The sequence below is a fragment of the Streptomyces sp. SN-593 genome (assembly GCF_016756395.1).
Taxonomy (GTDB): domain Bacteria; phylum Actinomycetota; class Actinomycetes; order Streptomycetales; family Streptomycetaceae; genus Actinacidiphila; species Actinacidiphila reveromycinica.
Genome location: NZ_AP018365.1, coordinates 4,335,789 through 4,392,309 on the forward strand (window position 1 = coordinate 4,335,789; position 56,521 = coordinate 4,392,309).

At 74.7% G+C, this 56,521-nt stretch carries 50 protein-coding genes (2 of these 50 only partly in view); 31 read left to right on the forward strand and 19 right to left on the reverse strand.

What is annotated here, in order from left to right; translation table 11 throughout:
* Positions 1-590, reverse strand: partial view of an FMN-dependent NADH-azoreductase gene (locus RVR_RS18170; protein WP_202238750.1) — the 5' portion only. The gene continues 58 nt to the left of window position 1, outside the view; 590 of the gene's 648 nt are visible here — the first part of the coding sequence; its start codon is at positions 588-590; the stop codon falls past the left edge of the window.
* 168 nt (positions 591-758) lie between these two features.
* On the opposite strand from RVR_RS18170, the gene RVR_RS18175 reads away from it, so the two are divergent.
* Positions 759-1,178: a winged helix-turn-helix transcriptional regulator gene (locus tag RVR_RS18175; protein ID WP_237404821.1), complete on the forward strand. Its 420-nt coding sequence runs from the start codon at positions 759-761 to the stop codon at positions 1,176-1,178.
* Positions 1,179-1,187: 9 nt separating this feature from the next.
* Here RVR_RS18175 and RVR_RS18180 read toward each other — a convergent pair whose 3' ends face one another.
* Both RVR_RS18180 and RVR_RS37690 read right to left on the reverse strand, forming a co-directional pair.
* Complete coding sequence (locus RVR_RS18180; RefSeq protein WP_272933090.1) at positions 1,188-1,649, reverse strand: MarR family winged helix-turn-helix transcriptional regulator; 462 nt, start codon at positions 1,647-1,649, stop codon at positions 1,188-1,190.
* A gap of 95 nt (positions 1,650-1,744) precedes the next feature.
* Positions 1,745-5,014, reverse strand: a complete 3,270-nt coding sequence (locus RVR_RS37690; RefSeq protein ID WP_237404822.1) for an ATP-binding SpoIIE family protein phosphatase — start codon at positions 5,012-5,014, stop codon at positions 1,745-1,747.
* Positions 5,015-5,413: 399 nt separating this feature from the next.
* On the opposite strand from RVR_RS37690, the gene RVR_RS18195 reads away from it, so the two are divergent.
* The 5 genes from RVR_RS18195 (at position 5,414) to RVR_RS18220 (ending at position 9,984) form a co-directional block, all read left to right on the forward strand.
* Positions 5,414-6,298 carry a J domain-containing protein gene (locus RVR_RS18195; protein ID WP_237404823.1) on the forward strand — a complete coding sequence of 295 codons (885 nt, stop codon included), beginning with the start codon at positions 5,414-5,416 and terminating at the stop codon, positions 6,296-6,298.
* 102 nt (positions 6,299-6,400) lie between these two features.
* On the forward strand, positions 6,401-6,733 hold the full coding sequence (locus tag RVR_RS18200) for a rhodanese-like domain-containing protein (RefSeq protein WP_202234854.1): 333 nt from the start codon (positions 6,401-6,403) through the stop codon (positions 6,731-6,733).
* A gap of 122 nt (positions 6,734-6,855) precedes the next feature.
* The gene (locus RVR_RS18205; RefSeq protein WP_202234855.1) at positions 6,856-7,668 is read left to right on the forward strand and encodes a DUF5819 family protein; all 813 of its coding nucleotides are present in this window, start codon (positions 6,856-6,858) and stop codon (positions 7,666-7,668) included.
* Complete coding sequence (locus RVR_RS37695; protein WP_237404824.1) at positions 7,665-9,089, forward strand: HTTM domain-containing protein; 1,425 nt, start codon at positions 7,665-7,667, stop codon at positions 9,087-9,089. The genes RVR_RS18205 and RVR_RS37695 overlap by 4 nt, the downstream gene beginning before the upstream one ends.
* An 82-nt stretch (positions 9,090-9,171) precedes the next feature.
* Positions 9,172-9,984, forward strand: coding sequence for a TrmH family RNA methyltransferase (locus tag RVR_RS18220; protein WP_202234856.1), 813 nt, complete (start codon positions 9,172-9,174; stop codon positions 9,982-9,984).
* A 122-nt stretch (positions 9,985-10,106) separates the two neighbouring features.
* Here RVR_RS18220 and paaN read toward each other — a convergent pair whose 3' ends face one another.
* A complete protein-coding gene (paaN, locus tag RVR_RS18225) occupies positions 10,107-11,783 on the reverse strand; it encodes a phenylacetic acid degradation protein PaaN (protein ID WP_202234857.1) in 1,677 nt (558 codons plus the stop codon).
* A 165-nt stretch (positions 11,784-11,948) separates the two neighbouring features.
* Here paaN and RVR_RS18230 point away from each other — a divergent pair, with 165 nt between their 5' ends.
* The gene (locus RVR_RS18230) at positions 11,949-13,478 is read left to right on the forward strand and encodes a 3-hydroxyacyl-CoA dehydrogenase (RefSeq protein ID WP_237404825.1); all 1,530 of its coding nucleotides are present in this window, start codon (positions 11,949-11,951) and stop codon (positions 13,476-13,478) included.
* Entirely contained in the window at positions 13,475-14,068 is a 594-nt protein-coding gene (locus tag RVR_RS18235; RefSeq protein WP_202234859.1) for a TetR/AcrR family transcriptional regulator, read from the forward strand. Before RVR_RS18230 ends, RVR_RS18235 begins: the two co-directional genes overlap by 4 nt.
* Positions 14,069-14,138: 70 nt before the next feature.
* Here the strand turns inward: RVR_RS18235 and RVR_RS18240 are convergent, their stop codons facing one another.
* A complete protein-coding gene (locus RVR_RS18240) occupies positions 14,139-14,663 on the reverse strand; it encodes an Lrp/AsnC family transcriptional regulator (RefSeq protein ID WP_202234860.1) in 525 nt (174 codons plus the stop codon).
* Positions 14,664-14,843: 180 nt separating this feature from the next.
* Between RVR_RS18240 and pdhA (RVR_RS18245) the strand changes: the two genes are divergently transcribed.
* From pdhA (RVR_RS18245) to RVR_RS18270, 7 genes are all read left to right on the forward strand, one after another.
* The gene (pdhA, locus tag RVR_RS18245) at positions 14,844-15,944 is read left to right on the forward strand and encodes a pyruvate dehydrogenase (acetyl-transferring) E1 component subunit alpha (protein WP_202234861.1); all 1,101 of its coding nucleotides are present in this window, start codon (positions 14,844-14,846) and stop codon (positions 15,942-15,944) included.
* A 101-nt stretch (positions 15,945-16,045) separates the two neighbouring features.
* On the forward strand, positions 16,046-17,017 hold the full coding sequence (locus tag RVR_RS18250; protein WP_237405339.1) for an alpha-ketoacid dehydrogenase subunit beta: 972 nt from the start codon (positions 16,046-16,048) through the stop codon (positions 17,015-17,017).
* Positions 17,017-18,441, forward strand: coding sequence for a dihydrolipoamide acetyltransferase family protein (locus RVR_RS18255; RefSeq protein ID WP_202234863.1), 1,425 nt, complete (start codon positions 17,017-17,019; stop codon positions 18,439-18,441). Before RVR_RS18250 ends, RVR_RS18255 begins: the two co-directional genes overlap by 1 nt.
* A gap of 17 nt (positions 18,442-18,458) precedes the next feature.
* Positions 18,459-19,181, forward strand: a complete 723-nt coding sequence (locus RVR_RS18260; protein ID WP_430393148.1) for an NTP transferase domain-containing protein — start codon at positions 18,459-18,461, stop codon at positions 19,179-19,181.
* Positions 19,182-19,222: 41 nt separating this feature from the next.
* Positions 19,223-19,528 (forward strand): DUF6457 domain-containing protein, encoded by a 306-nt coding sequence (locus RVR_RS39165; RefSeq protein ID WP_430393149.1) that lies wholly within the window; start codon positions 19,223-19,225, stop codon positions 19,526-19,528.
* Positions 19,529-20,043: 515 nt separating this feature from the next.
* Complete coding sequence (locus RVR_RS18265; RefSeq protein ID WP_237404826.1) at positions 20,044-21,747, forward strand: molybdopterin molybdotransferase MoeA; 1,704 nt, start codon at positions 20,044-20,046, stop codon at positions 21,745-21,747.
* Between the two features lie 206 nt (positions 21,748-21,953).
* The gene (locus RVR_RS18270) at positions 21,954-22,940 is read left to right on the forward strand and encodes a potassium channel family protein (protein WP_202238754.1); all 987 of its coding nucleotides are present in this window, start codon (positions 21,954-21,956) and stop codon (positions 22,938-22,940) included.
* A gap of 111 nt (positions 22,941-23,051) precedes the next feature.
* Here RVR_RS18270 and RVR_RS18275 read toward each other — a convergent pair whose 3' ends face one another.
* On the reverse strand, positions 23,052-24,539 hold the full coding sequence (locus tag RVR_RS18275) for an MFS transporter (RefSeq protein WP_202234865.1): 1,488 nt from the start codon (positions 24,537-24,539) through the stop codon (positions 23,052-23,054).
* A gap of 95 nt (positions 24,540-24,634) precedes the next feature.
* Here RVR_RS18275 and RVR_RS18280 point away from each other — a divergent pair, with 95 nt between their 5' ends.
* The 4 genes from RVR_RS18280 to RVR_RS18295 all read left to right on the forward strand — a co-directional run bounded on the left by RVR_RS18280 (position 24,635) and on the right by RVR_RS18295 (position 28,450).
* Complete coding sequence (locus RVR_RS18280) at positions 24,635-25,594, forward strand: LysR family transcriptional regulator (RefSeq protein WP_202234866.1); 960 nt, start codon at positions 24,635-24,637, stop codon at positions 25,592-25,594.
* Between the two features lie 11 nt (positions 25,595-25,605).
* Positions 25,606-26,571 carry an NAD(P)H-quinone oxidoreductase gene (locus RVR_RS18285; protein ID WP_202234867.1) on the forward strand — a complete coding sequence of 322 codons (966 nt, stop codon included), beginning with the start codon at positions 25,606-25,608 and terminating at the stop codon, positions 26,569-26,571.
* A gap of 1,084 nt (positions 26,572-27,655) precedes the next feature.
* Positions 27,656-27,817: a hypothetical protein gene (locus tag RVR_RS18290; RefSeq protein ID WP_202234868.1), complete on the forward strand. Its 162-nt coding sequence runs from the start codon at positions 27,656-27,658 to the stop codon at positions 27,815-27,817.
* A gap of 78 nt (positions 27,818-27,895) precedes the next feature.
* Positions 27,896-28,450: a bacterial proteasome activator family protein gene (locus RVR_RS18295; protein ID WP_202234869.1), complete on the forward strand. Its 555-nt coding sequence runs from the start codon at positions 27,896-27,898 to the stop codon at positions 28,448-28,450.
* Positions 28,451-28,566: 116 nt separating this feature from the next.
* On the opposite strand, the gene RVR_RS18300 is transcribed toward RVR_RS18295, so the two are convergent.
* Positions 28,567-30,270: a Stk1 family PASTA domain-containing Ser/Thr kinase gene (locus RVR_RS18300; protein ID WP_202234870.1), complete on the reverse strand. Its 1,704-nt coding sequence runs from the start codon at positions 30,268-30,270 to the stop codon at positions 28,567-28,569.
* 262 nt (positions 30,271-30,532) lie between these two features.
* On the opposite strand from RVR_RS18300, the gene RVR_RS18305 reads away from it, so the two are divergent.
* Complete coding sequence (locus RVR_RS18305; protein WP_202234871.1) at positions 30,533-32,158, forward strand: protein kinase domain-containing protein; 1,626 nt, start codon at positions 30,533-30,535, stop codon at positions 32,156-32,158.
* 127 nt (positions 32,159-32,285) lie between these two features.
* On the opposite strand, the gene RVR_RS18310 is transcribed toward RVR_RS18305, so the two are convergent.
* Entirely contained in the window at positions 32,286-33,302 is a 1,017-nt protein-coding gene (locus tag RVR_RS18310; protein WP_202238755.1) for a phosphotransferase, read from the reverse strand.
* A gap of 417 nt (positions 33,303-33,719) precedes the next feature.
* Here RVR_RS18310 and pdhA (RVR_RS18315) point away from each other — a divergent pair, with 417 nt between their 5' ends.
* The 7 genes from pdhA (RVR_RS18315) (at position 33,720) to RVR_RS18345 (ending at position 40,831) form a co-directional block, all read left to right on the forward strand.
* Positions 33,720-34,886, forward strand: a complete 1,167-nt coding sequence (gene pdhA / locus RVR_RS18315) for a pyruvate dehydrogenase (acetyl-transferring) E1 component subunit alpha (protein ID WP_202234872.1) — start codon at positions 33,720-33,722, stop codon at positions 34,884-34,886.
* A gap of 1 nt (position 34,887) precedes the next feature.
* On the forward strand, positions 34,888-35,862 hold the full coding sequence (locus RVR_RS18320; protein ID WP_202234873.1) for an alpha-ketoacid dehydrogenase subunit beta: 975 nt from the start codon (positions 34,888-34,890) through the stop codon (positions 35,860-35,862).
* A 19-nt stretch (positions 35,863-35,881) separates the two neighbouring features.
* Positions 35,882-37,324, forward strand: coding sequence for a dihydrolipoamide acetyltransferase family protein (locus RVR_RS18325; protein ID WP_202238756.1), 1,443 nt, complete (start codon positions 35,882-35,884; stop codon positions 37,322-37,324).
* Between the two features lie 155 nt (positions 37,325-37,479).
* The gene (locus RVR_RS18330; RefSeq protein WP_202234874.1) at positions 37,480-37,674 is read left to right on the forward strand and encodes a hypothetical protein; all 195 of its coding nucleotides are present in this window, start codon (positions 37,480-37,482) and stop codon (positions 37,672-37,674) included.
* Between the two features lie 232 nt (positions 37,675-37,906).
* Positions 37,907-38,647, forward strand: coding sequence for an MHYT domain-containing protein (locus tag RVR_RS18335; protein WP_202234875.1), 741 nt, complete (start codon positions 37,907-37,909; stop codon positions 38,645-38,647).
* Positions 38,648-38,849: 202 nt separating this feature from the next.
* Complete coding sequence (locus RVR_RS18340; RefSeq protein WP_202234876.1) at positions 38,850-39,494, forward strand: GntR family transcriptional regulator; 645 nt, start codon at positions 38,850-38,852, stop codon at positions 39,492-39,494.
* Positions 39,491-40,831: an MFS transporter gene (locus RVR_RS18345; RefSeq protein WP_202234877.1), complete on the forward strand. Its 1,341-nt coding sequence runs from the start codon at positions 39,491-39,493 to the stop codon at positions 40,829-40,831. The genes RVR_RS18340 and RVR_RS18345 overlap by 4 nt, the downstream gene beginning before the upstream one ends.
* Before the next feature lie 111 nt (positions 40,832-40,942).
* Here RVR_RS18345 and RVR_RS18350 read toward each other — a convergent pair whose 3' ends face one another.
* The 5 genes from RVR_RS18350 to RVR_RS18370 form a co-directional block, all read right to left on the reverse strand.
* A complete protein-coding gene (locus RVR_RS18350; RefSeq protein WP_237404827.1) occupies positions 40,943-42,565 on the reverse strand; it encodes a cytochrome P450 family protein in 1,623 nt (540 codons plus the stop codon).
* Positions 42,566-42,586: 21 nt separating this feature from the next.
* Positions 42,587-42,952 carry a DUF742 domain-containing protein gene (locus tag RVR_RS18355; protein ID WP_202234878.1) on the reverse strand — a complete coding sequence of 122 codons (366 nt, stop codon included), beginning with the start codon at positions 42,950-42,952 and terminating at the stop codon, positions 42,587-42,589.
* Positions 42,949-43,380 carry a roadblock/LC7 domain-containing protein gene (locus RVR_RS18360; RefSeq protein WP_202234879.1) on the reverse strand — a complete coding sequence of 144 codons (432 nt, stop codon included), beginning with the start codon at positions 43,378-43,380 and terminating at the stop codon, positions 42,949-42,951. The genes RVR_RS18355 and RVR_RS18360 overlap by 4 nt, the downstream gene beginning before the upstream one ends.
* Positions 43,377-45,224, reverse strand: a complete 1,848-nt coding sequence (locus RVR_RS18365; protein ID WP_237404828.1) for a sensor histidine kinase — start codon at positions 45,222-45,224, stop codon at positions 43,377-43,379. The genes RVR_RS18360 and RVR_RS18365 overlap by 4 nt, the downstream gene beginning before the upstream one ends.
* Positions 45,225-45,655: 431 nt before the next feature.
* The gene (locus tag RVR_RS18370; protein ID WP_202234881.1) at positions 45,656-46,483 is read right to left on the reverse strand and encodes a maleylpyruvate isomerase family mycothiol-dependent enzyme; all 828 of its coding nucleotides are present in this window, start codon (positions 46,481-46,483) and stop codon (positions 45,656-45,658) included.
* A gap of 135 nt (positions 46,484-46,618) precedes the next feature.
* Here RVR_RS18370 and RVR_RS18375 point away from each other — a divergent pair, with 135 nt between their 5' ends.
* Entirely contained in the window at positions 46,619-47,428 is an 810-nt protein-coding gene (locus RVR_RS18375; RefSeq protein WP_202234882.1) for a carbon-nitrogen family hydrolase, read from the forward strand.
* Positions 47,429-47,483: 55 nt separating this feature from the next.
* Here RVR_RS18375 and RVR_RS18380 read toward each other — a convergent pair whose 3' ends face one another.
* A complete protein-coding gene (locus RVR_RS18380; protein ID WP_202234883.1) occupies positions 47,484-47,978 on the reverse strand; it encodes an LURP-one-related/scramblase family protein in 495 nt (164 codons plus the stop codon).
* A gap of 63 nt (positions 47,979-48,041) precedes the next feature.
* On the opposite strand from RVR_RS18380, the gene RVR_RS18385 reads away from it, so the two are divergent.
* A complete protein-coding gene (locus RVR_RS18385; RefSeq protein WP_202234884.1) occupies positions 48,042-49,886 on the forward strand; it encodes an NHL domain-containing thioredoxin family protein in 1,845 nt (614 codons plus the stop codon).
* A gap of 78 nt (positions 49,887-49,964) precedes the next feature.
* Here the strand turns inward: RVR_RS18385 and RVR_RS18390 are convergent, their stop codons facing one another.
* The 3 genes from RVR_RS18390 to RVR_RS18400 all read right to left on the reverse strand — a co-directional run bounded on the left by RVR_RS18390 (position 49,965) and on the right by RVR_RS18400 (position 51,412).
* Entirely contained in the window at positions 49,965-50,204 is a 240-nt protein-coding gene (locus RVR_RS18390) for a DUF6458 family protein (protein ID WP_202234885.1), read from the reverse strand.
* Between the two features lie 105 nt (positions 50,205-50,309).
* Positions 50,310-50,483: a hypothetical protein gene (locus RVR_RS18395; RefSeq protein ID WP_202234886.1), complete on the reverse strand. Its 174-nt coding sequence runs from the start codon at positions 50,481-50,483 to the stop codon at positions 50,310-50,312.
* A 272-nt stretch (positions 50,484-50,755) separates the two neighbouring features.
* A complete protein-coding gene (locus tag RVR_RS18400) occupies positions 50,756-51,412 on the reverse strand; it encodes a TetR/AcrR family transcriptional regulator (RefSeq protein WP_202234887.1) in 657 nt (218 codons plus the stop codon).
* 110 nt (positions 51,413-51,522) lie between these two features.
* Between RVR_RS18400 and RVR_RS18405 the strand changes: the two genes are divergently transcribed.
* On the forward strand, positions 51,523-52,560 hold the full coding sequence (locus tag RVR_RS18405; protein WP_202234888.1) for a medium chain dehydrogenase/reductase family protein: 1,038 nt from the start codon (positions 51,523-51,525) through the stop codon (positions 52,558-52,560).
* A gap of 68 nt (positions 52,561-52,628) precedes the next feature.
* On the opposite strand, the gene RVR_RS18410 is transcribed toward RVR_RS18405, so the two are convergent.
* Entirely contained in the window at positions 52,629-53,933 is a 1,305-nt protein-coding gene (locus RVR_RS18410) for a M18 family aminopeptidase (protein WP_202234889.1), read from the reverse strand.
* A 121-nt stretch (positions 53,934-54,054) separates the two neighbouring features.
* The gene (locus RVR_RS18415) at positions 54,055-55,881 is read right to left on the reverse strand and encodes an acyl-CoA dehydrogenase (RefSeq protein ID WP_202234890.1); all 1,827 of its coding nucleotides are present in this window, start codon (positions 55,879-55,881) and stop codon (positions 54,055-54,057) included.
* A 138-nt stretch (positions 55,882-56,019) separates the two neighbouring features.
* Here RVR_RS18415 and RVR_RS18420 point away from each other — a divergent pair, with 138 nt between their 5' ends.
* Positions 56,020-56,521, forward strand: partial view of an SseB family protein gene (locus RVR_RS18420; RefSeq protein ID WP_202234891.1) — the 5' portion only. The gene runs 20 nt beyond the window's last position; only the first 502 of its 522 coding nucleotides appear in the window; the start codon lies at positions 56,020-56,022; the stop codon falls past the right edge of the window.

Consider the following 56,521-nt stretch of genomic DNA (forward strand, 5'->3'; position numbering starts at 1 on the left):
TTGGCCCGCGAGGCGTCCGCCGCGTCGATGAGCGAGGCCATCGCCGGGTTGACCCGGGCCAGCGTCAGCTCGGGGATCACGAAGTGAACCTCCAGCGAGAGCATCCCGGTCAGCACCTTCTCCAGGTACGTGGCGGCGAACTCGAAGCTCTCGCGCGGCGTGCCCGGCCCGTAGCCGCCGCCGCGCGCGGCCACCACCGTGACGGGCTTGCCGGCCGCGGAGCCGCCCTCGCCGCCGGTGCGGCCCACGATGATCACCTGGTCCAGCCACGCCTTGAGGGTGGACGGGATCGTGAAGTTGTACATCGGGGTGCCGATGAGGACCGCGTCCGCGCGCTCCAGCTCCCCGGCGAGTTCCTCGCGCAGCGCGACCGCGGCGGCCTGCTCCGGGGTGCGCGACTCGGCCGGGACGTTGGTGCCGATGATGCCGTCCGCGGTCAGGTGCGGCACCGGGGCGGCGGCCAGGTCGCGGTAGACGACGGTGCCGCCGGGGTGCTGGCTCTCCCACTCCTTGCGGAAGGTCGCGGTGACCTCGCGGGACACGGAGGAGTCGTGGAAGGCGGAGGAGTCGATGTGCAGCAGGGTGGCCATTGCGAGCCTCTTCGTCATCAAGGGATACAGGGGGGTGCGGCCGGGCGCCGCCGGGCGTCCGACGGCCTCCGCCGGCATCAGCGGACCCGTAAGTTCGTGCGTAACTATTCTTAACACAGAGACTTACTTTTTTGCAGCGCCTGAGGGGTGACGGAGTACGCTGTGGCCATGGAACGGGGACGGCAGATGCGCCCGGGTACCCCCTGTCGAGGCGTCGATATCGCGCTGACCAGGGTCTTCGAGTTGTTCGGCAAGCGATGGACCGGGCTGATCGTGGCCGTCCTCACACAACGCCCGGCGTACTTCGCCGAGATCCGCCGGGCCATCCCCCGGATCAGCGAACGCATGCTCTCCGACCGGCTGACGGAACTGGCCGACGCCGGGCTGGTGGTCCGCGAGGTCGATCCGGGCCCGCCGCTGCGGGTCAGCTACGGGCTGACCGAGGCCGGGCTGGCGATCCGCCCGGCGCTGGGCGAGCTGGCCCGGTGGGCCGAGACGTACCTGCCCGACGACGTCTCCTGCACCGAGCCGGAGGCGGCCGCCGTGCTGGGTGGGCCGGACGCCGCGCAGGAGTGCTCCGAGAACTGACCGCGGGCGCTACGGGTGCGCCGCCGCGTCCTCGTTGTAGCGCACCAGGTAGCCGGCGAACCGTTCCAGGTCCGCCGGGTCCCAGGCTGCCAGCCGCTCCTTGAACGTCTCCTGCCGCCGCACCCGCGCCGCGGCCAGGCTCTCCACGCCGCGCGGCGCGAGGTGCAGCACCTGCACCCGGTGGTCGGTGGGGTCGGTGCGCCGCTCCAGGAAGCCGTCCCGCTCCAGGGCCGCCACCTGGCGGCTGACCGTGGACTTGTCCAGCAGGTAGTGCGCGGCGAGGTCGGTGGCCCGGCAGCCCTGCTGTTCCTCCAGGTGCGCGAGGATCGTGTACGCGACCAGGGACAGCTCGGGGTGCATGCGCGCGGCGGTGGCGCGGGCCCGGCGGGCGAACGCGGTCAGCTCGCGCTGGATCACCTCCAGCGAGGCGACGGATCCGGCCGACCGGGCGGGGGTCGCTGCTGCTGACACCGCGGTCACGCTCCTGCCTGGTACGGCCGCGACCCGGGGTGGCCGACGGCGCGAGAGTTGTAGAGTACAACGATATCAGGCCGCGGCGCCCGCCCTCAGGAGGGCAGCGGCAGCTCGAACCAGACCACCTTGCCGACCGCCTTCCGGCTGGTCCCCCACCGCCGCGCCAGGTTCGACACCAGGCCGAGCCCGCGCCCGGTCACGTCGTCGGCCCTGGCGCTGCGCAACTGCGGCAGGTGGTGGTTGTCGTCGCTCACCTCGACCAGCAGCTTGCCCACGCGCATCAGGCGCAGCTCCACCTCGTAGGAGGCGGCCTTGATGGCATTGGTGACCAGCTCGCTGACCAGCAGCTCCGCCACGTCGCTGAGGCGTTCCAGGCCCCATGCGGCGAGTTGGCGGCGGGTCAGTTCGCGGGCCCTGGACACCTCGGCGTAGTCGATGAGCAGGCTCCAGCGCACCACGTCCTGCGGGGCGACGCCCTCGAAGCGGGCGACCAGCAGTGCCACGTCGTCCCTGCGGTCGTCGGAGTGCACCCGGGCGAGTATCTGCGCGCACACGTCCTCGGGGGACTGCTGCGGCTCGATCACGTTGGCGCACAGGGCCGCCAACCCGGCGTCGATGCCCTGGCCGCGCACCTCGACCAGCCCGTCCGTGCACAGCACCAGCCAGCTACCGTCCGGCGCCGGGACCTCCACCGTCTCGAACGGCACCCCGCCCACCCCGATCGGCGCGCCGCCGGGGATGCGCAGCAGCTCGCCGTGCCCGTCGGAGCCGGCCAGTACCGGCGGGATGTGGCCGGCGTTGGCGAGGGTGAGCGTGCGGTGGATCGGGTCGTAGACCGCGTAGACGCAGGTGGCGAGGTGTTCGGTCCCCAGCCGGTGGGCGAGGTTGTCCAGGTGGCGCAGCAACTGCGCGGGCGGCAGGTCGAGCCCCGTCATGGTGATGACGGCGGTGCGGAACTGCCCCATCACGGCCGCCGCCTGGAGCCCGTGGCCCATCACGTCGCCGACGATCAGCGCCACCCGGCCGCCGGGCAACTGGATCGCGTCGAACCAGTCGCCCCCGACCTGCGCCTGCCGGTCCCCGGGCATGTAATGGTGCGCGATCCGGACGCCGGGGATGCGCGGCGGCCGGGTCGGCATCATCGAGCGCTGGAGCGTGGCCGCGGCGCGCGACTCCTGGTGGTGCAGCCGGGCGTTGTCGATGTGCACCGCGCCGCGCGCGACCACCTCGGCGGCGGTGGCCGCGTCGCGGACGTCGAACGGTCGGCGGCCGGGCCCGCGCAGGAAGTAGACCCGGCCGAGCACGGTGCCGCGGGCGGTGAGCGGCGCCACGATCAGCGAGTGGCCGGCCATCAGCGGTCCGAGGGCGGGGACGCCGAAGTCGAGCGCGATGTCCGGGGCGAGCGCGGGGTCCACCACGGGCACCAGCACGGGGTCGCCGAGCCGGGGCACCATGTCGCCGGCCGGCAGCGCGACCAGTTCGCCCTCGGGCAGGGCCGTCTCCCAGGCGCCGGGCGTGCCGGGGAGGGCGAGGGCCACGCGGCGCACGAGCACGGTGTCGGCCGGGCGGTCGTCCTTGGGCGGTTCGGTGTCGGAGAAGAGCTGGTCCACGACGAGCACCGAGGCGAGGTCGGCGAAGCGCGGCACGGTGACCGCGCACAGTTCGCGGGCGGTGGTGCCCAGGTCGAGGGTGGAGCCGATGAAGGAGCCCGCGGCGCGCAGCAGGGCGAGCTGCTCGTCGAGCGCGTTGCCGGGGTGGGGGGCCGGGGTGGAGGCGAGCACGTCGTGGGCGTCGCGGTCGCGGTCGCGGTCGCCGTCGCGGGCGGGGCGGTGGTCGCGGTCCCGGGCACGGTCGCGGTCCCGGTCCTGTCGGCGGTCGCGGTCGTTCCTGCGGCTGCCGCGGCCACGGCCGGCGCCGGGGTCCCGGGCCGGGGCGGCGCCCGGCTGGTCGGACGTGTGGCCGGACGGCTGGTCGGACGTGTGGCCGGACGGTCGGCCGGAAGGGCGGTGCGGGTCGTACGGCGGTGGCTGCTCGGAGGGGCGCGGCCCGTCGTACGGCGGTGCCTGGCCGGCAAGGTGCGGCCCGTCGCCGGACCGGTGCTCGGACGGTGCCGGCCCGCCTCCCGCCTTCCTCCTCTTCTTCCGGCCGGTCGGGGCGCGGTCGTCCGCCGGCGGCAGGCCCGGGGCGGTGCGGGAGGCGTGCGAGGTGAGGGAGGGCGGCGGCACGGCCGTCAGCGCGGACGCGCTGGACGCGTCGCCGCCGCGTGCGGCCGGGTCCGCGGTGGTGCCCGCCCCGTCTCCCGGCGGCAGCTCCCTGCGGACGGGGGCCGCGGCGCGGGCGGCCGCGGCGAGCCGGGCGTGCTCCTGCGGCACGACCGGCAGCCGGACGCCGTCCTCGACTTCGAGCGCGGGGTGGCCGAGCGCCGCGATCTGCCGCACGATCCGGTCCAGCCGGCCCGGGCTCGCGCCCGGCAGCACCTCGGCGAGCCGACCGGTGAGCGCCTGCCCGGTCGCCGGGTCGGCGCTCGGCGCGAGTACGGCGGCCACCGCGATGTCCTGGCGCTGCGGCCCCTCCGCGCCGTACGGCAGCAGCCGGCCGCCGAGCGCGATCCGCAGCCCGCCGGCGCGCAGCGGCTTGGCGTGCACGGCGAGCGCGAGCAGGCTGCGGCCCCCCGGCTCGACCAGCCGGTAGGTCCACCACAGCACGTCCTTCAGGGTGCCGTCGCGGTCGGTGGCGGCCAGCGCCCCGGCCCAGGAGGAGACGGTGATGTCGTCCAGCAGCTCCAGGGTGTCCTGGCGGGCCGCCGCGGGGCGCTTGTCCGTGTGGCCCGCGGCCGGGCGGGTGGTGCTCAGCAGCCCGGCCGCGCGGTGGCCGAAGACGTGCTCCCAGCGGTGCCCGAACAGCTCCTCGGCGCCACGGTTCCAGTACGAGATCCGGCCGTCGGGGTCCACGCAGAGCACCGCGAGCCGCAGCAGGGCCGCCAGGCCGGGAACGGCCGCGGGCGGGGTGGTGGCGGGCGGCGCGGTGGTGGCGGGCGGGATGGCGGCGCCGTCCGGCACCGCCAGGGCCGTGGAGACGGGCGGCGGGCCGGTGACGGCCGGTGAGGTCACCGCCTCCGGCGCGGTCCCAGGCGTGGTCACCGACGCGGCCGCGTTCGCGGGTACGGGTACGGGTACGGGCGCGTTCACAGGCGCGTTCACGGGCACGGGCACGGGCGCCGCGGCCTGGCGGGTGGACGGCAGGGCCGCGGGCCGTATCGCGGGCACCGCGGTGCCGGCCCCCGGCAAGGGCCCGGTGCGGGCGGAACGGTCGGTGTGGTGGTCCGGCTCGGCGGCATCGGGATGCCCGGTGATCTCGTCCAACGTCGTGCACCTGCGGTCCGGCGCTGTGGTTCCGCGCTGCGTGGGGTGGGCTTCAAGGCAAGCACGAAACCGCGGGCCGGGTCGACCGATTGCCCGGATTGGTGCTCTGTTGGCGGATGCTGACGGCGTGTCGGGCCGCGTTCGTGGTATCGGCCCGGACCGGGGGAGCGCGGCCGCGATGCCGGGACGCGCGGTGCCGCCCCCGCGCGCCGGAGCCGGGCACGGACGGGGCCGTCCACCTGGGGTGCGGGCGCGACCGGGTGACCCGTACGGGCGACCCGGGGCGGCGGCCGGGCCGCCCCGGAAGCCCCCGCGGGCGGCCCCGGCCCGGGCCCGGCCCTGTCCACGGCCCGACCGCGCTCCCGCCATGATCGACCGTAGAGGGCCTACGCTATCCGGGTGACGAACACCTCCGGACCCGGACCGTCCGCCGCCTCCGCCCCTGCCGCTCCCCCTGCCGGATCGGCCGGCCCCGACGACTCCGCGGCCGACCCGGCCGCCGCCGCGTACGTGGACACGGAGGGCCAGGAACGCCTGGCGAAGGCGGTGCGCGCCGCCGAGCAGGCGTTGATCGAGTTCGAGATCGCGGTGGAGACGTTCCGCGTCGAGGTGGAGAACTTCTCCCGGCTGCACCACCAGCGGCTCGGCCCGATGTACGCGCGGCTGGACGAGCTGGACGCGCTGATCGCGGAGGCCGTCGCCGCGCACAGCGGCGACCGGGCCGACATCGAGCGGGCCTGGGAGGCCCGCGCGCTGGTGATGCCGATGCCCGGGGTCGAGGAGTTGTTCGGCGGCCTGCTGGGCGCCGACGGGGTGCGGCCGGTGGAGGACCCCAATCCGCCGCGCCGGGTCCGCCCCGGCAAGGAGGCCCAGCGGCTCTACCGCGAGCTGGTCCGCAAGGCGCACCCCGACCTGGCGCAGGACGACGCGGAGAAGGAGCGCCGCAGCGCCTTCATCGCGCGCGTCAACGAGGCGTACGCGTACGCCGACGAGGCGGGGCTGCGCGACCTGGCCGCCGAGTGGGAGGCCGGTCCGGCGCCGGAGTCGGACCTGCCCGGCGAGGCCGAGGTGCTCTACGCCCGGCTGGAGTGGCTCGCCGAGCGCAAGGAGAAGCTGGCCGCGCTCGCCGCGGAACTCGACGAGAGCGCCATCGGGCAGATGATGAAACTCGCCCCCGACGACCCGGACGCGCTGCTCAACGAGATCGCCGAGCAGTTGCTCACGCAGGTCTCGCAGCGCGAGGCGCGGCTCGCCGAACTGGTCCACGGCGCATCCGGCGGCTGAGGTAGCTTTCCCGTAAGTCCGCGGGTGCGGTGCACGCCTGCCGCCCGCGCCGTCCCCGTACGTCAGTGATCCCGCAGTTCCGTGTCCCAGGAGGCCTGTCCGATGTTCCGCTCCCAGCTCCCCGCGGTGGACGCCTCCGCGGTCCCGGCCGACGCGACCCTCCTCGACGTGCGGGAGGACGACGAGTGGGCCGCCGGTCACGCCGAGGGCGCGCTGCACATCCCGATGGGCGAGGTCGTCGGCCGGCTCGCCGAACTGCCCGAGGGCGGCACCGTCCACGTGGTCTGCCGCGTCGGCGGTCGGTCCGCCCAGGTCGCGCAGTACCTGATCGCCCAGGGCGTGGACGCGGTGAACGTCAGCGGCGGCATGCTGGAGTGGGAGTCGGCCGGGCGCCCCGTCGTGGACGACAGCGGTGCGCAGGGCCACGTGCTGTAGCGCGCCGCCGCGTTCCCGCATCCCGCGCCTTCTGCGCCTGTGGATAACTCGGTAAGGTCACCGCCGGGGCCCCTGGGTGACTAGGGTCGGGCCGTCGGGCGCAGCGGAGAGCGGAGAGTCGGATGGGGCCAACGGAGGGGCCGCCGCCCAATGTGGCGGGGCTGTCGCTGCCCGGGCGGATAGCCGTGGCGGTGGTGGTGGGCGCGGTCGCGGTCGGCGCGCTGTTCCACCTGGGGATGGTGTTCTTGTACGTCGCGCCGTCGAACACGCTCAGCAAGGAGCACGCGGCCGCCGTCAACGACTACATCTACCCGGAGTTCGAGCAGAACTGGAAGCTGTTCGCGCCCGACCCGCTCCAGCAGAACGTCCACATCCAGGCCCGCGCCGAGGTCAGCAGGCCCGACGGCGGCACCGGGACCACGGGGTGGGTGGACCTCACCGGCATGGACATCGCGGCGATGCGGCACGACCCGGTGCCCAGCCACGCCCAGCAGAACGAGCTGCGCCGGGCCTGGGGCTACTACACGGACACCCATGACGCCCAGGAGCAGCCGACCAACGCCGTGGGCGGCGACCTGAGCCGCACCTACCTCCAGCGCATCATCCAGAGCCGGTTCGGCACCAAGCTGAACGGCGGCACCGTGGTCCGCGTCCAGGCCCGCGCGGCGACCACCCCGGTGGGGCAGCCGACCTGGAGCGTGTCGGGGGCGGCCACGCCCACCACCGAGTACCGGACGCTGCCGTGGTGGGTCGTCGACGGGACCGCCGCGCCCGCGGCCGTCCCGGCTCCCGATCCGGGTACGACGGCCCCGGCTACGACCGCTCCCGTCCCGGGTACGACCGCTCCCGCGCCGAGTACGACGGGTCCCGCGCCGAGCACGGCCCCGGCGCCGGGCGCGACCGTCACCTCCTCCGGGCGGGGGGCCTCGTCATGAGCGCGCCCCGCGGCCACGCCGAGGTCCGCGCCGGTTGGCGCGTCCCGGCGACCCCCACCTACGCGAGCGTGACCGCCGCGCTCGACCGCGCCGTCACGCGCGGCCTCCACAAGATCACCGGCACCGCCGTCGGCCCCTACCAGAGCGCGGTGGTGCGGATCGGCGTCGCGCTCACCTGGCTGCTGTTCCTGCTGCGGGAGTTCCCGCACCGCGCCGCGCTCTACGGCCCGCACAGCGCCTGGGGGTTCGACCTGGCCCAGCGGCTGCTGGCCGGCAACCACGCGTTCAGCGTGCTGATGTGGAGCGACAGCCGCGCCTGGTTCGAGATCTGCTACGCGTTCGCGATCCTGGCGAGCGCCGCGCTGCTGGTCGGCTGGCGGACGCGGACGTCCGCGCTGATGTTCATGGTCGGGGTGCTGTCGCTCCAGAACCGCAGCGTGTTCATGGGCGACGGCGGCGACAACGTGGTCCACATCCTCGCGATCTACCTCGCGTTCACCCGCTGCGGGCTGGTCTGGTCGCTGGACAGCCGCAGGGCGCGGCGCCGCGCGGAGGCGGAGGCGGAGGCGTCGCGGGCGGCGGCAGCGGAGGCCGAGGCCGGCTCAGGAGCCGGGGAGCCGGTGGCCGGACCGCGGGCGCCGGTCGAGGCGGACGCGGCCGCGCCGGCCTTCCCGCCCGCTTCCACCGTGCCCGCGCGCGCCGCTGTGCCCGGGCGGGCCGGCGTCGACCCGGTCGGCATCGCGCTGTGGGCCGTGTTCGGTGTCGTGCTGCTCGTCGCCACCTTCGGCGACAAGCTCAGCCACGGCTGGGACCTGGTCTTCTGGGCCTGCTGGGTCGGCCAGGCGGTGTGGTGGGCGGTACGCCGCCACGCGCCCGGCGAGCCCCGTACCGTCTTCGAGATCATCGCCAACGTCGTGCACAACGGCGCGATGCTCGTGGTCGTGGTCGAGGTGTGCCTGATCTACTCCACCGCGGGCTGGTACAAGATCCAGGGCAGTCGCTGGCAGGACGGCACCGCGTTGTACTACCCGCTGCACCTGGACGACTTCACTCCCTGGCCGGCGCTGTCCCACATGTTGGCGAGCCACGCGGTGGTGGTCATGCTGATCACCTACGGCACGGTGATCGTGCAGGTCGCCTTCCCCTTCACCCTGTTCAACCGGCGGGTGAAGAACGTGCTGCTGGTCGGGATGATGATCGAGCACGCCTCGATCGCCGTGGTGCTGGGACTGCCGTTCTTCTCGCTCGCGATGATCTCCGCGGACGCGGTCTTCCTGCCGACCGGGTTCCTGCTGTGGGTGGAGTACCAGGCCCTGGGCCGCCGACGCGGGCGGGACCTCGCCGCTCGGGCGCTGCCGGAGCAGCGCGCGGACGACCCGGGCACGCCGGCCGCGGGCCCGCCGCCGTCCCCGGTCACCTGACGACCGGCCGCGGGCCCGCCGCCGTCCGCCGTCACCTGACGACCGGGCTGGGCCGCCGCCGACCGGCCCGTAGGGTGGGCGCATGACCGAGGACGAGGCCGTGCGGGCCGAGCATCCCGCGGCCGCGGTGGGCCGCTGGCAGGCGGCGGACCCGGACTGCGTGCTGCTCGACGGCTTCCACGCCCTCAAGCACGCGCTGCGCTTCGGCGCCGACGTCCGGGTCGCGGTGACCACCGACCGCCAGGGGCTGCTGCGGCTGGCCGCCGAACTGGCCCCCGACCTCGGCGCGGAACTGGCCGAGAGGGTCGCCGAGGTGCCCGGACCGGTGCTGCGCGACCTGGTGCCCCGGGTGCATCCGACCGGGGTGGCCGCCCTCGCCGTCCGCCGGGACCCCGAGGCGAACCTCGCGGCCCTCCACCGCATGCCGCGGCTCGCCCCGCTGGTCGTGCTGGACGGCCCGCGCAACCTCGGCAACGTCGGTGCCGTGGTCCGCCTCGCCGCCGGCTTCGCCGCCACCGGCGTGGTGACCACCGGCGACCTCGACCCCTGGCACCCCAACGCCGTCCGGTCCGGCGCCGGGCTGCACTACGCCACCGCGGTCGAGCGCGCCGACCCGGCCGCACTGCCGCCGGGCCCCCGCTACGTCCTCGACCCGGAGGGTGCGGACATCCGCGACACCGGCCTGCCCGACGACGCGCTCGTGGTCTTCGGCTCCGAGCGGCACGGCGTCTCCGCCGAGCTGCGCGCCGGGGCCGACGAACTGGTGTCGCTGCCGATGCGGGCGCAGGTCTCCAGCTACAACCTCGCCACCAGCGTGGGCATGGCGCTCTACCACTGGGCCGCCACGTCCCGCTCGCCGCTCGTGCCCGGACGCGGCGGACCGCCCGCGGCCTGAGCCCGCGGACCGCGGTCCGAGGCCCGATCACCGCGCCCCGATGCCCGCTGTCCGATGCCCGTGGGCCGAGCCGGTGGTGGCCCGGCTCGCCCCGGTCCACTCGGGGCGGGCCGGGCCACCGGTCAGGCCGGGCGGCGCACCTCCACCACCCGGAAGCGGTTGGCGACGAAGGCGCCGTCGCACAGGGCGGCGTTCGCCGCCGGGTTGCCGCCCGAGCCGTGGAAGTCGGAGAACGCGGCGGTCTGGTTGACGTACACCCCGCCGGTGAGGTTCAAGGAGAGCTGGGCGCACTCCTCGAAGCAGACCTCCTCCAGGTCCTGTTCGACCTGCGCGGAGGTGGTGTAGCCGGCGACGGTCATCGCGCCCTTGTCCCGGATGCTGCGGCGCAGCAGCTCCAGCGCGTCTGCGGTGGAGTCGACCGCGACGGCGAAGGAGACCGGCCCGAAGCACTCCGACAGGTAGGCGGACTCGGCGTCCGGCTTGGCGCCGTCCAGCGAGATGAGCGCGGGGGTGCGGACGGTGGCGTGCGGGAAGTCGGGGTGGGCCACGCTCCGGGAGGCGAGCGCCACACCGCCGAGCCCGGGGGCGGCGTCCAGCCGGGACTTCACGTCGGCGTTGACCAGCGCGCCGAGCAGGGCGTTGGCCCGGGCGTCGTCGCCCAGCAGCTTGTCCACGGCGGCGGCGAGGTCGGCGACCACCTCGTCGTACCCGCGGGGGCCCTGGTCGGTGCTGATGCCGTCACGGGGGATCAGCAGGTTCTGCGGGGTGGTGCACATCTGGCCGCTGTAGAGGGACAGCGAGAACGCGAGGTTGGCCAGCATGCCGCGGTAGTCGTCGGTGGAGTCGATCACCACGGTGTTGACGCCAGCCTTCTCGGTGTAGACCTGGGCCTGCCGCGCGTGCGACTCCAGCCAGTCGCCGAAGGAGGTCGAGCCGGTGTAGTCGATGATGCGGATCTCGGGGCGCAGGGCGAGGGTCTTGGCGAGCCCCTCACCCGGACGGTCCACCGCCAGGCAGACCAGATCCCGCGGGTATCCCGCCTCGGCGAGCACCTCGCGGGCGGTCTCGACGGTCAGCGCCAGCGGCAGCACGGCCCGGGGGTGCGGCTTGACCAGCACCGCGTTCCCGGTCGCGAGGGAGGCGAACAGGCCGGGGTAGCCGTTCCACGTCGGGAAGGTGTTGCAGCCGATGACCAGGCCGATGCCGCGCGGCACCGCGGTGAACGTCTTGCGCAGCCCGATCGGGTCCCGCTTGCCCTGCGGCTTGGTCCACTCCGCGCTCTGCGGGGTGCGGACCTGCTCCGCGTACGCGTACGCGACCGCCTCCAGGCCGCGGTCCTGGGCATGCGGACCGCCGGCCTGGAAGGCCATGGTGAAGGCCTGGCCGGTGGTGTGCATCACGGCGTGCGCGAACTCCTGGGTCCGCGCGTTGATCCGCGCGATGATCTCCAGGCAGACCAGCGCGCGGGCCTCGGGCCCGGCGTCGCGCCAGGCCGGCACGGCGGAGCGCATGGCCGGCAGCAGCACGTCCGGATCGGGATGGGGGTACTGGATGCCGAGCTCGATGCCGTACGGCGAGTGCTCCTCGCCCGCCCAGTCGTCGGTGCCCGGCTGGTCGAGCGCGAAGCGGGCGTTCAGCCGGGCCTCGAAGGCGGCGCGGCCGGCCTCGGGGTCGGGGTACGCCTTGGGGTGCTCGGGGTGCGGCGACCAGAACGCGCGGGTCCTGACGGCCTCCAGCGCCTGGTCGAGGGTGCCGCGGTGGCGGTCGACCAGGAGCACGGTGGAGAGTTCGGCGGTCATGGGACCAACTCCTCGTCGAGCTGGGCTGAGTGGCGGGGACACCGCTAGATTAACCGAATGTTCGGTCGGGACAAGAGGGACTTCCCGGCCTGTGGAAAACTTCCGGGCCCGCTGCGCGGCGGGCTCCGCGGCGATGCCGACGAACCCGGCGAGGAGAGTGCAACCGTGACCGCACCAGACCTGACCAGCACCGTTGCCGTCGTCGGCGCCGGCACCATGGGCCAGGGGATCGCGCAGGTCGCGCTGGTCGCCGGCCACCGCGTCCTGCTCCACGACGCGGTGCCGGGCCGGGCCGGCACCGCCGTCGAGGCGGTCGCCGCGCGGCTGGACCGCCTGGTGGAGAAGGGCCGGCTGGGTACCGAGGAGCGTGCGTCGGCCCTCGCCCGGCTGGCGCCGGCCGGGACCGTCGCGGACCTGGCGCCCGCCCGGCTGGTGGTGGAGGCCGTGGTCGAGGACCTGGCCGTCAAGCAGAGCCTGTTCGCCGAGCTGGAGCAGGTGGTCGCCGACGACTGCCTGCTGGCGACGAACACCTCCTCGCTCTCGGTGACCGCCGTGGCCGGCGGGCTGCGCCGCCCGGGCCGGCTGGTCGGTCTGCACTTCTTCAACCCCGCTCCGCTGCTGCCGCTGGTCGAGGTGGTCGCGGGCGCCGCCGGGGACCCGGCCGCCGCGACCGCCGCCTTCGACCTCGCCGCGGCCTGGGGCAAGACGCCGGTGCGCTGCACCGACACCCCCGGCTTCCTCGTCAACCGCGTCGCCCGCCCCTTCTACGCCGAGGCGCTGCGGGTCTACGAGGAGCGGGCCGCCGATCCCGCCACCATCGACGCGGTGCTGCGCGGGAGCGGCGGCTTCTCGATGGGCGCCTTCGCGCTCACCGACCTGATCGGCCAGGACGTCAACGAGGCGGTCACCCGCTCGGTGTGGGAGGCGTACGGCCGCGACCCGAAGTTCGGGCCCTCGCTGGCGCAGCGCCGGCTGGTGGAGTCCGGGCGGCTCGGCCGCAAGAGCGGGCGCGGCTGGTTCCCGTACGGCCCGGAGCACACGGCGGCCGAGGTGGAGGCCGCGACCCGTCCGCACACCGCCGACGCGGCCATGGCTCCGTCCTTCGTCACCGTCCTCGGGTCGCTCGGCCCGGCCGCCGAACTGACCGCGCTCGCCGAGGAGGCGCGGGTGGAGGTGCGCCGTCAGGCGGCGGAGCCCGGGACGCCGGGCGCCCTCCTGCTGCCCGGCGGCACCGCCCTTCGGCTGGCCGACGGGCGGCTGCCGGGCGAGCCGTCGATCCAGTTCGACCTGGCACTGGACTACCGGACCGCCTCCAGGGTGGCGATCGCGCCCGGCGCCGGGGTGCACGCCGACGCCGTGGCCGAGGCCACCGGCCTGTTCCAGGCCATGGGCAAGGAGGTCAGCGTCATCCGCGACGTGCCCGGCATGGTGGTCGCCCGCACTGTGGCGATGCTGGTGGACTTCGCGCTGGACGCCGTCGCCCGCGAGGTCGCGTCCGCGCACGACGTGGACACCGCGATGCGGCTGGGCGTGAACTACCCCCTCGGCCCGGTGGCGTGGGGCGAGCGGATCTCGCTGGCCTACGTGCGCGACCTGCTGGACGGCCTGCACGCCTGGTACCCGACCGGACGGTACGCGCCCAGCCCGGAGCTGAGGCGGCGTGCGGCGGCGGCCTCACATGTGGTCTGCTCATGACCATGCCCAAGCGCGACACCTACACGCCGGACTCGCTGCTCGCCGTAGCCGTCGAGGTCTTCAACGAGCGCGGATACGACGGCACGTCCATGGAGCACCTGTCGCAGGCGGCGGGCATCTCCAAGTCCTCCATCTACCACCACGTCCGCGGCAAGGAGGAACTGCTCCACCGGGCGGTCGGCCGCGCCCTGGAGGGCCTGTTCGGCATCCTCGACGAGTCCGGCGCGACCACCGGGCGCGCGGTGGACCGGCTGGAGTACGTCACCCGGCGCACCGCGGACGTGCTGGTCGAGGAGCTGCCGTACGTCACCCTGCTGCTGCGGGTGCGCGGCAACACCGGCACCGAGCGGTGGGCGATGGAGCGGCGCCGGGAGTTCGACCAGCGGGTGGCCGCGCTGCTGAAGGCGGCCGTGGCCGAGGGCGACCTGCGTGCGGACGTGGAGCCCCGGCTCGCCACCCGGCTGCTCTTCGGCATGATCAACTCGGTGGTGGAGTGGTACCGCCCGGACGGCCGCGGTACCGCGCAGGCGGAGCAGCTCGCGGACGCGGTGGTGCGGCTCGCCTTCGACGGGCTGCGGATACAGCGGTGAGGCCGCCGACCCGCCCCGGGACCGCCGGGTGCCCGCCGGACGGGCCCTGCCCAAGATCCTCATCGGCCTTCTAGGCGGTCGGGTAGCCGCCGGGGCCGCGGTCGCGCTCCGGCCAGTCCCGGACCACCAGGTCGGTCTCCTCGAAGACCAGCAGCGTGCGGCTGCTGAGCACCTCCTCGATCGCCTGGAGCCGGGTGAGCACCAGCTCGCGCAGGCTGCGGTTGTCCACCGTGTGCACCAGCAGCAGGACGTCGAAGTCGCCGCTGACCAGGGCGATGTGGACGACACCCGGAAGGGTGACGAGTTTCTGCCGGACCGTCCGCCACGAGTTCTGGACGATCTTGAGCGTGATGTACGCGGACGCGCCGTGCCCGGCGCGTTCGTGGTCGATCCGGGCGCTGAATCCCCGGATCACCCCGTCCTCGACGAGCCGGTTGATCCGCGCGTACGCGTTCGCCCGGGACACGTGCGCCCGCTCGGCCACGGAGCGTATCGACGCGCGGCCGTCCTCCTGGAGCAGCCGCAGGATCACGCGGTCGATCGGGTCCAGAGGTCGGACCCGTGGTGCGTCTTCGGCCATCTGTTCTCTCGCCATCCCCCCGCGGCTCCGTAGCATGGACGTACTGGCTCCATCTCAGGCTGTGCAGAACCGTTTGTCCACAGGCCGAACCACCCCGTAGCCAAAATGCCTCCGGCGACCGAACAATCGGTTGGGAGAGCGTGACCCGCTCGCCACCCGACCGCCACCGGTCCCGATCACGAGGAGGTGCTCGCGATGACCGTCCTGGACACCCCCGCCTGGCGCCCGCGCACCGAGGCCGGGCCGCTGCTGCCCGACCAGGAGCCGTTCCGGCTGCTCGGCACCCCCGAGGCCGCCCGGCTCGCCCCCGACCTGCTCACGCGGCTGTACGCGCAGCTCGTCCGCGGCCGCCGGTTCAACCGGCAGGCGACCGCCCTGACCAAGCAGGGCCGCCTCGCGGTGTACCCGTCGAGCACCGGCCAGGAGGCGTGCGAGGTCGCCGCCGCGCTCGCGCTCGGCCCGCGCGACTGGCTCTTCCCCAGCTACCGCGACACCCTCGCGGTGGTCGCCCGCGGCGTGGACCCGGTCGAGGCGCTGACGCTGCTGCGCGGCGACTGGCACACCGGATACGACCCGCGCGCGGCCCGGGTGGCGCCGCTGAGCACCCCGCTGTCCACCCAGTTGCCGCACGCGGTGGGCCTCGCGCACGCGGCCCGGCTCAGCGGCGACGACGTGGCGGCGCTGGCCATGGTCGGCGACGGCGGCACCAGCGAGGGCGACTTCCACGAGGCGCTCAACTTCGCGGCGGTGTGGAAGGCCCCGGTGGTCTTCCTGGTGCAGAACAACGGCTTCGCGATCTCCGTGCCGCTGGCCAAGCAGAGCGCCGCGCCGACCTTCGCCCACAAGGCGGTCGGCTACGGCATGCCCGGCCGGCTCGTGGACGGGAACGACGCGGCGGCCGTCCACCAGGTGCTCACCGAGGCGGTGGACCGGGCCCGGGCCGGGCAGGGCCCCACCCTGGTCGAGGCGGTCACCTACCGGATCGACGCGCACACGAACGCCGACGACGCGACGCGCTACCGCGACCAGGACGAGGTCGCCACCTGGCGCGCGCACGACCCGATCACCCTGCTGGAGGGCGAGCTGACCGGCCGCGGCCTCCTCGACGACGCGCTGCGGCAGCGCGCCGCCGAGGACGCGGAGGCGCTCGCCGCCGACCTGCGCACGCGCATGCACGACGATCCGCCGCTGGACCCGGCGGACCTGTTCGCGCACGTCTACGCCGAGCCCACGCCGCAACTGCGCGAGCAGGCGGCCATGCTGGGCGCCGAGCTGGAAGCGGAGCAGCGGTCATGAGCCCGGCCTCCCAGGCGGCCGCCTCCCCGGCGGCCGCCGCGCCCACCGCCCCGCAGTCCTCGCCGGCCGCCCGGCCCGCGTCCGCTGCCAAGCCCGCCACCATGGCGCAGGCGCTCAACCAGGCGCTGCGGGACGCGCTCGCCGCCGACCCCTCCGTCCACGTCATGGGCGAGGACGTCGGCACCCTCGGCGGCGTCTTCCGGATCACCGACGGCCTGGCCCGCGACTTCGGCGACGACCGCTGCACGGACACCCCGCTCGCCGAGGCCGGCATCCTGGGCGCCGCGGTCGGCATGGCGATGTACGGGCTGCGACCGGTGGTCGAGATGCAGTTCGACGCCTTCGCCTACCCCTCGTTCGAGCAACTGGTCAGCCATGTGGCGCGGATGCGCAACCGCACCCGCGGCGCGCTGCCGCTGCCGATCACCGTCCGCATCCCGTACGGCGGCGGCATCGGCGGGGTCGAGCACCACAGCGACTCCTCCGAGGCGTACTACCTGCACACCCCGGGGCTGCACGTGGTGACGCCGGCGACCGTCGAGGACGCCTACGGACTGCTGCGGGCGGCCATCGCGTCCGACGACCCGGTGGTGTTCCTGGAGCCCAAGCGGCTGTACTGGTCGAAGGCGGACTGGTCGCCGCAGGCGCCGGCCGAGGTTCCGCCGATCGGGCGGGCGGTGGTGCGGCGTGCCGGGCGCGGCGCCACGCTGATCACCTACGGCCCGTCGCTGCCGGTCTGCCTCGAAGCCGCCGAGGCGGCGAAGGAGGAGGGCTGGGACCTGGGCGTGGTGGACCTGCGCAGCCTGGTGCCCTTCGACGAGGAGACGGTCGCGGAGGTGGTGCGCGGCACCGGGCGCGCGGTGGTGGTGCACGAGTCCTCCGGGTTCGGCGGCGCCGGCGCGGAGATCGCGGCGCGGATCACCGAACGGTGCTTCCACCACCTCCAGGCGCCGGTGCTGCGCGTGGCCGGGTTCGACATCCCCTACCCGCCTCCGATGCTGGAGCGGCACCACCTGCCCGGGGTCGACCGGATCCTGGACGCGGTGGGGCGCCTGCAATGGGAGGAGGGGTGATGGCCGCGGTCAAGGAGTTCACCCTGCCCGACCTCGGCGAAGGGCTCACCGAGGCCGAGATCGTGCAGTGGCTGGTGGAGGTCGGCGAGGTCGTCGCGGTGGACCAGCCGGTGGTCGAGGTCGAGACCGCGAAGGCCGTGGTGGAGGTCCCCTGCCCGTACGGCGGGGTGGTCACGGCGCGGTTCGGCGAGCAGGGCGACACCCTGGCGGTCGGCAGGCCGCTGGTGACGGTCGCGGTCGGCGCGGACCCGGCCGCGGACGCGGGCTCCGGCGGCGGGAGCGGTGACGGCGGGTCCGGCTCCGGCGGCGGGAGCGGCTCCGGCGGGGAGGGGGGCGGCGACGAACCCGAGGGCTCGGGAAACGTGCTGGTCGGCTACGGCACCCAGGCGGCGGTCGCCCGCAGGCGCGGACGGGTCCGCGCGGTGAGCGCGGCCGTCGGCCACGTGACGGCGGCGGGGGGAGGGCCCGTGCGCGGGGACCTCGCTCACCCGGACGGCGGACCGGTCGCGGTCATCTCGCCGTTGGTGCGCCGCCTCGCCCGGGAGAAGGGCCTGGACCTGCGGTCGCTGGCCGGCAGCGGACCCGACGGGCTGATCCTGCGGTCCGACGTGGACCGCGCACTCGGCGCGGTCGGCGCGGACCCGGCTGCGGACCCGGCCGCGGCGGCGGTCGGCGGCGGCACGGCCGGTGCGGCCGCGCGGTCGGCGGCGCGACCGCCCGTCGACGGCGAGGTGCGCGTGCCGCTGCGCGGGATACGCGGAGCGGTCGCGGAGAAGCTGGCCCGCAGCAGGCGGGAGATCCCCGACGCCACCTGCTGGGTCGACGCGGACGCCACCGGGCTCCTCGCGGCGCGCGCGGCCATGAACGCGGCGGCGGGCGACGGCGGCACCCGGATTTCGGTGCTGGCGCTCATGGCCAGGGTGGTGACGGCCGCACTGGCCCGCCACCCCGAGCTGAACGCGACGGTGGACACCGCGCGGGGCGAGATCGTCCGGCTGCCGGCGGTGCACCTCGGGTTCGCGGCGCAGACCGACCGCGGGCTGGTCGTGCCGGTGGTGCGGGACGCGCAGGCCAGGACCACGGCCGAACTGTCCGCGGAGATGGGCCGGTTGACCGAGGCCGCGAGGACCGGCGCGCTGACCCCCGCCGAGCTGACCGGCGGGACCTTCACGCTCAACAACTACGGCGTGTTCGGGGTGGACGGTTCGACGCCGATCCTCAACCACCCCGAGGCGGGCATGCTCGGCGTCGGCCGGATCGCGGCCAAGCCGTGGGTGCACCAGGGCGAGCTGGCGGTGCGGCAGGTGGTGCAGCTCTCCTTCACCTTCGACCACCGGGTGTGCGACGGCGGCACGGCGGGCGGCTTCCTGCGGTTCGTGGCCGACTGCGTGGAGGACCCGGCGGTGCTGCTCGCCTCGGTCTGAGCGGCATACTCGCGGGCATGACGACGCGCTACGACGCGGTGGTGCCGGCCGGCGGCGCGGCCCGCCGGCTCGGCGGCACCGACAAGCCCGCGCTGACGGTCGGCGGACGGCAGTTGCTCGACCGGGTGCTCGCGGCCTGCGCGGCGGCGGGCGAGACCGTGGTGGTCGGCCCCCGGCGGCCGACCGCCCGGCCGGTACGGTGGGCCCGCGAGGAGCCGCCCGGCGGCGGGCCGGTGCCGGCGCTGGCCGCCGGACTCGCCGTGCTGGCCGAGCCGCCTCCTCCCGCTGCTCCCGGGCCAAGCGGATCGGGCGGGCGGGACGCGACCGGTGGGCCGGACCGGGCCGGCGCGCAGGTCCCGGCGGGTGAGCCGGACGGGCGGGCGGCGGAGGTGGTCGTGGTGCTCGCCGCCGACCTGCCGTTCCTGACGGCGGAGACGGTCGGCGCGCTGGCGGACGCGGCGGCGGGCGCCGGCCGCGAGGTGGACGGGGTGCTGCTCACGGACGCGACCGGGCGGGACCAACCGCTCGCCGCGGCCTACCGGGTGGAGCCGCTGCGCCGCGAACTCGCCCTGCTCGTAGGGGAGTACGGCGGTCTCGGCGGGCTGCCGCTGCGGCTGCTCACCGGCGGGCTGACGCTGCGCAGGATGGCCGACCCGACCGGCGAGGCGTCGTTCGACTGCGATACCTGGGAGGACGTGGCGGCGGCCCGGGCCCGGCTGGAGCGCCGGTCCGGGGGGTGAGCCTGCGTGTCGCCCGGGCCGGGATCGGGGACGATGGGGCTGTGGTGGACGAATGGATCGCAGCAGCCAAGACCGAACTGGGCATCGACCTCGACGTGGACACCCGCGTCCTGCTCGACCTGGCCCGTGACGCGGCACACGGGGTGGCGCGGCCGGCCGCGCCGCTGACCACGTTCCTCGTCGGGTACGCCGCGGGCCGCGCGGGCGGCGGCCCGGAGGCGGTGCGGGCCGCGGCCGAGAAGGCCGCGGCGCTGGCGGGGCGTTGGGCCGAGCAGGCGGCGGCGGACGCCGCGCGCACCGGTGACCCCGACGGCGGCGCCGCGGGGACCGCGGGCGCCCCGGAATGAGCACGCCGGGCCGCCCCGGCGGTGCGATTCCCTGCGGTGCGGCTGGCGGCGGTGTGCCTCCCGGCGGTATGCCTCCTGGCGGTGTGCCTGGCGGCGGGGGCGCGTCCGAAGCTGTCCGCTCCGGTTGTCTGCCTGCCGGCTCGGGCTTCTCCGAAGCGGCGCGTGGACCTGCGGGTGACCTCGTCGCCGGCACTGCGCCGGGTCGCCCCGGCGGTGCGATTTCCGGTGGTGCGGCTGGCGGCGGTGTGCCTCCTGGCGGTGTGCCTGGCGGCGGGGGCGCGTCCGAAGCTGTCCGCTCCGGACCTGGGACTTCGGCCGGGTCTGTCGCCGGGGCGGCTTGCGGGCCGGGTTCCGGTGCTGCGCGGGGAGCCGCGACCGCCGGGCCGGCGGGCGGGCTTGGGGCCGGAGGCGTGCGCGTGAGTGGGGCCGGGGCCGGTGCCGGGTCCGTGCCCGAAGGCGTGGCCGGGGCTCTCGCCGGGTCGGCGGATGAGTCCGGGGCACGGCCCGGTTCCGGGGTGCGACCCGCTCTGGGTCCCGTGGAGGAGGCCGCGCCGGGGGACGACGGTGTTGCCGGGCCTCCCTCCGGTCCCGCGGCTGGATGCGCCGGCGGGTGCGGGAACGGACGGGCCGCCGCGGAGGAGCCGCGCCGGCGGCCTCGCCCGGGGGCGGGGGACGAGGAGCACGGCGGCGCCGCCTCGCGCCCGTACGACCTCGGCCGTCCGGTCTTCCACCGGGCGGACACCGGCTGGTCCGGGGCCCGCCACATCGCGCTGACCGCGGCGCGCCGGCTGGACGCGGTGCGGGTGCCGCTCGGCGCGGAGGCGTTGGGCGCGGCGCTCGCGCAGGGGCTGGCGGCGCTGACGGACCTGCCGCCGTTCGACTCCTCGGCGATGGACGGCTGGGCGCTCGCCGGGCCCGGGCCGTGGCGCCTGACCGGGCAGGTACTCGCAGGCCAGGAGCCCGGCGCGCGCCTCGCCGACCGGCACGCCGTACGGGTGGCCACCGGGGCCGAACTTCCCGCGGGCGCCACCGCGGTGCTCCGCAACGAGCACGGTGCCGTCGAACTGCGCCCGGACGGCGAGTGGTTGCGGGTGGCCGCGCCCCACCCGGCGCCCCGGCCGGGCCAGGAGGTGCGCAGGCGGGGCCAGGAGTGCCGTGCGGGCGAGGCGTTGCTGCCCGCGGGGGTGACGGTGACGCCCGCGGTGCTGGGGCTCGCGGCGGCCTCCGGCTACGACGACCTGGCAGTCGTGGCCCGGCCGAGGGTCGAACTTCTGGTGCTCGGCGACGAGTTGCTGGCCGAGGGCCAGCCGGGCGGGGGCCGGGTCCGGGACGCCCTGGGCCCGATGCTCCCGCCGTGGCTGCGGGCACTGGGCGCGGACGTCGTCGCCGTCCGGACGCTGCCGGACGACGCGGAGGCGCTGCGTGCGGCGATCTCCGACGCCGTCGCGACCGGCGGCGCCGACCTGGTCGTCACCACGGGGGGCACCGCGAGCGGGCCGCGCGACCACGTGCACGGAGCGCTGGCCCGGCTGGGCGCGCGGCTGCGCGTGGACGGCGTGACGGTACGGCCGGGGCACCCGATGCTGCTCGCGGAGTTCCCGTGCGGGCCGTACGGGACGCCGTGCCCGGAGGACCCGGAGCACTCGGGGGGCGTGGAGCCCACCGGCGGACGGCCGCCGCGGCAGCACACGGACGCGTACACGGACGCGTACACGCACCCGGACACGGAACCGGGCGCAGGACCGGACCCGGACACGGCCGGACCCGGACCCGGGACAGGGACAGGGACCGGGGGCGAGTCCGCGTCCGGGACCGGCTTCGACCTCGCCGGAGCTGGCTCCGGCTCCGGCTCCGGACTCCCGCCCCGCCGGAGCCACTTCGTCGGCCTGCCGGGCAACCCGCTCGCCGCGGTCGCGGGCGTGCTGACGCTCGTCGCGCCGCTGCTGCGCACGCTCGGCGGCCACCCCGCCCCGGCGTCGTACTCCGCACCGCTGACCGAGGACATCGGGGGCCACCCCACCGACACCCGTCTGGTGCCGGTGGTGTTCGACGCTCGTGCGGCCGCCCGGCCGCTGCGCCACACCGGCTCGGCGATGTTGCGCGGGCTGGCCGCCGCCGACGGCATGGCGGTGGTGCCGCCCGGAGGGGCGAAGGCGGGCGAGGAGGTCGGGGTGCTGGACATCGGGATGCCCGGTGCGGCCGTGGGGAACACGTGGTGAGGCGGCCGCGGGGCACCCGCCGGGGCGGGGGCGCCGACCAGGGGCCGTACCCGCCGTCGGACGCCGACGACTACGCCGACGACTTCTCGGGCTCCTCCGCGTACTCGTCCGATTCCGGGTCCGAACCCGACCCCGACCCCCGGTCCGGGTCCGGGTCCAGGGCGGGCGGTCCGGGTCCGGCCGGGACCACCGGCAGCGCGTACCGGGTGCTCTTCCCGCGCCCGGCGGCCGGCCCGCTCCGGCAGGTGGCCCGCCGGCTGCTCCTCGCGCTGCTGGTCCTGGTGATCACCGTGGTCATCGTCTACGTCGGCCGCGGCGGCTACCACGACAACGCCGACGGCACCGTGTCGTTCCTCGACGCGCTGTACTACTCGACGGTGACGCTGTCCACGACCGGGTACGGCGACATCGTCCCGTACAGCACCGTGGCACGGCTGACCAATACGCTGCTGGTCACGCCGTTGCGGGTGATCTTCCTGATCATCCTGGTCGGGACCACGCTGGAGGTGCTGACCGAGCGCACCCGGGAGCAGTACCGGCTCAAGCGCTGGAGGAGCGCCTTGCACGACCATGTGGTGATCGTCGGGTTCGGGACGAAGGGGCGGTCCGCCGCGCAGACGCTGATCGGGCGGGGCGTGCCGCAGGACCGGATTGTGGTGGTGGACCCGGTGCCGAAGGTGGTGCAGGCCGCGGCCGACGAGGGGTTCGTGGCGGTCACCGGGGACGCGACCCGCAACGACGTGCTGCTGCGGGCCGAGGTCGGCCGGGCCCGGCAGATCGTGATCGCCGCGCAGCGCGACGACACGGCGGTGCTGGTCACGCTCACGGCGCGGCAACTCAACGGCACGGCCCGGATCGTGGCGTCCGTGCGGGAGGAGGAGAACGCGCCGCTGCTGCGGCAGTCCGGGGCGGACGCGGTGATCACGAGTTCGAGCGCGGCGGGGCGGTTGCTCGGGATGTCGATGCTCAGCCCGAGCGCGGGACGGGTGATGGACGACCTCATCACGTACGGCAGCGGACTGGACCTCATCGAGCGCTCGGTGGAGGCGTCGGAAGTCGGCCGGCGGGCCAGGGAGCTGAAGGACCTGGTGGTGTCGGTACGGCGGGGGGAGGACCTGCTCGCGCACGACGACCCGGAACTCGGGGCGCTTCGGGCCGGGGACCGGCTGATCGCGATCCACCGGGCGACGTAGGTACGGGGAGCGCAGGGGGCGCCGTGTACGACGGGTCCGCCCGGGGGCGGGGCGGAACACCGTGTGCGGCGGGCCGACCCGGGGGCACGGCGGGCGCCGCGTCGGCTGGTGTCAGCGGCGGTTGCGGAGGATGTCGCCGGTGCCCGCGGGGAAGCGGGTGGCGTTGGCGGTGGCGCCGAGGGCGGGGAGCGCGAGGAGGACGAAGGCGGCGCTGTACGAGAGCGCGGGGGAGGAGTGCCCCAGCAGGTGGTGGGTGAGGGGGGTGCCGACGCGGAGGGCTACGGGGGCCGCGGCGACAGCGAGGCCGGCGGCGGTCTGCGTGGCGGTGGCGTTGAGCGTGCTGGCGTCGCGCATCCGGTCGGCCGGCACGTCGGCGAACGCGAGGGTGTTGTAGCCGGTCAGCCCGACGGAGCGGGCGGCGCCGCTGAGGGTGACGAGCACGCCGATCGTCCACAGCGGGGTGTCCGCGGTGAGGAAGGCGCAGCCGGCCATGGTGCCGGCCAGCACCACGCCCGCGGCCGCCAGCATCGCGCGGTAGCCGAAGCGCCCGAAGAGGAAGCCGGTCGCGGGCTTGATGCCGATGTTGCCGACGAAGACGAAGAGCACCAGGGCGCCCGACCGTACGGCACTCCACCCGAAGACCTCCTGGAAGAGCAGCGGCAGCAGGAACGGCACCGCGGCCACGGAGATCCAGAAGACCGAGCCGCCCGAGACGGAGCCGCGGAACGAGCGGGTGGTGAGCGTGCCGAGGTCGATCAGCGGGCGCGGGGCGCGGCGCAGGTGCCGTAGCGCGAGCGCGATCAGCAGCAGGGACGCCGCACCGAGTCCGGCGGCGCGCGGCCACGGCGCGCGGGCGTCGGAGAGCAGGTGGCCGGTGTACGTCAGCGCGCCCAGTCCGGCCGACGTCCACAGCAGCCCGATCCAGTCCAGCCCGCCCACCCCGGCGGCCGGGCCGCCCTCGATCAGCCGCCAGGCGAAGGCGAAAGCGACCAGCCCGAGCGGGATGTTGATCAGGAACAGCCAGTGCCAGTTCGCGTAGGTGGTGATCACACCGCCCAGCAGCGGGGCCGCCACCGGCGCGATCAGCGCCGGCCAGACGATGTACGACACGATCCGCGGGATGTCGGGCTTGGCGATCCCCGACAGCGCGACGAGCCGTCCGACCGGCACCATCATCGCGCCGCCGGCGCCCTGGAGGACGCGCAGCGCGACGAGTGCGCCGAGGCTGGTGGCGGCGGCGCAGGCGAGCGAGGCGAGGGTGAAGAGCACGATCGCCGACAGGAGGACCCGGCGCGCCCCGAAGCGCGCCGTCAGCCAGCCGCTCAGCGGGACCAGCACCGCGAGGGTGAGGACGTAGGCCGTGACGACCAGGCCGATCGCGGTGGCGGAGACGCCGAGGGAGGCGCCGATCCGGGGCGCGGCGGTGGACACGATGGTTCCGTCGAGGTTCTCCATGAAGAGGCAGCCCGCCACGAGCAGGCCGACGGCGCGCTGCCGGGGGCTGATCCGGTGCGTCCGCCCGTCGTCGCCCTTCCGCGGGGCGGGCAGGGGACCGGCGTCCGTGCCGGAAGGCCGGGAGGGCTGCGGTGCGTCGATCATGTGATCAGCGTGCGATCCGGGCACCGTTGATCACAAGGTCCTGGTGGTCATATGACCATTGCGTGGCACGCAACGGCCGGTGCCACACTGAGGGGGTGCTCCTGCCGGACATGAACCTGCTGCCCGCTCTGGACGCGCTGCTCCGCGAGGGCAGCGTCACGGGCGCCGCCACCGTGATGAACGTCTCGCCGTCGGCGATGAGCCGGACCCTGGCCCGGTTGCGCCGGGTGGTCGGCGATCCGCTCCTGGTGTCCTCGGGCCGGGGCATGACGCTGACCCCGCGGGCCCGGGAACTGCGCCCGCAGGCGGCCGCCGCCCTCGGCCAGGCGCTGGCCGCGCTGCGCCCCCCGCCGCCGGTCGATCTCGCCGACGTGCGGCGGGACTTCGTGATCCGGACGAACGACGGCGCGGCCGTGGTGTTCGGCGCCGCGCTGCTGGCCCGGGCGGCCCGCGAGGCACCGGGCGTACGGCTGCGCATCCTGCCCGAGGGCGACGAGGACCCGGCCGACCTGCGCGACCGGGTGGACCTCGACCTCGGCGCCCTGCCCGAGATCCCGCCGGACGTCCGCACCACCCGCCTGGCCGAGCACCGGTACATGGCGGCCGTACGGTCCACCGACCGGTCCCCCGGCCGCTCCCCCGACGCCGGACCCGTTCCCGCCGCGCCGCTCACCCCCGCGGACTTCGTCGCCCTCCCCCACGTCACCGTCTCCCGGCACGGCCGCGCCCGCAGCGTCATCGACGAGCGGCTCGCCGAACTCGGCCTGGAACGGCGGGTGCTGGCCACCGTGCCGACCTACGGCGCGGCCTGCTTCCTCGCGCTGGACACGGACGCGTACGCGATCGTGCCCTCCGGGTTCGCCGAACGCGCGGCCGGGGCCATGCGGTTGGCGGTGCGCGAGATCCCGCTGCCGCTGCCCCCGGTGTCCTTCGACATGGCGTGGCACGTGCGGCACGACGCCGACCCCGCGCACCGCTGGCTGCGCGACACCCTGGCCGCGCTGGCCGGCGACAGGCCCGAGCCGCTCGCGGGGGAGCGGCGGGCGGCGGAGTAGCCTCCCTTCGCATGGACGCGATGACGATTCCCCAGCCAGGCGGCCCCGACGCGCTGACCTGGGCGGACGTTCCCGATCCGGTGGCCGGTGACGGCGAGGTCGTGGTCGAGGTCGCGGCCAGCGCCGTGAACCGGGCCGACCTCCTCCAGCGCCAGGGCCTGTACGACCCGCCGCCGGGCTCCGTGCCGTACCCGGGCCTGGAGTGCTCCGGCCGGATCGCGGCGGTCGGGCCGGGCGTGGCCGGCTGGGCGGTCGGCGACGAGGTGTGCGCGCTGCTCGCGGGCGGCGGCTACGCCGAGAAGGTGGCGGTCCCCGCCGGCCAACTGCTGCCTGTGCCACGGGGAATCGACCTCGTGACGGCGGCCGCGCTGCCCGAAGTCACCGCCACCGTCTGGTCGAACGTCTTCATGGTGGCCCGTCTGCGGCCGACCGAGACGCTGTTGGTGCACGGCGGGTCGAGCGGGATCGGCACCATGGCGATCCAGCTCGGGAAGGCGGTCGGCGCGCGGGTCGCGGTCACCGCGGGCAGCCCGGAGAAGCTCGACGCCTGCCGGGAGTTGGGCGCGGACGTGCTGATCGACTACCGCGAGCAGGACTTCGTGGCCGAACTCGGCCCGGAGGGCGCGGACGTCGTCCTCGACCTGGTCGGCGCCAAGTACCTGGACCGCAACATCGACGCGCTCGCGCCGGACGGCCGCCTGGTGGTGATCGGTATGCAGGGCGGCGTGAAGGCCGAGCTGAACCTCGCCAAGCTGATGGCCAAGCGCGGCACCGTCGCCGCGACCACGCTGCGGGCCCGCCCGCCGGCCGAGAAGGCGTCGATCGTCGCGGCGGTGCGCGAGCACGTCTGGCCGTTGATCGAGGCGGGCACCGTCCGGCCGGTCGTCGACCGCGCGATGCCGCTCGTCCAGGCCGCCGAGGCGCACCGGCTGATGGAGTCCAGCACCCACATCGGCAAGATCCTGCTGACCGTCTGACCGTCTGACCGTCTGACCGTCTGACCGTCTGACCCCTGACCGTCTGACGCACCGCCCGACCGGGCAACCCGCCGGCCCGGGGCCCCGCCGGAGCCCCGGGTCCGACGCATCCCGGGGGCCGCGCCCGCACCCTCCGCCCGGGATGCCGGAATTGGGCCATCATGTGACGCTTGGCATACACACAGGTGGTGCGGGAGGCGCGGACGTGCGGTGGGCGGCGGACAGGCGGGGCGAGGCACGGCGGACAGCCGCGAACCGGGCGGTCGCGGTCGCGGGCGGCACGGCTGCGATCGGCGGTGCCACCGGCGACAACGCCGCGATCGGTGGCGCCATGGGCGGCCACACGGCTGCGATCGGCGCGACCGCGGGCAGAACGCTCGCCGTCACCGCGGTGCTGGCCGCCGCGCTGCTCGGCGCGGCCGCGCCGGTGGCGGCCGCCGGGAGCCCGGCAACCGCGGCGGCCCGACCGCAGCGTGCGGCCGCCCGCCCCGACACGCCGCCGCCGTCCGCGACCCCGGCGGCCCCGTCGCCCTCCGCGCCTCCAGGCGCACAACCCGGTGCGGGGCCGGACACCGGCGCGCGGCCGTCCGCCCCGGGTCCGCAGGGCCCCGTCGGACCGCTGCCTCTCCCCCTGCCCGGAGCCGGCCCCGTCCTGACGCTGCCCGGGTTCCCCCCGGACGCCCCGACCGCCGCCCCCCACCCCGCACCGCCGTCGCGGCCCGAGGCGCCGGTCGGACCGCACGCGCCCGCCGCGCCCCCCGCGACCGCGCCCGGCCCTCCCGCCCCCTTTGCCGCGCCGTCCACCGCCCCCTCGCCCACAGCCTCGGCGCCGGGCGCCGGAGCCCCCGCCGCGCCGCGGCACCCGCGCCGCCCCGTCCGCTCCGCGCGCCCCGCCTCCCCCGCCCCCGGGGCGCCCGCCGCCGGGCGTCCGGCCGGAACCCCGGCCCGGACCCCGCACACGCCCCCGCGCCCGCCCGCGCCGCCCCGGCACGAGGGCGGCCGCACCGGCCCGGCCGCGGCGCCGCCGGGCGCGGACGACGGCGGGGGGAGCGCCGCCACGCCCCTGCCGTCGTCCATGGTGGACGTGTCGCACGCACCGGCCGGGGCCGCGCCGGAGCAGGCCGGCCAGGCGGTCCCGTTCGTGACCGCGGGGCGCCCGGTGCCGCGGGTGCTGCCGCTCGGGGCCGGGCTGGTGCTCGTCGGGCTGGGGCTGGGGTTCCTGGGGTGGCGGCTGCGCCGGCCGTGACGGGGGCGGTCGCCGTACGCCGGCCGCCGCCCCGTCCCGGGGTCGTGGCCCGCGGCTCCGCTGCGGGACAATGGCCGTATGGAGATGCCGAACAACGAACGGTCGCCGGAGAACGCGCAGAACCCGCAGGTCCTGGTCGTGGGGCCGGACGGGATGGCGCTCGGCGGCGCGCTGGGCGAGGGCGAGGAGCCCCGCGAGATCCCGGTGACGGAGATGGTCGAGCAGCCGGCCAAGGTGATGCGGATCGGCAGCATGATCAAGCAGCTCCTGGAGGAAGTGCGGGCGGCTCCTCTCGACGAGGCCAGCCGGGTGCGGCTGAAGGAGATCCACGCCAGCTCCGTCAAGGAACTGGAGGCGGGGCTGGCCCCCGAACTGGTCGAGGAACTGGAGCGGCTGTCGCTGCCGTTCACGAACGAGAGCGTGCCCAGCGAGGCGGAGCTGCGGATCGCGCAGGCCCAGCTCGTGGGCTGGCTGGAAGGGCTCTTCCACGGCATCCAGACCGCGCTGTTCGCCCAGCAGATGGCCGCGCGCGCCCAGTTGGAGCAGATGCGGCGCGCCCTGCCGCCCGGCGCGGCCGGCCACGACGAGGAGCCCCAGGGCCCGGCGGGCCGCTCGGGCGGCCCGTACCTGTAGGGCCTGTGTCCCAGGTCCCCCGCACGTGTGAAGGGGCCGGACCTGACGGCGTCCGCCGTCAGGTCCGGCCCCTTCACACGTGCGGGCGGGCGCGGCGCCGGCGCCGCCCGCCGGGGTCAGTCCGAGCTCTTGCCCGTCGACACCCAGATGGTGACCGGCCCGTCGGTCTTCGGGTCGTAGTCGTCGTCGGCGGACGGCGACTGGCTCGTCACCGAGCCCTTGCCCCACAACTGCTCGTTGGTGTGCTTGATGGTGTACTTCCAGCCCGCGGCGTTCATGCAGGCGACCACCGAGTCGACGTAGTCGGTGTGGAAGTCCGGCATCGTGGCGACGTCCGGCTTGTCGGGGTTGATGAAGTCGTTGTGGGCGTCGGTGCACTCGTCGGTCTCGATGGTGCGGGTCTGGTCGCCCTGGACCACGTCGTCCGTCGCGGAGGCGCTGGCGCTCGCCGAGGAGGTGGTCCGCTCGGCCGGGGTGGTCGTGTGGTCCGCGGTGGTGCCGCCGCCACTGTCGCCGCCGCCGGTCATGGCGACGACCACGCCGATGATCACCGCGATGGCGACCACGGCCACCACCACGCCCACCACCATCGGGGTGTTCGACCTGCCGCCGCCGCGGCCGCCGTTCGGCGCGCCGATGCCGCCGCCGGGGCCGCCGGGGCCGTTCATGGGGTGCTGCTGCGGCACCGGGGCGGGGGCGAGGTTGTACGCGGGGGTGGGCGGCGGGGTCCGCGCGCCCTGCTGCGGGTAGCCGTACGCCGACGGGGGCGGCGAGGTCGGACCGTATCCCTGCGGCTGCGGGGTCGGCGCGTAGGGCGTTCGGACCTGCGGCTGCGGGGTCCGCACCTGCCCGGGCTGGGCCGGGAAGACCGACTGGGCGACGCCCTCGCCGCGGTTGCCGCCCATCGGGTTGCCGGTGATCACCGGCATGGCGCCGCTCTGCGTGGCGGACAGCACCCGGTCGATCTCGTCGTGCATCACGTCGGCGGTCGGGAAGCGCTCGGCCGGGTTCTTGCGCAGGGCGCGCGCGATCAGCGCGTCGATGGCCGGGCCCAGCGCCTGGTTCACCGAGGAGGGGACCGGCGGGGTCTCCTGGACGTGCTGGTAGGCCATGGCCAGCGGCGAGTCCGCGTCGAACGGCAGCCGTCCGGTGAGGAGTTCGAAGAGCATGCAGCCGACCGAGTACAGGTCGGAGCGCTCGTCCACGCCGCGCCCGAGCGCCTGCTCGGGCGAGAGGTACTGCGGGGTGCCGACCACCATGCCGGTCTGCGTCATCGAGGTCACGCCGGACTGCATGGCGCGCGCGATGCCGAAGTCCATCACCTTGACCACGCCGCGCTTGGTGACCATCACGTTGCCCGGCTTGATGTCCCGGTGCACCAAGCCCATCTCGTGGCTGACCGCGAGCGCGGCCAGCACGTCGCCGGTGACCTTCAGCGCCTTGTCCGCGGGCATCGCGCCGAACCGGGCGACGTCCGCGGCCAGCACGTCGCCGAGCGGCTGTCCCTCGACGTACTCCATCACGATGTACGGCACCACCTGGCCGTCGATCGTGTCCTCGCCGGAATCGAAGACCGAGACGATGTTGGTGTGGTTGAGTTTGGCGACGGACTGGGCCTCGCGGCGGAAGCGCTCGCGGAACGACTGCTCGGTGCCGAGGTTCGTGTGGAGGGTCTTGACGGCCACCGGCCGGTCCAGCACCGTGTCATGGGCCAGGTGCACGGAAGCCATCCCGCCCTGCCCGAGCAGATCGCGCAGTACGTACCGTCCGCCGCCGACCGAGCGCCCCGTGAAACCGCCCTGTGTGGCGTCCCCGCTCATCAGTACCGCTACCCCCATGAAGGTGAACCGGGACAGGCCAGTCCCCGAGCTGTGCCCGCCAAGTCTCGCTTATCGCACGTGCACGTCAAGTTCGTTGACCATCTCGTCACCTGATACGCATGGTCCGCGCACAATGCGGTGACCTCTGTACGGCAGTCGGACGGGGACCGATCGCGCAACCGAAAAGCGGTACGGTGGCGCACCAGAACAGCGACAACAGCGACGCGCGCACGACAGGCTCGCACCACATGGCTCGCACGACATGGACGGACGACGAGGACTGATGGTCGACCCGAACGAGACGGCCGCCGGCATCGGAGCGTCGGAGGCAGCTGGTCCCTGGGGCCCCGGAGCCGTGATCGGCGACGGCCGCTACCGGCTGACCGGACGACTGGGCCGCGGCGGCATGGCCGAGGTCTTCGCGGCGGAGGACGTCCGCCTCGGCCGGACCGTCGCCGTCAAGCTGCTGCGCAGCGACCTCGCCGAGGACCAGGTGGCCCGGGCCCGCTTCACCCGCGAGGCCCAGTCGGTGGCCGGCCTCAACCACCACGCGGTGGTCGCGGTCTACGACAGCGGCGAGGACGTCACCCGCACGGGAACCGTCCCCTACATCGTGATGGAGCTGGTCGAGGGCCACACCATCAAGGAACTGCTGACCGGGCCCACCCCGCCGCCGGTCGACCAGGCGCTGCTGATCGTCTCCGGCGTGCTGGACGCGCTGGCCTACAGCCACCAGCACGGCATCGTGCACCGCGACATCAAGCCCGCGAACGTCATCATCACCAGCACGGGCGCGGTCAAGGTGATGGACTTCGGCATCGCCCGCGCGCTGCACGGCGCGGCCAGCACCATGACGCAGACCGGCATGGTGATGGGCACCCCGCAGTACCTCTCCCCGGAGCAGGCGCTCGGCAAGACCGTCGACCACCGCAGCGACCTGTACGCCACCGGGTGCCTGCTGTACGAACTGCTCACGCTGCGGCCGCCCTTCGTCGGCGAGACCCCGCTGTCCGTGGTCTACCAGCACGTGCAGGACGAGCCGCAGCTCCCGTCGCAGATGAGCGACCGGGTGCCGCCGGAGCTCGACGGCCTGGTGCTGCGCTCGCTCGCCAAGCAGCCCGAGGACCGGTTCCAGAACGCCGAGGAGATGCGCGCGCTGGTCGGGTACGCCCACCACACGCTCGTGCAGCAGGGCGGCTGGACCGGCGGCATGTGGAACACCGGCGCGGTCACCGCGGTCACGCCGCGCCCGACGGGCACCGCGCCCACCGTGGTCGCCCAGAGCGGCGGGCAGGCGCAGAGCGGCAACACCGCCGAGATCGGTCCGCTGCTCGGCGGGATCTCCGGGGTCGGCGGCGCCGACGACGTGCACGGCTACGGCGAGCGGCCGCCGTCGGGCGGGAGCCCCTGGGCCAAGCCGGTGCTCTTCGTGATCGCCGCGGTGCTGGCCATCGCGCTCGGCGTCTTCCTCGCGACCAGGGGCGGAGGCGACGACGGCGGCTCCACCACCGACCACACCACGCCGCCGAGCAGCGCGCAGCCCTCCGACCTGCCGACGGACGACGACACGGGCCTGCCGTCCGACGACTCCTCCGGCCAGGTGTCCGAGGAGCCGACCGAGTCCGGCGAGTCCAGCGACTCCCCGAGCGACGAGCCCTCGTCCACGCCCTCGACCACCGACACCACGACCACCACCACGCCGCCCGTCCACACCACCAAGCCGAGCACCCCGACCACGGCCCCCACCAAGCTGCCCACCACCCCGCCCACGGGCGGCAGCTCCAGCGGTGACACCAGCGGCACCGGGACGAGCAGCGGCACCACCGGGACCAGCAGCGGTGACTCCGCCGGCGCGGACGACGGCGGGGACCCGTCCGGCACCACCTGAGCCGGGCGGGGGCCGGGCACACCTGGGCCGGACGGGGGCTTGTCACCACCCGGGCCGGGCGGGGGCCCGGCACCCCGTCAGCCCGTGAAGGCAGCCCGGCACCCCGTGAAGGCGTCGCGGCACCCCGTCAGCCCGTGAAGGCGTCGCGGACCCGCGCGTACTCCTCGGTCCACCACACCGCCAGCGCGGACGCCGCCGGGAAGAGGGGGTCCGACCGCCGGTCGCGGTGCTGGTAGCGCCAGTGCAGCATCCAGAAGTCGTTCAGCCGCTCCCACCACACGCGGTGCACGGCGGCGGCCAGTTCGGTCCCGGCGATGCCGGCGGCCCGCCGGTACGCCCGGGCGTACCCGCGGATCTTCGCGAGGTCCAGCCGCCCGTCCGCGGGGTGGACGAAGAAGATGACGGCGGCCCGCACCGCCTCCTCGGCGCGCGGGTGGACGCCGAGCCGGTCCCAGTCGATGATCGCGGCGGGCTCCTCGCCGCGGTAGAGCAGGTTGAGCGGGTGGAAGTCGCCGTGCACCCAGCCGCTGACCCGGTCGTCCGCGTCGGGCGGGCGCAGGTGCGCGTGCCGGCGCAGCAGCGCACGGCGTTCCAGCAGCCGGTGCTCGGCGAGCGCGTCGAACGCGTCGAACGGGCGGTGCCCGCGCACCAGGGTGAGCAGGTGGTCGATCTGCTCGTGGGTGCGCTCGGGGTCGGCGCTGGGGTGCCGCCCGGCCGGGGGCGGCGGTTGGGTGCCGGCCAGCCCGGTGTGCACCATGCCGAGCAGGGTGCCGAGCCGGCGGGACTGGCCCTGGGAGAGTTCGGTGCCCTCGCGGTGCCGGCCCTCGACCCAGGGGAAGAGCGCGTACCGGTGGCCGCCGACCTCCGTGACGGTCGCGCCGTCGCGGTCGTGCAGCGGTGCGGCCGCGGGCAGCCCGAGCCGGGCGAGCCGGCCCGTCGCGTGGTGCTGCCGGGCGATCACCGAGTGGGCCGCGGTGTCCGCGGCGACGTACTGTTTGAGGAAGAAGCGGCCGCTGCCCGTGGTGATCCGCCAGCCCCGGTTGAGTAACCCGCGCGGAACGCGTTCGCAGGTCAGCAGGGTCGCCGCACGGTCGTAGCGGCGGAGCAGGGTGGTCAGTGCGGGCGGCCGCTGTGCCGTGCCCATCACGCGGCTCAGCGTAGATCAACTGGCGGCCCGGGCTCGCGCGAGTGGCGGCGGGGCCCTTGCGTCTGCTATGTCCGGCTGGTCGCGTTCGCGCCGGCGTGCGGAACCGGATGGCGGTCCGGGCCGTTCACCCCTTACGGACTCCTCCCGATCGGGATACGGTGCCGGTGTCCCGGTCATGGCCTGCGGTAACGCGGACTACTAGGAAATCCAAGCAAAACCGCAGGTCAGAAAGTGTGCCCTCGGTGTACGCGAAGGCTTCCGGTTATAGGTAACGTCTGCATTGCAGGCCATTCGCCGGGGCGTTGTCACGCCTGGTTCGGCCATGCCGCACATACCCCGTGCGCCACGCCGGACCTGGTCAGCCGCACTGGTTCTCCGGCAGATCCCGGGGGCCGGACAGACGGAGGAGCGAACGTGAGCGTGAAGAGCAGTGCCGCGCGGAGCAGTACCCGCGGCCGCGCGAAGCGCCGTGGGGGCGAGCCCGAGCTCGTGCAACTACTGACCCCGGAAGGCGAACGCGTCGAGCACGGCGAGTACTCCATCGACCTGACCCCGGACGAGCTGCGTGGCCTGTACCGGGACATGGTGCTGACCCGGCGGTTCGACGCCGAGGCGATCACCCTCCAGCGGCAGGGCGAGCTGGGGCTGTGGGCCTCGCTGCTCGGCCAGGAGGCCGCCCAGATCGGCTCCGGGCGGGCCACCCGCCCGGACGACTACATCTTCCCGACGTACCGCGAGCACGGCGTGGCCTGGACGCGCGACGTGGACCCGCTGAACCTGTTGGGCATGTTCCGGGGGGTCAACAACGGCGGCTGGGACCCGAACGAGAACAACTTCCACCTCTACACCATCGTCATCGGCTCGCAGACGCTGCACGCGACCGGCTACGCGATGGGGGTGGCCAAGGACGGCGCGGACGCCGCGGTGATCGCCTACTTCGGCGACGGTGCCTCCAGCCAGGGCGACGTGGCGGAGTCCTTCACCTTCGCGGCGGTCTACAACGCGCCGGTGGTGTTCTTCTGCCAGAACAACCAGTGGGCGATCTCCGAGCCGACCGAGAAGCAGTCCCGGGTGCCGATCTACCAGCGCGCGGCCGGCTTCGGCTTCCCGGGCGTCCGGGTGGACGGCAACGACGTGCTGGCGGTCCTCGCGGTCACCCGGGCGGCCCTGGAGCACGCCCGCAGCGGGCAGGGCCCGATGCTGGTGGAGGCGTTCACCTACCGGATGGGCGCGCACACCACCACCGACGACCCGACCCGCTACCGCGCCGACGAGGAGCGCGAGGAGTGGGAGTCGAAGGACCCGATCGCCCGGCTGCGCACCTACCTGGACAAGCAGGAGCTGGCCGACGAGGAGTTCTACGCGGGCGTGGAGGCGGAGAGCGACGCGCTGGCGAAGCGGGTCCGCGAGGGCGTGCGCGGCATGCCCGACCCGGACACCATGGCCATCTTCGAGAACATCTACGCCGACGGGCACGCGCTGGTGGACGAGGAGCGCGCCCAGTTCGCCGCGTACCTGGACTCCTTCGAGGACGCTCCCGCGGCGGCCCACGGTGCCGCCGGCTCCGGAAAGGGGCACTGACATGACGCAGATGGCCATCGCGAAGGCGCTCAACGAGTCGCTGCGCACGTCACTGGAGAACGACCCGAAGGTCCTGGTGATGGGGGAGGACGTCGGCCGGCTCGGCGGCGTCTTCCGGATCACCGACGGCCTGTTCAAGGACTTCGGCGAGGGCCGGGTGATCGACACCCCGCTCGCCGAGTCCGGCATCGTGGGCACCGCGATCGGCCTGGCGCTGCGCGGCTACCGCCCGGTGGTGGAGATCCAGTTCGACGGGTTCGTCTTCCCGGCCTACGACCAGATCATCACCCAGCTCGCGAAGATGCACGCCCGGGCGCTCGGCAAGATCAAGCTGCCGATCGTCGTCCGCATCCCGTACGGCGGCGGCATCGGCGCCGTCGAGCACCACAGCGAGTCGCCCGAGACGCTCTTCGCGCACGTCGCGGGCCTGAAGGTGGTCTCGCCGTCCAACGCCTCGGACGCGTACTGGATGATGCGGCAGGCCATCGAGTGCGACGACCCGGTGATCTTCTTCGAGCCGAAGCGCCGCTACTGGGACAAGGGCGAGGTGGCCGTCTCGGCCGTGCCCGCGGGGCTGCACAAGGCGGCGGTGGCCCAGCAGGGCACCGACGTCACGCTGGTGGCCTACGGTCCGATGGTGAAGGTGTGCCTGGAGGCGGCGGCCGCGGCGGCCAACGAGGGCCGCAGCGTGGAGGTGGTGGACCTGCGCTCGATCTCGCCCATCGACTTCGACACCGTGCAGGCGTCGGTGGAGAAGACCGGACGGCTGGTCGTGGTGCACGAGGCCCCGGTCTTCTTCGGCTCGGGCGCCGAGATCGCGGCGCGGATCACCGAGCGCTGCTTCTACGCCATGGAGGCGCCGGTGCTGCGGGTGGGCGGGTTCCACGCGCCGTACCCGCCGGCCAGGCTGGAGGAGGAGTACCTGCCCGGTCTGGACCGCGTACTCGACGCCGTCGACCGCGTGCTGGCGTACTGAGGAGAGGGTTGTGACGATCATGGCCGTACAGGCGCAGCGCTTTCGCGAGTTCAGGATGCCGGACGTCGGCGAGGGCCTGACCGAGGCGGAGATCCTCAAGTGGTACGTGGGCGTCGGGGACACGGTCACCGACGGGCAGGTGATCTGCGAGGTCGAGACGGCGAAGGCGGCGGTGGAGCTGCCGATCCCGTTCGACGGGGTGGTCAGCGAGATCCGCTTCGACGAGGGCACCACGGTGGACGTGGGCACCCCGATCATCGTGGTGGACGCGGGCGGGGACGACGCGCCCGGCGACGGCGTCGGTGCCGCGGACGCGGCCGGTGCGCAGCCCACCCCGGCCGGGGCGGAGCCTGCACCGGCCGGGGTGGAGCCCCCGCCCGCCGCGCAGCCCGCGCCGGAGCGGAAGGCGGTGCTGGTCGGCTACGGCGTCGCGCCGTCGTCCACCACCCGGCGGCCGCGCAAGCAGAAGGCGGCCGAGCCGGTCAACGGGCAGGCGGTGCCCGCACCCCCCGTCGAGGCGCCCGGGCCCGCCGCGCCGGCGGCCGCGCCCGCCGAGGTGCCGGTGCCCGGCGCACAGCGGCCGCTGGCGAAGCCGCCGGTGCGCAAGCTCGCCAAGGAACTGGGCATCGACCTGGCCACGGTGGTGCCCACCGGGGAGCACGGCGAGGTGACCCGCGAGGACATCAGGGCCGCCGCCGCGCCGCCGGCCCGGCTGCCGCTGCCGGAGGCCGAGGAGGCCGCCGGCATCGCCGCGTCGGGGGCGCGCGAGACGCGCGTGCCGATCAAGGGCGTCCGCAAGGCCACCGCCCAGGCGATGGTCGCGAGCGCCTTCACCGCGCCCCACGTCACGGAGTTCGTGACCTTCGACATCACCCGGTCGATGAAGCTGGTGCAGGAGCTGAAGTCCGACCCGGCGTTCGCGGGGCTCAAGGTCAGCCCGCTGCTGCTGGTCGCCCGGGCGCTGCTGGTCGCGATCCGCCGCAACCCGGAGATCAACGCGGCCTGGGACGACGCGAACCAGGAGATCGTCCGGAAGTCCTACGTCAACCTGGGCATCGCCGCGGCCACCCCGCGCGGCCTGGTGGTGCCCAACATCAAGGACGCCCACGACAAGACGCTGCCCGAACTGGCGTCCGCGCTCGGCGAGTTGGTCGCCACGGCGCGCGAGGGCAGGACCTCGCCGGCCGCGATGCAGGGTGGCACCGTCACCATCACCAACGTCGGCGTGTTCGGCGTGGACACCGGCACCCCGATCCTGAACCCGGGGGAGTCCGCGATCCTCGCCTTCGGCGCGGTCAAGCTCCAACCGTGGGTGCACAAGGGCAAGGTGAAGGCGCGGCACGTCACCACCCTCGCGCTCTCCTTCGACCACCGGTTGGTCGACGGCGAGCTGGGCTCCAAGGTGCTGGGCGACGTGGCGGCGGTCCTCGAACAGCCCAAGCGGCTGCTCACCTGGTCGTGACGGCCGGCGCGTCGGTCGTCCGGTCGTGACGGCCGGCGCGGCCGTCGCCGGGTGAACACCCTTTCGTGCGGCGGGTTCGGTCGTGTGGACGCCCGGACCCGCCGCACGCGCGTGTCGCCCGCACTCCCCGCCCGTTTTGTGCTGCCATCGACCGTATGGTCGTCTCTGTCTCCGTCGCCCTGCTGCTCCTCCTGCTCGCCGGGATGCAGATGCGCAACCGGTCCCTCAAGCCGAGCCACGCCATCACCTGCACCCTCCTGGGGTTCTGCCTCGCGTCCTCCAGCCTGGCCCCCACCATCCAGTCCACTCTCGTCTCCACCGCCTCCCTGGTCGGCACCATTCATCCCTGAGGGTGTCCCGGAATTCCCACGCGTGCGCGCGCGTCCCTCCGGTCCCGCCATTCAAGATCGGCAATGCGGATTCTTCTCCGGGCCGCGTGGACTTCGTCATATCTTTTGCGGACCGGGCGGCTGTTTTCGGCCAACGGGGTGATAGAAAGCTTCTATTGCACACCCGGAAAACGCTGGTCGGAACGGTGCCGAAGTCGCGTGGGGTGGGAATTTCTGTGGGAGGGCGTGCGCCATGACGCACCACGCGCAACTCTGGTCCAACTCGTGGTATCCGGCCACCGGATATCTGATCGCCTTTGTCGGATCGGTTCTCGGACTGTCCTGTGCCAGCCGGCTCCATGTGGTCGGACTGGCCCGGGGAAAGGGCTGGCTGGCCGCCGGCGCGATTTCCCTGGGCACCGGGATCTGGGGCATGCACTTCGTGGCGATGCTCGGTTACGAGGTGGACGGCACGGACCTGCACTACGAGATCGGCGTCACCGTGCTGAGCTGGCTGCTCGCGGTGGTCGTCGTCGGCGTCGGCATGTACGTCGCCGGCCGGGTCGACTCCTGGCTCTACCTGCTCGGCGGCGGCCTGATCGCCGGGTTCGGCGTGGCGGGAATGCACTACCTGGGCATGCGCGCGATCCGGATGCCCGGTTCGCTGTCCTACGACCCCGGATTGGTGGCCCTCTCGGTCCTCATCGCCGTCGTGGCGGCCACCGCGGCGCTGTGGGCGACGCTGCGGGTGCGCAGCCGGGTGGCCATCACCGGCGCGGCGCTCGTGATGGCCTTCGCGATCAGCGCGATGCACTACACGGGCATGGAGGCCGTCACCGCCACCACCGACGGCTCGGGCTCCGACTCCGTCGGCGGCGTCTCGCCGTCCGCGTTCGTGCTGCCGCTCATCGTCGGCCTGACGCTGATCATCCTGCTCGTGTCGTTCGCGGTCCTGATGAACACCCTCGACGACGTCGCCGCCGACCAGCGGTAGGGCCCGTCCGGCCGATCCCGCCGCATCCGCGGAGCCCGTCCCCGCACGTCCTCCGGCGCGCCGCCGCACGCCCTCCGCGCGTCCCCCGCACGTCCCCGCGCCCCTGCACGTCCCCGCACCCCTGCGCGCCTCGCGGTCGTGCGGGGGTGCGGCATCAAAGGGCTATCGTCCGCTCATCTGTTGTATCTATGATGTGCGCATTATGGATACGAAGGCGCCGCCCGCTGCCGAGCGGGTGTACCTGCATGTGAAGAGCGGGGTGCTGGACCGCCGTTACGAGGGCGGGACGCTCCTCACCGAGGGGGACCTCGCGGAGGCGGTCGGGGTGTCGCGCACCCCGGTGCGGGAGGCACTGCTGAAGCTGGAGGCCGAGGGGCTGCTCAAGCTCTACCCGAAGAAGGGCGCGCTGGTGCTGCCGGTCTCCGCGCAGGAGATCGCGGACGTGGTCGAGACCCGGCTGCTGGTGGAGCAGCACGCGGTCGCCAAGGTGGCGCCGGCCGTGCCGGCGGGCCTGATCGAGCAGTTGGAGGAGTCGCTCGCCGAGCAGTGCGAGCACGCCGCCGCCGGCGACCTGGCCGCCTTCGCCGTCGCCGACCGCACCTTCCACGCGGAGATCGTCCGCGCGGCGGGCAACCGCATCCTCGCGCATCTCTACGACCAGTTGCGGGACCGGCAGTTGCGGATGGGGGTGGCGACGATGCACGCGCAGCCGAGCCGGGTGGCGAAGAACATCGCCGAGCACACCGAGATCCTCCAGGCGCTGCGGGACGGCGACGAGCGGACCGCGGCGCAGGTCGTGGACCGGCACGTGTCCTGGGTCAACACGCTGGCCCGGGGCCAGTCGTGACGGCGGGGCCCCTGCCGGGGGACCCGCCGGGCGGCCGCCGGGCCGCCCTGGTGTGGGGGGTGGGCACCCTCGTCTACCTCGTCGCCGTCGTCCACCGCACCAGCCTCGGCGTCGCCGGGATCGACGCCGCCGCCCGCTTCCACATCGGCGCCTCCGCGCTGTCGTCGTTCTCCATCCTCCAGGTGCTGGTCTACGCGGGCATGCAGATACCCGTCGGCCTGATGGTCGACTCGCTCGGCACCAAGAAGGTGCTGATGCTCGGCGCGGTCCTGTTCACCCTCGGGCAGGGCGCGTTCGCGCTCTCGCACTCCTACGGGACGGCGCTCGCCGCCCGCGCGGTGCTCGGCTGCGGCGACGCGATGACCTTCGTGAGCGTGCTGCGGCTCGGCTCGCGGTGGTTCCCCGCCCGGCGCGGGCCGATGGTCGCGCAGGGCGCGGCGCTCTTCGGCGTCGCGGGGAACCTGGTGTCGACGGTGGCGCTGTCGCGGGTGCTGCACTCCGCCGGCTGGACCCCCACGTTCCTCGGCACCGCGATCGGCGGCGCGTTCGTCCTGGTCCTGGTCGCCCTCCTGCTCCAGGACCACCCCGACGGCCATGTCCCCACCCCCGTCGAGCACGTCGGGACCGCGTACGTGCGGCGGCAGATCGCCGACGCGTGGCGGGAGCCCGGCACCCGGCTCGGCATGTGGACGCACTTCACCACGCAGTTCTCCGGGATGGTGTTCCTGCTGCTGTGGGGGATGCCGTTCCTCGTCGAGGACCAGGGGATGTCGCGCGGCGCCGCGGGGTCGCTGCTCACGCTCGTGGTCCTGGCGAACATGGTGTTCGGCATGGTCTTCGGGCAGCTCATCGCGCGGCACCACGGCGCCAGGATGCCGCTGACGCTCGGGGTCGTGGGCGCGACCGCGGCCGCCTGGGCGGCGGTCCTGGCGTGGCCGGGCGGCCGTGATCCGCTCTGGCTGCTCGTCGTGCTGTGCGTGGTGCTCGGGGCGTGCGGGCCCGGCTCCATGATCGGGTTCGACTTCGCGCGGCCGGCGAACCCGCCGGAGCGCTTCGGCACGGCGTCCGGGATCGTCAACATCGGGGGGTTCACCGCTTCCATGGTGACCCTCCTCGCGATCGGCCTGCTGCTGGACGCCACCGGCGACGACTACCGGGTGGCCTGGAGCAGCGTGTTCGTGCTCCAGTTCGTCGGGACCGTGCAGATCCTGCGGCTGCGGCGGCGCACCGCCCGGCTCGAACGCGAGCGGGTCGCGGTCAGCCGCGTGGAGAGCGTCCACCGCAGCCACGCGTCGGCGGGACCCCCCGGGCTCCCGCACCGTCCCGCCGCGGACTGAGCCGGCACACGCGCGCCGTACCCGCCCGGGGGAGCGGGGAACGGCGCGACCGGCCGCCCCGGGCCGTCAGGTCCCGCGGCTCCGCGCCCGGGCACCCCGGAAGGCGGGCCCCTACAACGGCGTGAAGGTGACCGGCAGCGCGGCCGGCCCGCGCTGCCAGAGCGAGGGCCGCCACGGAAGTTCGTCGGCGGCCAGTGCCGGCACCAGGTCGGGGATGCGGTCGAGCAGGATCTCCAGCGCCGTGGTCGCCACCACCTCCGCCAGTTGGGGCGCGGGCGCCGGACACCGGTGGGCGCCGTGGCTGAAGGAGAGGTGCGCGTGGTTGCCCACCGCCCCGCCGGGCAGCGCCGGGCGCACCCGCGGGTCCGCGTTCGCGGCGGCCAGCCCCAGCACGAGGCAGTCGCCGCGCCGTACGTACCGCCCGCCGAGCCGGGTGTCGCGGGTGGCCCACCGCCCGATCACGTTCTGCACGGGCGGATCGCTCCACAGCACCTCCGCCAGCGCCTGCGCGATGCTCCGCCGCCCGCCCGACAGCGTGAGCGCGAACCGCTCGTCGGTGAGCAGCAGGCGCAGCGTGTTCCCGATCCAGTCCGCGGTGGGCCGCCGCCCGGCCGCCATGATCGTGAGCAGGTCCTGCACGACCTCCTCGTCGGTGAGGCCCGCCGGGTGTGCCAGCAGCCGGGACGGGATGTCGGCACCGGGCGCCGGGGACCGCCGCGCCCGGGCGAGCACCGCCTCCAGCATCGCCCGCAGCCGCGCGGCCGAGGCGGCCGGCCCCGGCGCGGTCCCGCCCGGGTGCGCCGGGCAGGCCGGGTGCGGCGGCTCGGCCGCCGCGGTGCCGTAGCCGTACTGGCCCGCCAGGTCCCGCTCCAGCGCCGCCGTCTCGTCCGGGTGCAGCCCGAACAGCCCGGCCATGACGTGCAGCGGCACCTGCTCGGCGTACTGCGCCACCAGCTCCGCCCGGCCGGCGCCCGCGAACGCGTCCACCGCGGCGTCCGCGGCCCGTTCGGCGCGCTGCCGCAGCTCGTAGGGGTCCACCTCGCCGAGCACGTCCGCGACCGCGCCCGCGCGCCGCACGTGCTCCTCGCCCTCGGTGAAGCGGACGGACGGGGTGTGCGCCACGTGCGGCAGCAGCGGCCAGCCGGTCGGCACCCGGTCCCACGCGTGCCAGCGGCGCGGGTCCCGCCCGAAGAGCTCCGGGTTCCCCGCCACGAACTGGACCTCGTGGTAGCCGAGCACGAGCCACGCGGGCACCCCGCCGTCCAGCAGCACCGGCGCGACCGGCCCGTACGCCTCGCGCAGCGCCCGGTAGTACGCCCCCGGGTCGGCGTGGTCGAAGGCGGGCGACGGCGGTTGCGGCACGCGGGCGACCTGCCGGTGTGCGGACGCCCGGTCCCACGCCGGACCCTGTCCCTGCCCCTGCCCCTGCCCTTGCACCTGCCCCTGGACCGGGCCCGCCGGCCCCGTCGGCTGCCCCGGGTCGGCCGGCCCCGGCGCCCTCCCGGCGCCCGGTCCCGCGCCCCGTGCCTGCGGCGCCCCCGCCGCCTCCACCTGCGCCGCGGCCGGGCCCCACGGCGGCACCGGCTGCGGCCCCGGTATCTCCGCGAGCCGCTGGCGCGCGGCGGCGCCCACGTGCGGCACGCGGCCCTCCGGCGCGAGCCCGCGCGGCGGCACCACCTCGTCCGCCCGGCCGCGCCGCGCCTGCGGCTCCTCCCGCTCCTGTGACGATGTCATGTTCCCGTTGTCTTCCGTGAGTCAGAGGTTGTGCAGCGCACGGAGGACCTTCCTCAGCATGTCGGAGGGAGGCAGCAGCTCCGCCGCGGTGGTGGGCGCGTGCGCGGTGATGTGCTGGCCGGTGAGGAGGTCGGCGAGCAGCACGCGGACCACGCCGACCGGCAGGGCCAGACGGGACGCGAGTTCGAGCACGGCGACGGGGCGGCGGCACAGGCGCAGGATGCGGACGTGCTCCGAGGGCATCCCGGGCAGCGGTTCGCCGCGGGCGGTGATGACCGTGGCGAGGTCGAAGCCCTGGGTGGCGGCGCTGCTCCGCCCGCCGGTGAGGGTGTAGAGCCGGTCCGGGGCGCCGCTGTCGACCGGCCCGCGTATCGGCCCGCCCCTCATGCCGGGAGCTTCCCGCGTATGCCCGCCGCGGGCACGGTGCCGAGCGGGCCGCGGGCCGCCTCGACGATGTCGTTCATGCCGCGGCCGATCGCCCGGGCGTCCGCCGACTCCTCGCCCACGACGGCCAGATGGGCCCCCGCGCCGGCCTCGACGATGTACAGGGCACCGCCGTGGAAGTCGGTCATCGACTGCCGGACGCCGCCGCTGCCGTCGCCGAACTCGACGGAAGCGCCGTGCACCAGGCTCTGGATGCCGGAGGCGATCGCGGCGAGCTGGTCGGCGCGGTCCACGGACAGCTCGGGCGACCAGTGCAGCTTCAGGCCGTCGGCCGACAGCAGCAGCGCGTGCCGCGCCCCGGGCGTCAGTGCCACGAACCGTTCGAGCAGTAAGGCGACCCCGCCCCCGGCGCCACCGGTCCCGTTCGTCATCCCTGGTCACCCTCCCCTTCGCTGTCGGCGGTCCCCCGGTCCCGCCCGGTCGCGGCATCCCGGAAGGCGCCGAACCGGTCGCCCGCGTCCGCGCCCGAACCGGGCGCCCGGTCCGCCGCGGGCCGGGAGGAGTCGTACCCGGGCGCGGCCTCCGGCATGCCCCGGCCCCGGGTGCGCCGCGGCAGCGGCACCGGGGCGGTCCCGCCCGCGCCGCCGTCCGACGCGGGGGCGGTACGGGGCCGGCCGCCGCCCCTCGGGCCCGCGGCCCCGCCGCGCTCGGCCGGCCCGGTGTGCCCGATGTCCTCCGGGCGCCCGGCCTCCGGGAAGCCGTCGTACCCCGCGCCCGTGTCGTACCGCGCGTCGGCGTCGTGCCCCGCGCCCGCGTCGTATCCCGCGCCCGTGTCGTACCCCGCACCGGTGCCGGGCGCACCCGGCACGGCGCGGACCCCGGCGCCCCGGGTGCCGCCGGACCGGTCGGACTCCCCGGCCGCCGCGTCCGGTCCGGCGCCGTACCGCCCGCCGACCGCCGGCACCCCGTAGGACCCGGGTGCGCGGTGCCCGCCGGGGTACTGCTCGACCTGCGGCCCGCCCACGGCGTCGGGACCCGCCGCGCCGGCGGGCCCCGGCCCGTACGCCTCCGCGGCGCGCGTGACGATCCGGGAGGGGATCAGCACCACCACGCCGGTGCCGCCGCGCGAGGACGGCCGGAAGGAGACCCGCAGGCCGTGCTTGCGGGCGAGCCGCCCGACGACGGTGAGGCCGATCCGGGTGCCGGACAGCCCGGGCAGCAGGTCGTTGGCCGCTTCGGCCGGGTCGCCCGAGACCAGGCCCTCGATCCGGGCGAGGTCCCCGGCCGGCAACGCGAGCCCGGCGTCCTCGACGGTCACGACGACGCCCGAGTGCGACTCCTGGACGTAGACGTGGACTTCCTCGGAGGGCGGCGAGAAGTTGCAGGCGTTGTCCATGAGTTCGGCCAGCACGTGCATCACGCCCTCGGCGGCGTGTCCGGCGACGGCCGCGCCGGTCGTGGTGTGCAGCCGCACCCGGCGGTAGGCGTGGATGCGGCCCATCGCGCCGCGCAGCACGCTCTCCATGGCGATCGGCCGGGTCCAACGGCGCCCGGAGCGCGACCCGCTGAGCACCGCGACGCTGTCCGCGAGACGTCCGGTCTGGGCCGCGCAGTGGTCCAGTCGCAGCAGGTCGTCCAGCACGCTCTCGTCGTGCCGCTGCTCCATCTCGCGCAGGTCGGCCAGCATGGTCGTGGTGAGCGCCTGCACGCGGGCGGCCGCGCTGGCACAGGCGGCCATCCCGGCGGCCCGGGCGCGCTCGCTGGCGCCCAACTCGCGGACGGTCACCTCCAGCAGCCGCTGGTGCACCTCCTCCGCGGGCCGCGGCAGCGCGGCCAGCACGGTGCCGGTGGAGCCGCCCTCGCGCATCCGCTCCACCGCGAGCGGCAGCGTCACCTCGGCCAGCCGCACGGCCTCGTCCGCCAGCGCGGTGGCCCGCGCGGTCTCGGCGCGCAGCGCGGCGCGCAGGGACGCCTCGGTCTCGGACCAGGCCCGCCGCCGCGCCTCCGACTCGCGCACCGACCGCCGGACCGCGTCCAGTTCGGCGGCGGCCTGCCGGGTGGCCTCCGCGTGCAGCGCGAGGCTCCGGGCGGTGTCGTCCCGCAGTCGCGCGGCCTCGGCGCGCAGCCGGCGCACGGCGCGGCGGCGGGATGCGGCCAGCGCGACCGCGGTGCCGAGCAGCAGGGCGGCCAGGGCGGCGGCCGCGGCCAGCAGGGGGCGGTCGTGCGCGTCCGCGCGGCGCACCGCCCAGCCGCCGGCCACGCCGGCGGCGACCACGGCGGCCAGCGGGAGCGGCGTGGCGCGTCCGGCTGCGCGGAGACCGCCGCCGGAGCGTCGCGGCGGCTGAATCGGTAACGGTGAGCCTTGAGTTGACATCAGGCGATACCCCATGGCCGGACCGGAAGCCGACCGCCGTGCCGGGTCACGCTGACGTTACGGGCGGCAACAGGATGAGTTCGCCTCACCCTACTCGCCGAACCCGCCTTCAACGCCCGAAACCTGAGGTATTGGTCGCCGGACCGTTACTGGATCATCACCGCGCGTGCAAGAATTCACTTTCGGCCACCGATTCGCCCCTGTTCAGGGGGAGTTGGCCAACTCACCCCGCGGCGCGGCACATGGGGCCCGCGGGCGGAGCGGGGAGTTCCCGGGTCGGCGTCACCCGGTTTCACCGGGTGCGGCACCCTCGCGTCGGGGGTCCGCCGCCGCTACTCGGTGACCGCGAGGTTCGCCAGGATCGCCTGGGCCAACTCCTCGTCGCCCTCGATCTTCAGCCGGCCCTCGGGCACCGCCGCCGCCTTGACCCGGCCGGTGAGCAACCGCAGGAAGGTCTCCCAGTCGGCCACGAAGGTGACCGCGGGGCCGAGCGAGACCGCCGAGTCGATGGTGCCGCGCCCCTCGGGGCTGACCCGCACGGTGCGCATGAACTCCAGCGGTCCGTGCACGTCGAAGACGACCGCCGAGCCCGGCTTGGCGCCCGCGTCGTGCGCGACCACCTTCGGCAGCGCCCGCAGCACGAACTCGCGGGACAGCACCGCCGCCGCCGACGCGAGGTTGCCGGGCTTGTCCAGGGCCCGGCGCAGGTCCTGTTCGTGCACCCACACGTCGAACACCCGTGACCAGAGGAGTTCTTCGAGGGTGGTCTCGCCGCCGCCGATCGCGCGCACGTCGGCGTCGGGCTCGCGCGACTCGTTCCGGAGCTGACGGGAGCGCCGGATGATGGTGTACTCCAGTTCGGAGGTCATCTCGGGCGCGGTGTGGTGGCGGCGGATGTCGACCGGGACCTCGGTGTAGCGGGCGCGGTCGCTGGTGATGTGCCGCAGGTCGCTGGGCAGGCTGTGGATCGGCCGCGGGTCGCCGAGGATCTCGCACTCGAAGCCGATGACGTGCGAGACCACGTCGCGCACGGACCAGTAGGGGCACTCGGTGGGCCGGTTCCACTCGCCTTCCGGGAGCGTCGAGACCAGTTCGTTGATGGACTCTATGGAGTGGGTCCAGGCGTCGATGTACGGCTGGATCTTGCGGTGGACGGTCACGGGACCCCTCGACGGTCGGTGCGCGGTCGTGGCGGTTTGGCGCCTAAGTTAGTCTTCGCGCGGGCGCCCACGCAGTGCTTTCGAGTGATGATGGTAGGCCCGACTTCGACGACCCAACGTAGGGGCGGTGTACGGATGCGCGCAACGCTTCTCCAGATCGACGTGGACCCGGCCGAGGAGCCGGCCGCGCGCCGGCTCCGGGTGGCGGCGCTGGTCCGGGAGCAGGCCGGTGCCGATCTGGTCGTGCTGCCCGAACTGTGGCCCGTCGGCGCCTTCGCCGCCGACCGGTTCCCGGTGGAGGCGGAGCGGCTGGAGGACGGTCCCACCGCCGAGGCGATGTCCGCGGCCGCGCGCGACGCCGGGGTCTGGCTGCACGCGGGCTCGATCGTCGAGCGCGACCCGGAGGGGCCGCTCTACAACACCTCGCTCGTCTTCGGCCCGGACGGCGGGCTGCGCGCCGCCTACCGCAAGATCCACCGGTTCGGGTTCGACCGCGGCGAGGCGGTGGTGATGGCGGCGGGCGAGGAGGTCGTCACCGTACGTCACCCGGAGGCGGCGATCGGCCTGGCGACCTGCTACGACCTGCGCTTCCCCGAGCTCTTCCGGCTGCTCGTGGACGCGGGCGCCGAACTCCTCGTCCTGCCGGCCGGATGGCCGGCCCGGCGGCTCGCCCACTGGCGGGTGCTGGTCCAGGCCCGGGCGGTGGAGTCCCAGGCGTACGTCCTCGCGTGCGGCACCGCCGGGACGCACGCGGGGGTGGCGCAGGCCGGCCACAGCATGATCGTGGACCCCTGGGGCGAGGTCCTGTGCGAGGCCGGCCCGGACGAGCAGGTCCTCACGGCCGACCTCGCCCCGTCGTCGGTGGCCTCCACCCGCGCGGACTTCCCCGTCCTGCGCGACCGTGTCCTCGGCCTCGACCGCCCGAAGGGCCCCTCCCGCCCGTAGCCGGACCGTCCGTTCGCGGCAGGAGCCGCATACCGTGTCGGCCCGGCGGGAGACCTCAGCGGGAGTCGTGCTCCTTGGCGATGATGTGGTCCACGCACACCGCGATCGCCAGCAGCATGCCGGCGTCGGCGTCGTCCCGCTCGACGTCGATGGCGTAGGCGTCGCGCAGCGAGAACCAGCGGCGGGAGATGCGGGCGAGCCGGTCCCCGTCGTACTCGATGTCGTACTCCTTGTCGATGAGGTCGCCGCGGATCTCCAGCTCCTCGCCGGAGGCCAGCTCCGCGCGGAAGACCTCGCGCACCAGGGCGAGCCGCTTCTTCCTGACGGTGACCAGCGTCTCGCCGCCGCGCTCGATGGTCATCGCGTCGCGCAGGCTGAGCAGCTTCTGGTGGATGACCGCCACCTCGTTGCCGTCGGCGTCCTGGATCTCCAGGGTGTCCCTGATCCGCAGCACCTTCCCGTCGACGTAGAAGGCGCGCCGCCCGTGCTCGTCCTCCACCCAGTAGTCGTCGCCGATCGCGAACATCTTCTCCCGCACCACGTATTTCATGCGGCATGTGTACCCCGCCCCGGTGGAAATGTGTTCGGTGCCGCGATGCGGTTTGATGGGCATATGACTGCACGTGCACGCGTCCGGGCGCCCGAGCTGGTTGGCAAGGGCGGCTGGCTGAACACAGGTGACCGCCGACCCACCCTCGCCGACCTGCGCGGATCGATCGTGATCCTCGACTTCTGGACGTTCTGCTGTGTCAACTGCCTGCACGTCCTGGACGAGCTGCGCGAGCTGGAGGAGCGCCACCGCGACACCGTGGTGATCGTGGGCGTGCACTCGCCGAAGTTCGTGCACGAGGCCGAGCACCGCGCGGTGGCCGACGCGGTGGAGCGGTACGGCGTGCACCACCCGGTGCTCGACGACCCGGAGCTGGCCACCTGGCGGCAGTACGCGGTCCGCGCCTGGCCGACCCTGGTCGTGATCGACCCCGAGGGCTACGTGGTCGCGCAGCACGCCGGGGAGGGGCACGCGCACGCGCTGGAGAAGCTGGTGAACCGGCTGGAGCAGGAGCACGCCGCCAAGGGCACGCTGCGCCGCGGCGACGGCCCGTACGTGCCGCCGGAGCCGGTCTCGACGGACCTGCGCTTCCCCGGGAAGGTGCTCGCGCTGCCCGGCAGCGGCCACTACCTGGTGTCGGACTCCACCCGGCACGCGCTGGTGGAGCTGGCGGCCGACGGCGAGACGGTGGTGCGCCGGATCGGCACCGGCGAGCGCGGGCTGGCCGACGGCGACCCGGGGACGGCCAGGTTCAGCGAGCCGCAGGGCCTGGCGCTGCTGCCGGACGGCACCATCGTGGTCGCCGACACCGTGAACCACGCGCTGCGCCGGCTCGACCCGGACACCGGCCGGGTCACCACGGTCGCGGGCACCGGCCGCCAGTGGTGGCAGGGCTCGCGCACCTCGGGGCCGGCCCTGGAGGTGGACCTCTCCTCGCCGTGGGACGTCGCCTGGTTCGACGACCGGGTGTGGATCGCGATGGCCGGCGTGCACCAGCTGTGGACGTACGACCCGGCCACCGACCGGGTGGAGGTCGCGGCCGGCACCACCAACGAGGGACTGGTCGACGGGCACGCGGGCGACGCCTGGTTCGCCCAGCCGTCGGGGTTGTCGGCGGACGACGGCAAGCTGTGGATCGCCGACTCCGAGACCTCCGCGCTGCGCTGGGCGGAGCGGGCGGCCGACGGCGACGGGTACGTCATCCGCACCGCGGTCGGCACCGGGCTCTTCGACTTCGGGCACCGGGACGGCCCGGCCGGGCAGGCGCTGCTCCAGCACCCGCTGGGCGTCACCGCGCTGCCGGACCACTCGGTCGCGGTGAGCGACACGTACAACAACGCGCTGCGCCGGTACGACCCGGTCAGCGGCGAGGTGACGACGCTGGCGACCGACCTGCGCGAGCCGTCGGACGCGGCCGTGGTCGAGGGCGACGTGGTGGTGGTGGAGTCGGCCGCGCACCGGCTGACCCGGATCAGGCTGCCGGAGGAGGCGGCCCGGGTGGAGGGGGCCGCGCACCGCACGCAGCGCGCCGCGACCGACGTGTCGCCGGGCCCGCTGCGGCTGGACGTGGTCTTCAGCGCGCCGCCCGGCCAGAAGCTCGACGAGCGCTACGGCCCGGCCACCCGGCTGCTGGTCGAGGCGACCCCGCCGGAGCTGTTGAAGGCGGGCACCGGCAAGGGGACGGACCTGTTTCGCGACCTGGAGCTGGACCCGGCGGTGCCGGAGGGGGTGCTGCACATCTCGGCGATGGCGGCGTCCTGCGACGACGACGCGGAGAACCCGTACCCGGCCTGCCACGTCCACCAGCAGGACTGGGGTGTCCCGGTCCGGCTGACCGCCTCCGGCGACGCCAGGCTGGTCCTGGTGCTGGCCGGCATGGACGACGGCCCGGCGGAGGCGGCCCTCTGACGGCGGCGCGCCGGCGGCCGTCAGAGGGCAGGGCGCGTCAGCGACGGTGTATCGGTGGCGGTGCGTCGTGACGGTGGATCAGTAGCGCCGCTCCGAGGGGTAGTAGCGCTCCTCCACGACCGGCGGCACGTCGCCGTCCGCCGTCGGAGGGATGCGCCGGCGCTTGAAGATGCTGACGTAGGCGGCCAGTCCGATGATGCCCACGGCCATCATGATCAGGCCGACCAGGTCGACGTTGACGCCCTTCATGTGCCAGTCGGTCGCGAACGTGACGATCGCGCCGACGGCGATGAGGACTATGCAGCCTCCGATGCCCACGATGCCCGCCTCCCAGTCGAGTTGACGGTTTGTAGTGACGGTGGAGTGGTGACGGCTGTCGCCTACCCGGGTCCCCGCCGGGCAATCAGCGGCCGCTCGGAGGCGTCAGCGGTGGCTGCGGCTGTGCGTGCGCGAGCGGTGGGTGGTGTGGCTGCTCCCGGAGGAGGGGTGGCACGCGGTCAGCCCGACCGCGCACACCGCCACGACGGCGGCGGCGACCAGGGCCGCGCGGCCGCGGCTGCTGCTGGCACGGCTCCGGCTGCTGCTGGGGTTCGACATGGGGCGGCATCCTCCTGGACGTCTCCGACGGTGGCACGCGCGCACCGGGCGCGGCGCGAACGGCCATCCTCCCGGCGGAGTTTCACAGCCGGGTGACAGCAGCATCCCAGCCACTCGACAGCCTGCGCCGCCGCCTATCCGACTGCCGTCCGCCGCCTGCCCGACCGCCACCTTCCCGACTGCCGTCCGCCGCCAGCGTCCGCCGCCTGTGGCCCGTAGCCGGCTGTCACCCGCCGGCTCCCGGCCCGCGCCGGATCGAGCCGCGGCAGGCGTCAGCCGGCGGTCAGGTGGGCGAGCGCGGCGATCATCCGGTCACCGGTGTCCGCCGGCCAGGGGTGCACGCGGGTGACGGCACGCTGGTGCGCCAGCCCGTGCAGGCCCAGCCAGAGCGCGATCGCGTCGCCTTCCGGGTCGGTGCTGGTGGACTGGCCGGCCGCGACGCAGTCGCCGAGGGCGCCGATGAGCAGGTGCAGGGTGTCGGTGCCGAGGCCGGCCAGGTCCGCCTCGGTCACGGAGCTGTCGCCCAGGGTCGGCATCCACAGGCCGCCGAACATGGTGCGGTAGCGCCCGGGGTGCTCGCGGGCGTAGCGCAGGTACCCCTCGCAGATCGCGGTCAGCCGGTCGCGGGGGGCGTCGCCGGCCGCTTCCGCGCAGGCGCGCAGCGCGTCGGACAGCGCGGCGAACTCCCCCTGGACGACGGCCAGCATGATGGCCGGCTGGTCGGGGAAGTGCGGGTAGATCGAGGGGGCGGCGATCCCGACCCGGCGGGCGACCGACCGCAGCGTGATGGCGCGCTCGTCGCCCGTCTCGTCGAGCAGTTCCGTCGCGGCGCCGACGATGTCGTCGCGCAGCCGGCCCCCCTCGCCCCGGCGGTTGCGCGCGCGGGTCGGCCTCGATGCGGCGGACGCGGCCGCGCTGGTCTCTTTCACCCTGTGACCTTACACCGTGAAGTTCATCCCGCCGGGTGTCTTGCGAGCGTCTGATTACGTGTGTAGCTTTACACCCGTAAGCAAGCGGGTCGAGCCTGAGGGAGCACGTCATGACCAGCACCGCCACCATCCGCGCCACGGAGGTCGTCCTGCCCGGCGCGGTCGAGCCGAGCGGGCTCCAGGTCACGACCCGCGACCTGCCGGCGCCGACCGCGGGCGAGGTCGTCCTGCGGATGGACGCGACCGGCGTCTCCTTCGCGGAGCAGCAGATGCGCCGCGGGAAGTACTACGACCAGCCGCCGTTCCCCTTCGTGCCCGGCTACGACGTGGTCGGCACGGTCGCCGCCGTCGGGAGCGGGGTGGACCCGGCCCTGGTCGGGCGCCGGTTCGCCGCGGTCACCAAGGTCGGTAGCTGGGCCAGCCACCGGCTGGTCGAGGCCGCCGACCTGGTGCCCGTCCCGGACGGCGTGGACGCCGCCGCCGCGGAGACGGTCGTCGTCAACGGGATCACCGCCTGGCAGATGCTGCACCGCACGGCCGGGGTCCGCACCGGCGGGACGATCGTGGTCCTGGGCGCCAACGGAGGGGTCGGCTCCACGCTGGTGCAGCTCGCCCGGCACGCCGGGATCAGCGTGATCGGCACCGCCTCCCCGCGCCACCACGCCGCCGTGCGCGAGCTGGGCGCGACCCCGGTCGACTACCGCGACCCGGAGATGTACGCGCGCATCCGCGCACTCGCGCCCGACGGCGTGGACGCCGTCTTCGACCACGTCGGCGGCCCCGGCCTGGCGCGGTCGTGGGAGCTGCTGCGCAAGGGCGGCACCCTGGTCTCCTACGGCACCGCGGCCACCAAGGACGAGGAGGGCAGCTCGCAGCTCCCCGTGCTGAAGCTCTTCGCGCAGCTCGCGGCGTGGAACGCGCTGCCCAACGGCCGGGGCGCCCACTTCTACAACTTCTGGGCCGGCCGCCGCCGCAAGGCCGCCTTCCGGCAGCGGCTCGCCCAGGACCTCACGCAGGTGCTGCGCCTGCTGGCGGAGGGCGTGCTGACCCCGCAGATCGCCGCGCGGATCCCGCTCGCCGAGGCGTCCGCGGCGCTGGAGCTGGCGGAGTCCCGTACGGTCGCGGGCAAGGTCATCCTCGTCCCGTGACGGGGCCCGCCCGGGCGCTCGGCTCCTGAAGGGCCCCCGCCCCGAGGGACCTTCGGCCCCCCGGAGGCTCAGCCCGCCAGGAACGCCGCCAGCGCCGAGGCCAGCAGGTGGGGGTCGTCGGCGCCGGCGAGTTCGCGCGCGGAGTGCATGGACAGCAGCGGCACGCCGATGTCCACGGTGGTGATGCCGTACCGCGCGGCGGTGATCGGGCCGATCGTGGTGCCGCACGGGATCGTGTTGTTGGAGACGAAGTGCTGCATCGGCACCCCGGCCCGCTCGCACGCGGCGGCGAAGACCGCCCGGCCCACCCCGTCGGTGGCGTAGCGCTGGTTGACGTTGGTCTTGAGGATGGGCCCGCCGTTGGCCCGCGGGTGGTGGCTCGGGTCGTGCCGCTCGGCGTAGTTGGGGTGCACCGCGTGCCCGACGTCGGAGGACGCGCAGACCGTCGCGGCCAGCGCGCGCAGCACGTCCTCCTGGTCACCGCCCCGCGCCAGCACCGACCGCTCGAAGACCCGGCCCAGCAGCGGACCGCCGGCGCCGGTGTCGGACTGGCTGCCGCTCTCCTCGTGGTCGAAGGCGGCCAGCACCGGCACGTACGCCGGGCCGGGCGCGTCCGCGGCCGCGAGCAGCGCGGCCAGGCCGGCGTGCACGGACAGCAGGTTGTCCAGCCGGGGGGAGGCGAACAGCTCTCGGTCGCGGCCGAGGAAGGACGGCGGCTGGACGTCGTGGGCCATCAGGTCCCACCCGGTGACCTCGGCCTCCTCCACGCCGGCCTCGTGGGCGACGAACGCGACCAGGTCGCCCTCGGTCGCCTCGCCCAGGCCCCACACGGGCTGGAGGTGGCGCTGCCGGTCCAGGGACAGCGAGTCGTTCGCGGAGCGGTCGAGGTGGATGGCGAGCTGGGGGACCCGCAGCAGCGGCCGGTCCACGTTCACCAGGCGGGTGGAGCCGTCGCGCAGCGAGAGCCGCCCGGCGATGCCGAGGTCGCGGTCGAGCCAGCTGTTGAGCAGCGGGCCGCCGTAGATCTCGACGGCGACCTGGCGCCAGCCCTGCGCGTCGAGGTCGGGCTGCGGCTTGACCCGCAGGTTCGGCGAGTCGGTGTGCGCGCCGACCACCCGGAACGGGGTGTGCGGCGCGGCGCCCTCGGGGACGTACCAGGCGATGACGGCGCCGCCGCGCACCACGTACCGCCCGCCGGCGCCGCCCGCGGCCTGCGTCCACCGCTCGTTCTCGTCGACCCGGCGGAAGCCCGCCGCGTCCAGCCGCTCGGCCACGGACGCTGCCGCGTGGTACGGGGTGGGCGCGGACCGTACGAACGCGGCCAGGTCCTCGGTGTGCCCGCGGTCGAACGCGGGACGCTGCTGAGAGGTCATGGCAGCAGCTTAGTTTCGGCCGGTTCCCGGCCGAGAACGGTGGTGTCCGCCGCGCGGGGCGCCCGCACGGCGGCGTGCCGCCGCCCCGGAGGGGGCGACGGCACGCGGGGCCGGGAGGAGGTCAGAACGCCTCTTCCGGCAGGTCCATGACGTCCAGCGTGACCGCCTCGGCCAGGGCCCGCGCGGTGGCGACCTCCGGCAGGACGGTGGCCGCGAAGAACTTCGCCGCCGCGACCTTGCCGGAGTAGAACGCCGTGTCCCTGCCGCTCGCCGCGGGCAGCTTCTCCGCGGCCACCGCGGCGCCGCGCAGCAGCAGGTAGCCGGTGACGACGTCGCCGGAGGCGAGCAGCAGCCGGGTGGAGTTGAGCCCGACCTTGTAGATCGAGCGGACGTCCTGCTCGGTGGCCGCGAGGTCGGTGAGCATGGCGCCGACGATCGCCTCCAGGTCGGCCGCGGACCTGGCGAGCTGGTCGCGCGCGGCGGCCAGCTCCTCGCCGCCCGGCGCCTCGGCGAGGAACTTCTTGATCTCCTCGCTGAGCGCGGTGAGCGACTGGCCCTGGTCGCGGACGATCTTCCGGAAGAAGAAGTCCTGGCCCTGGATCGCGGTGGTGCCCTCGTAGAGGGTGTCGATCTTGGCGTCCCGGATGTACTGCTCGATCGGGTACTCCTGGAGGTACCCGGAGCCGCCGAAGGTCTGGAGGGACTGGGCGAGCTGCTCGTAGGACCGCTCGGAGCCGTATCCCTTGACGATCGGCAGCAGCAGGTCGTTGAGGCCGTGCAACTGCTTGGCGTCCTCGCCGCGGGCCTCGGCGGCCTGGATCGCGTCCTGGACGGTCGCGGTGTACAGCACCAGGGCGCGCATGCCCTCCGCGTACGCCTTCTGCGTCATCAGCGAGCGGCGTACGTCGGGGTGGTGGGTGATGGTGACCTTGGGCGCGGACTTGTCGGTGAACTTGGCCAGGTCCGGACCCTGCACCCGCTCCTTCGCGTACTCCAGCGCGTTGAGGTAGCCGGTGGACAGGGTGGCGATCGCCTTGGTGCCGACCATCATGCGGGCGAACTCGATGATCCGGAACATCTGCCGGATGCCGTCGTGCCGGTCGCCGATCAGCCAGCCCTTGGCGGGGTGCTTGTCGCCAAAGGTCAGCTCGCAGGTGTTGGACGCCTTCAGACCCATCTTGTGCTCGACGTTCGTGGCGTACACGCCGTTGCGCTCGCCGAGTTCGCCGGTGGCGGGGTCGAACTCGTACTTCGGCACGACGAAGAGCGACAGGCCCTTGGTGCCGGGGCCGGCGCCCTCGGGGCGGGCCAGGACGTAGTGCAGGATGTTGTCGGACAGGTCGTGCTCGCCCGAGGTGATGAAGCGCTTGACGCCCTCGATGTGCCAGCTACCGTCCTCCTGCCGGACGGCCTTGCTGCGGCCGGCGCCCACGTCGGACCCCGCGTCGGGCTCGGTGAGGACCATCGTGGCGCCCCACTGCTTCTCGACCGCGACGGCCGCGATCTTCTGCTGCTCCTCGGTGCCCTCCTCGAAGAGGATGCGGGCGAAGGCGGGGCCGCAGGAGTACATCCACACGGCCGGGTTGGAGCCGAGCACCAGCTCCGCGAGCGACCAGATCAGGGAGCGCGGGGCGGTGGTGCCGCCGATCTCCTCGGGCAGGCCGAGCCGCCAGTACTCCGCGTCCATGAAGGCCGCGTAGCTCTTCTTGAACGAGTCGGGCAGTGGCGCGGTGCTGGTCTTCGGGTCGAAGACCGGGGGGTTGCGGTCGGTGTCGGTGAACGAGTCGGCGAGGTCGTGCTCCGCGAGGCGGGCGAGCTCGCCCAGGATGTCCTTCGCGGTGTCGACGTCCACCTCCGCGAACGGACCGGTGCCGTAGACCTGGTCGCGGCCCAGGACCTCGAAGAGGTTGAACTCGATGTCGCGGAGGTTCGACTTGTAGTGGCCCATGACCAAGGCTCCGTATCGCAGTCAAGAAGAAGGCTTCACCGAAATCATGCTACCCGTCGGTAATAAGACGCAACCCCTCACGGGCCGATGTGACGGCTTCCTCGTTGCCCGCCCGCGCGGGTCGATACCCTTGGACGCGTGTACGGCTACGAGCAGAGCGTGAATGGCGGGCCGGGCGGCCAGATGGGCGGCGGCCCGATGGGCCCGCCGATGGGCCCGCCCATGGGCGGCTCCCCGATGGGCGGCGGTCCGATGGGCGGTGCCGGCTACCCGGACCCGTCCCCCGCCTACCCCGAGCCGTCGCCGCCGTCGCTCGCCGACGCGGTCCGCGCCTTCACGACCGGGGCGATGATGGCCGAGGACTTCCAGGCGATCTTCGCCACGTCCAAGGTGTACTGCCCGCGCGGCGACAACCCCGGGTTCCTGGCGCTGCACGACACCCAGCAGCCGGTCATCCCGATGTTCACCTCGCTCAAGGAGCTGCGGCGGTACGCGGGCAAGGAGTCGAAGTACTTCGTGATCACCGGCGCCGAGGTGCTCGACCTGCTCCCCACCGGCTACGGCTTCGTGCTCGACATCGACGGCCAGCACCGCATGGTGTTCGACGCGAAGGCGGTCGAGCAGATGGTCGACTTCACCA

Coding starts and splice junctions, on each gene's coding strand:
- RVR_RS18200 (WP_202234854.1), top strand. CDS start 6,401: ATGTTCCGCTCCCAGCTCCCCGCGGTGGACGCCTCCGCGGTCCCGGCC.
- RVR_RS18405 (WP_202234888.1), top strand. CDS start 51,523: ATGACCAGCACCGCCACCATCCGCGCCACGGAGGTCGTCCTGCCCGGC.
- RVR_RS37695 (WP_237404824.1), top strand. CDS start 7,665: ATGAGCGCGCCCCGCGGCCACGCCGAGGTCCGCGCCGGTTGGCGCGTC.
- RVR_RS18255 (WP_202234863.1), top strand. CDS start 17,017: ATGGCCGCGGTCAAGGAGTTCACCCTGCCCGACCTCGGCGAAGGGCTC.
- RVR_RS18285 (WP_202234867.1), top strand. CDS start 25,606: ATGGACGCGATGACGATTCCCCAGCCAGGCGGCCCCGACGCGCTGACC.
- RVR_RS18350 (WP_237404827.1), bottom strand. CDS start 42,565: ATGACATCGTCACAGGAGCGGGAGGAGCCGCAGGCGCGGCGCGGCCGG.
- RVR_RS18235 (WP_202234859.1), top strand. CDS start 13,475: ATGACCATGCCCAAGCGCGACACCTACACGCCGGACTCGCTGCTCGCC.
- RVR_RS18415 (WP_202234890.1), bottom strand. CDS start 55,881: ATGGGCCACTACAAGTCGAACCTCCGCGACATCGAGTTCAACCTCTTC.
- RVR_RS18335 (WP_202234875.1), top strand. CDS start 37,907: ATGACGCACCACGCGCAACTCTGGTCCAACTCGTGGTATCCGGCCACC.
- RVR_RS18375 (WP_202234882.1), top strand. CDS start 46,619: ATGCGCGCAACGCTTCTCCAGATCGACGTGGACCCGGCCGAGGAGCCG.
- RVR_RS18360 (WP_202234879.1), bottom strand. CDS start 43,380: ATGACGAACGGGACCGGTGGCGCCGGGGGCGGGGTCGCCTTACTGCTC.
- RVR_RS18385 (WP_202234884.1), top strand. CDS start 48,042: ATGACTGCACGTGCACGCGTCCGGGCGCCCGAGCTGGTTGGCAAGGGC.
- RVR_RS18240 (WP_202234860.1), bottom strand. CDS start 14,663: ATGGCGAGAGAACAGATGGCCGAAGACGCACCACGGGTCCGACCTCTG.
- RVR_RS18275 (WP_202234865.1), bottom strand. CDS start 24,539: ATGATCGACGCACCGCAGCCCTCCCGGCCTTCCGGCACGGACGCCGGT.
- RVR_RS18205 (WP_202234855.1), top strand. CDS start 6,856: ATGGGGCCAACGGAGGGGCCGCCGCCCAATGTGGCGGGGCTGTCGCTG.
- RVR_RS18220 (WP_202234856.1), top strand. CDS start 9,172: ATGACCGAGGACGAGGCCGTGCGGGCCGAGCATCCCGCGGCCGCGGTG.
- RVR_RS18250 (WP_237405339.1), top strand. CDS start 16,046: ATGGCGCAGGCGCTCAACCAGGCGCTGCGGGACGCGCTCGCCGCCGAC.
- RVR_RS18395 (WP_202234886.1), bottom strand. CDS start 50,483: ATGTCGAACCCCAGCAGCAGCCGGAGCCGTGCCAGCAGCAGCCGCGGC.
- paaN (WP_202234857.1), bottom strand. CDS start 11,783: ATGACCGCCGAACTCTCCACCGTGCTCCTGGTCGACCGCCACCGCGGC.
- RVR_RS18300 (WP_202234870.1), bottom strand. CDS start 30,270: ATGAGCGGGGACGCCACACAGGGCGGTTTCACGGGGCGCTCGGTCGGC.
- RVR_RS18325 (WP_202238756.1), top strand. CDS start 35,882: ATGGCCGTACAGGCGCAGCGCTTTCGCGAGTTCAGGATGCCGGACGTC.
- RVR_RS18340 (WP_202234876.1), top strand. CDS start 38,850: ATGGATACGAAGGCGCCGCCCGCTGCCGAGCGGGTGTACCTGCATGTG.
- RVR_RS18320 (WP_202234873.1), top strand. CDS start 34,888: ATGACGCAGATGGCCATCGCGAAGGCGCTCAACGAGTCGCTGCGCACG.
- pdhA (WP_202234861.1), top strand. CDS start 14,844: ATGACCGTCCTGGACACCCCCGCCTGGCGCCCGCGCACCGAGGCCGGG.
- RVR_RS18260 (WP_430393148.1), top strand. CDS start 18,459: ATGACGACGCGCTACGACGCGGTGGTGCCGGCCGGCGGCGCGGCCCGC.
- RVR_RS18305 (WP_202234871.1), top strand. CDS start 30,533: ATGGACGGACGACGAGGACTGATGGTCGACCCGAACGAGACGGCCGCC.
- RVR_RS18310 (WP_202238755.1), bottom strand. CDS start 33,302: ATGGGCACGGCACAGCGGCCGCCCGCACTGACCACCCTGCTCCGCCGC.
- RVR_RS18355 (WP_202234878.1), bottom strand. CDS start 42,952: ATGAGGGGCGGGCCGATACGCGGGCCGGTCGACAGCGGCGCCCCGGAC.
- RVR_RS18330 (WP_202234874.1), top strand. CDS start 37,480: ATGGTCGTCTCTGTCTCCGTCGCCCTGCTGCTCCTCCTGCTCGCCGGG.
- RVR_RS18175 (WP_237404821.1), top strand. CDS start 759: ATGGAACGGGGACGGCAGATGCGCCCGGGTACCCCCTGTCGAGGCGTC.
- RVR_RS18410 (WP_202234889.1), bottom strand. CDS start 53,933: ATGACCTCTCAGCAGCGTCCCGCGTTCGACCGCGGGCACACCGAGGAC.
- RVR_RS18380 (WP_202234883.1), bottom strand. CDS start 47,978: ATGAAATACGTGGTGCGGGAGAAGATGTTCGCGATCGGCGACGACTAC.
- RVR_RS18295 (WP_202234869.1), top strand. CDS start 27,896: ATGGAGATGCCGAACAACGAACGGTCGCCGGAGAACGCGCAGAACCCG.